The 57671-nt window shown below is 29.6% G+C and carries 58 protein-coding genes, 2 pseudogenes and 1 CRISPR repeat array (1 of these 61 only partly in view); of the genes and pseudogenes, 46 read left to right on the forward strand and 14 right to left on the reverse strand.

The genetic code is table 11. From position 1 onward, the window contains the following. Positions 1 to 116: 116 nt before the first annotated feature. Complete coding sequence (locus tag Q9968_RS04240) at positions 117 to 1136, forward strand: adenylosuccinate synthetase (protein WP_305513796.1); 1020 nt, start codon at positions 117 to 119, stop codon at positions 1134 to 1136. Positions 1137 to 1327: 191 nt separating this feature from the next. Here Q9968_RS04240 and cas6 read toward each other — a convergent pair whose 3' ends face one another. Further along, a complete protein-coding gene (gene cas6, locus Q9968_RS04245; protein ID WP_305513797.1) occupies positions 1328 to 2062 on the reverse strand; it encodes a CRISPR-associated endoribonuclease Cas6 in 735 nt (244 codons plus the stop codon). A 472-nt stretch (positions 2063 to 2534) separates the two neighbouring features. Between cas6 and Q9968_RS04250 the strand changes: the two genes are divergently transcribed. The 28 genes and pseudogenes from Q9968_RS04250 (at position 2535) to Q9968_RS04385 (ending at position 25382) form a co-directional block, all read left to right on the forward strand. Beyond that, on the forward strand, positions 2535 to 2879 hold the full coding sequence (locus Q9968_RS04250; RefSeq protein WP_305513799.1) for a hypothetical protein: 345 nt from the start codon (positions 2535 to 2537) through the stop codon (positions 2877 to 2879). Positions 2880 to 3076: 197 nt separating this feature from the next. Then, positions 3077 to 3745, forward strand: coding sequence for a hypothetical protein (locus Q9968_RS04255; protein WP_305513801.1), 669 nt, complete (start codon positions 3077 to 3079; stop codon positions 3743 to 3745). A 1-nt stretch (position 3746) separates the two neighbouring features. Beyond that, the gene (locus Q9968_RS04260; RefSeq protein ID WP_305513802.1) at positions 3747 to 4577 is read left to right on the forward strand and encodes a hypothetical protein; all 831 of its coding nucleotides are present in this window, start codon (positions 3747 to 3749) and stop codon (positions 4575 to 4577) included. Positions 4578 to 4960: 383 nt separating this feature from the next. After that, complete coding sequence (locus Q9968_RS04265) at positions 4961 to 5845, forward strand: hypothetical protein (RefSeq protein ID WP_305513803.1); 885 nt, start codon at positions 4961 to 4963, stop codon at positions 5843 to 5845. A gap of 1102 nt (positions 5846 to 6947) precedes the next feature. Further along, positions 6948 to 7133: a hypothetical protein gene (locus tag Q9968_RS04270; protein ID WP_305513805.1), complete on the forward strand. Its 186-nt coding sequence runs from the start codon at positions 6948 to 6950 to the stop codon at positions 7131 to 7133. A 2-nt stretch (positions 7134 to 7135) separates the two neighbouring features. Next, the gene (locus tag Q9968_RS04275; protein ID WP_305513806.1) at positions 7136 to 7378 is read left to right on the forward strand and encodes a hypothetical protein; all 243 of its coding nucleotides are present in this window, start codon (positions 7136 to 7138) and stop codon (positions 7376 to 7378) included. A 300-nt stretch (positions 7379 to 7678) separates the two neighbouring features. Then, positions 7679 to 8116: a hypothetical protein gene (locus tag Q9968_RS04280; protein ID WP_305513808.1), complete on the forward strand. Its 438-nt coding sequence runs from the start codon at positions 7679 to 7681 to the stop codon at positions 8114 to 8116. 4 nt (positions 8117 to 8120) lie between these two features. Continuing rightward, positions 8121 to 8438, forward strand: a complete 318-nt coding sequence (locus Q9968_RS04285; RefSeq protein WP_305513810.1) for a Dna2/Cas4 domain-containing protein — start codon at positions 8121 to 8123, stop codon at positions 8436 to 8438. Then, positions 8387 to 8608: a Dna2/Cas4 domain-containing protein gene (locus tag Q9968_RS04290; protein WP_305513812.1), complete on the forward strand. Its 222-nt coding sequence runs from the start codon at positions 8387 to 8389 to the stop codon at positions 8606 to 8608. The genes Q9968_RS04285 and Q9968_RS04290 overlap by 52 nt, the downstream gene beginning before the upstream one ends. 11 nt (positions 8609 to 8619) lie before the next feature. Beyond that, positions 8620 to 9587, forward strand: a pseudogene (gene cas1b / locus Q9968_RS04295) (type I-B CRISPR-associated endonuclease Cas1b). 1 nt (position 9588) lies between these two features. Beyond that, on the forward strand, positions 9589 to 9852 hold the full coding sequence (cas2, locus tag Q9968_RS04300; protein ID WP_305513813.1) for a CRISPR-associated endonuclease Cas2: 264 nt from the start codon (positions 9589 to 9591) through the stop codon (positions 9850 to 9852). Positions 9853 to 10193: 341 nt separating this feature from the next. Further along, positions 10194 to 11019: a CRISPR direct-repeat array (repeat unit 31 nt; unit sequence ATTAAAATCAGACCTATAATGGGATTGAAAT). Positions 11020 to 11161: 142 nt separating this feature from the next. Continuing rightward, entirely contained in the window at positions 11162 to 11488 is a 327-nt protein-coding gene (locus Q9968_RS04305) for a helix-turn-helix domain-containing protein (protein WP_305513815.1), read from the forward strand. Positions 11489 to 11490: 2 nt separating this feature from the next. Further along, a complete protein-coding gene (locus Q9968_RS04310; RefSeq protein ID WP_305513817.1) occupies positions 11491 to 12216 on the forward strand; it encodes an ImmA/IrrE family metallo-endopeptidase in 726 nt (241 codons plus the stop codon). Then, positions 12209 to 12775, forward strand: a complete 567-nt coding sequence (locus Q9968_RS04315) for a hypothetical protein (protein ID WP_305513819.1) — start codon at positions 12209 to 12211, stop codon at positions 12773 to 12775. Before Q9968_RS04310 ends, Q9968_RS04315 begins: the two co-directional genes overlap by 8 nt. A gap of 1231 nt (positions 12776 to 14006) precedes the next feature. Beyond that, on the forward strand, positions 14007 to 14222 hold the full coding sequence (gene gatC / locus Q9968_RS04320) for an Asp-tRNA(Asn) amidotransferase subunit GatC (protein WP_305513821.1): 216 nt from the start codon (positions 14007 to 14009) through the stop codon (positions 14220 to 14222). Between the two features lie 11 nt (positions 14223 to 14233). Continuing rightward, positions 14234 to 14719: an amino acid-binding protein gene (locus tag Q9968_RS04325; RefSeq protein WP_305513823.1), complete on the forward strand. Its 486-nt coding sequence runs from the start codon at positions 14234 to 14236 to the stop codon at positions 14717 to 14719. A gap of 7 nt (positions 14720 to 14726) precedes the next feature. Further along, positions 14727 to 15746: a homoserine dehydrogenase gene (locus Q9968_RS04330; protein WP_305513825.1), complete on the forward strand. Its 1020-nt coding sequence runs from the start codon at positions 14727 to 14729 to the stop codon at positions 15744 to 15746. A gap of 22 nt (positions 15747 to 15768) precedes the next feature. Beyond that, a complete protein-coding gene (locus Q9968_RS04335) occupies positions 15769 to 16980 on the forward strand; it encodes a cofactor-independent phosphoglycerate mutase (RefSeq protein ID WP_305513827.1) in 1212 nt (403 codons plus the stop codon). 17 nt (positions 16981 to 16997) lie between these two features. Then, entirely contained in the window at positions 16998 to 17633 is a 636-nt protein-coding gene (locus Q9968_RS04340) for a flavodoxin family protein (RefSeq protein ID WP_305513829.1), read from the forward strand. A gap of 3 nt (positions 17634 to 17636) precedes the next feature. Then, entirely contained in the window at positions 17637 to 18992 is a 1356-nt protein-coding gene (locus Q9968_RS04345) for an MATE family efflux transporter (RefSeq protein WP_305513831.1), read from the forward strand. A gap of 60 nt (positions 18993 to 19052) precedes the next feature. Then, a complete protein-coding gene (locus Q9968_RS04350; protein WP_342765945.1) occupies positions 19053 to 19397 on the forward strand; it encodes a GNAT family N-acetyltransferase in 345 nt (114 codons plus the stop codon). Positions 19398 to 19401: 4 nt separating this feature from the next. Beyond that, positions 19402 to 20178 carry an alpha/beta hydrolase family protein gene (locus Q9968_RS04355; protein ID WP_305513833.1) on the forward strand — a complete coding sequence of 259 codons (777 nt, stop codon included), beginning with the start codon at positions 19402 to 19404 and terminating at the stop codon, positions 20176 to 20178. 8 nt (positions 20179 to 20186) lie between these two features. Further along, entirely contained in the window at positions 20187 to 20552 is a 366-nt protein-coding gene (locus Q9968_RS04360; protein WP_305513835.1) for a hypothetical protein, read from the forward strand. A 113-nt stretch (positions 20553 to 20665) separates the two neighbouring features. Continuing rightward, on the forward strand, positions 20666 to 22285 hold the full coding sequence (locus tag Q9968_RS04365) for a CTP synthase (RefSeq protein ID WP_305514348.1): 1620 nt from the start codon (positions 20666 to 20668) through the stop codon (positions 22283 to 22285). 265 nt (positions 22286 to 22550) lie between these two features. Continuing rightward, a complete protein-coding gene (locus Q9968_RS04370; protein WP_305513837.1) occupies positions 22551 to 23420 on the forward strand; it encodes a prepilin peptidase in 870 nt (289 codons plus the stop codon). Next, the gene (locus Q9968_RS04375; protein ID WP_305513839.1) at positions 23420 to 23854 is read left to right on the forward strand and encodes a class III signal peptide-containing protein; all 435 of its coding nucleotides are present in this window, start codon (positions 23420 to 23422) and stop codon (positions 23852 to 23854) included. The genes Q9968_RS04370 and Q9968_RS04375 overlap by 1 nt, the downstream gene beginning before the upstream one ends. A gap of 60 nt (positions 23855 to 23914) precedes the next feature. Beyond that, positions 23915 to 24706 (forward strand): hypothetical protein, encoded by a 792-nt coding sequence (locus Q9968_RS04380; RefSeq protein WP_305513842.1) that lies wholly within the window; start codon positions 23915 to 23917, stop codon positions 24704 to 24706. A 1-nt stretch (position 24707) separates the two neighbouring features. Then, positions 24708 to 25382: a TIGR00289 family protein gene (locus Q9968_RS04385; RefSeq protein WP_305513844.1), complete on the forward strand. Its 675-nt coding sequence runs from the start codon at positions 24708 to 24710 to the stop codon at positions 25380 to 25382. Here Q9968_RS04385 and Q9968_RS04390 read toward each other — a convergent pair. Genes Q9968_RS04390 through Q9968_RS04400 form a run of 3 tightly spaced genes read right to left on the reverse strand, consistent with a single transcriptional unit; the run spans position 25369 to position 27050 of the window. After that, positions 25369 to 25911: a nucleoside monophosphate kinase gene (locus tag Q9968_RS04390; RefSeq protein ID WP_305513846.1), complete on the reverse strand. Its 543-nt coding sequence runs from the start codon at positions 25909 to 25911 to the stop codon at positions 25369 to 25371. The two genes, Q9968_RS04385 and Q9968_RS04390, sit on opposite strands and share 14 nt — an antisense overlap. Positions 25912 to 25916: 5 nt before the next feature. Further along, the gene (locus tag Q9968_RS04395) at positions 25917 to 26654 is read right to left on the reverse strand and encodes a phosphopantothenate/pantothenate synthetase (RefSeq protein ID WP_305513848.1); all 738 of its coding nucleotides are present in this window, start codon (positions 26652 to 26654) and stop codon (positions 25917 to 25919) included. Positions 26655 to 26666: 12 nt separating this feature from the next. Next, positions 26667 to 27050, reverse strand: a complete 384-nt coding sequence (locus Q9968_RS04400) for a hypothetical protein (RefSeq protein WP_305513850.1) — start codon at positions 27048 to 27050, stop codon at positions 26667 to 26669. A 389-nt stretch (positions 27051 to 27439) separates the two neighbouring features. On the opposite strand from Q9968_RS04400, the gene Q9968_RS04405 reads away from it, so the two are divergent. Together Q9968_RS04405 and Q9968_RS04410 are read left to right on the forward strand one after the other, a co-directional pair. Then, the gene (locus tag Q9968_RS04405) at positions 27440 to 28486 is read left to right on the forward strand and encodes a ribonuclease H-like domain-containing protein (protein WP_305513852.1); all 1047 of its coding nucleotides are present in this window, start codon (positions 27440 to 27442) and stop codon (positions 28484 to 28486) included. Between the two features lies 1 nt (position 28487). Then, a complete protein-coding gene (locus Q9968_RS04410; protein ID WP_305513854.1) occupies positions 28488 to 30005 on the forward strand; it encodes a HEAT repeat domain-containing protein in 1518 nt (505 codons plus the stop codon). Here Q9968_RS04410 and Q9968_RS04415 read toward each other — a convergent pair. Then, a complete protein-coding gene (locus tag Q9968_RS04415; protein ID WP_305513856.1) occupies positions 30000 to 30755 on the reverse strand; it encodes a 4Fe-4S binding protein in 756 nt (251 codons plus the stop codon). The two genes, Q9968_RS04410 and Q9968_RS04415, sit on opposite strands and share 6 nt — an antisense overlap. 105 nt (positions 30756 to 30860) lie before the next feature. Between Q9968_RS04415 and Q9968_RS04420 the strand changes: the two genes are divergently transcribed. Then, positions 30861 to 31892: a M42 family metallopeptidase gene (locus tag Q9968_RS04420; protein ID WP_305513858.1), complete on the forward strand. Its 1032-nt coding sequence runs from the start codon at positions 30861 to 30863 to the stop codon at positions 31890 to 31892. A gap of 172 nt (positions 31893 to 32064) precedes the next feature. On the opposite strand, the gene tsaA is transcribed toward Q9968_RS04420, so the two are convergent. Next, a complete protein-coding gene (gene tsaA / locus Q9968_RS04425) occupies positions 32065 to 32550 on the reverse strand; it encodes a tRNA (N6-threonylcarbamoyladenosine(37)-N6)-methyltransferase TrmO (RefSeq protein WP_305513860.1) in 486 nt (161 codons plus the stop codon). 157 nt (positions 32551 to 32707) lie between these two features. Between tsaA and Q9968_RS04430 the strand changes: the two genes are divergently transcribed. Beyond that, positions 32708 to 32914: a molybdopterin-binding protein gene (locus tag Q9968_RS04430; protein ID WP_305513862.1), complete on the forward strand. Its 207-nt coding sequence runs from the start codon at positions 32708 to 32710 to the stop codon at positions 32912 to 32914. 144 nt (positions 32915 to 33058) lie between these two features. Here Q9968_RS04430 and Q9968_RS04435 read toward each other — a convergent pair whose 3' ends face one another. The 3 genes from Q9968_RS04435 to Q9968_RS04445 are packed head-to-tail and all read right to left on the reverse strand — an operon-like array spanning position 33059 to position 34781. Beyond that, positions 33059 to 33496 (reverse strand): molybdenum cofactor biosynthesis protein MoaE, encoded by a 438-nt coding sequence (locus Q9968_RS04435; protein WP_305513864.1) that lies wholly within the window; start codon positions 33494 to 33496, stop codon positions 33059 to 33061. 33 nt (positions 33497 to 33529) lie between these two features. Further along, a complete protein-coding gene (locus Q9968_RS04440; protein WP_305514350.1) occupies positions 33530 to 34063 on the reverse strand; it encodes a nicotinamide-nucleotide adenylyltransferase in 534 nt (177 codons plus the stop codon). Between the two features lie 7 nt (positions 34064 to 34070). Next, positions 34071 to 34781, reverse strand: coding sequence for a hypothetical protein (locus tag Q9968_RS04445; protein WP_305513866.1), 711 nt, complete (start codon positions 34779 to 34781; stop codon positions 34071 to 34073). Positions 34782 to 34869: 88 nt separating this feature from the next. Here Q9968_RS04445 and Q9968_RS04450 point away from each other — a divergent pair, with 88 nt between their 5' ends. The 8 genes from Q9968_RS04450 (at position 34870) to Q9968_RS04485 (ending at position 44426) form a co-directional block, all read left to right on the forward strand. Further along, the gene (locus Q9968_RS04450) at positions 34870 to 35535 is read left to right on the forward strand and encodes a hypothetical protein (protein WP_305513868.1); all 666 of its coding nucleotides are present in this window, start codon (positions 34870 to 34872) and stop codon (positions 35533 to 35535) included. Beyond that, positions 35536 to 36048, forward strand: a complete 513-nt coding sequence (locus tag Q9968_RS04455; RefSeq protein ID WP_305513873.1) for a DUF367 family protein — start codon at positions 35536 to 35538, stop codon at positions 36046 to 36048. A gap of 181 nt (positions 36049 to 36229) precedes the next feature. Beyond that, entirely contained in the window at positions 36230 to 36376 is a 147-nt protein-coding gene (locus tag Q9968_RS04460) for a 50S ribosomal protein L40e (protein WP_305513876.1), read from the forward strand. A 447-nt stretch (positions 36377 to 36823) separates the two neighbouring features. Then, positions 36824 to 37576: a geranylgeranylglyceryl/heptaprenylglyceryl phosphate synthase gene (locus tag Q9968_RS04465; protein ID WP_305513877.1), complete on the forward strand. Its 753-nt coding sequence runs from the start codon at positions 36824 to 36826 to the stop codon at positions 37574 to 37576. Between the two features lie 63 nt (positions 37577 to 37639). Next, positions 37640 to 38710, forward strand: a complete 1071-nt coding sequence (locus Q9968_RS04470; RefSeq protein ID WP_305513878.1) for a DNA double-strand break repair nuclease NurA — start codon at positions 37640 to 37642, stop codon at positions 38708 to 38710. Continuing rightward, positions 38704 to 40206 (forward strand): ATP-binding protein, encoded by a 1503-nt coding sequence (locus Q9968_RS04475; protein ID WP_305513880.1) that lies wholly within the window; start codon positions 38704 to 38706, stop codon positions 40204 to 40206. The genes Q9968_RS04470 and Q9968_RS04475 overlap by 7 nt, the downstream gene beginning before the upstream one ends. A gap of 243 nt (positions 40207 to 40449) precedes the next feature. Beyond that, positions 40450 to 41682: a DNA repair exonuclease gene (locus Q9968_RS04480; RefSeq protein WP_305513881.1), complete on the forward strand. Its 1233-nt coding sequence runs from the start codon at positions 40450 to 40452 to the stop codon at positions 41680 to 41682. Beyond that, the gene (locus tag Q9968_RS04485) at positions 41679 to 44426 is read left to right on the forward strand and encodes an SMC family ATPase (protein WP_305513883.1); all 2748 of its coding nucleotides are present in this window, start codon (positions 41679 to 41681) and stop codon (positions 44424 to 44426) included. Before Q9968_RS04480 ends, Q9968_RS04485 begins: the two co-directional genes overlap by 4 nt. Before the next feature lie 19 nt (positions 44427 to 44445). On the opposite strand, the gene Q9968_RS04490 is transcribed toward Q9968_RS04485, so the two are convergent. Then, positions 44446 to 44841 carry a nuclease gene (locus Q9968_RS04490; protein ID WP_305513885.1) on the reverse strand — a complete coding sequence of 132 codons (396 nt, stop codon included), beginning with the start codon at positions 44839 to 44841 and terminating at the stop codon, positions 44446 to 44448. A 99-nt stretch (positions 44842 to 44940) separates the two neighbouring features. Here Q9968_RS04490 and Q9968_RS04495 point away from each other — a divergent pair, with 99 nt between their 5' ends. The 3 genes from Q9968_RS04495 (at position 44941) to Q9968_RS04505 (ending at position 48153) form a co-directional block, all read left to right on the forward strand. Then, the gene (locus tag Q9968_RS04495; RefSeq protein WP_305513887.1) at positions 44941 to 46221 is read left to right on the forward strand and encodes a Mur ligase family protein; all 1281 of its coding nucleotides are present in this window, start codon (positions 44941 to 44943) and stop codon (positions 46219 to 46221) included. 68 nt (positions 46222 to 46289) lie between these two features. Continuing rightward, complete coding sequence (locus Q9968_RS04500) at positions 46290 to 47471, forward strand: hypothetical protein (protein WP_305513888.1); 1182 nt, start codon at positions 46290 to 46292, stop codon at positions 47469 to 47471. 28 nt (positions 47472 to 47499) lie between these two features. Next, positions 47500 to 48153, forward strand: a complete 654-nt coding sequence (locus tag Q9968_RS04505) for an NTP transferase domain-containing protein (RefSeq protein WP_305513889.1) — start codon at positions 47500 to 47502, stop codon at positions 48151 to 48153. On the opposite strand, the gene Q9968_RS04510 is transcribed toward Q9968_RS04505, so the two are convergent. The 3 genes from Q9968_RS04510 to Q9968_RS04520 are packed head-to-tail and all read right to left on the reverse strand — an operon-like array spanning position 48145 to position 52525. After that, positions 48145 to 48822 (reverse strand): DUF169 domain-containing protein, encoded by a 678-nt coding sequence (locus Q9968_RS04510; RefSeq protein WP_305513890.1) that lies wholly within the window; start codon positions 48820 to 48822, stop codon positions 48145 to 48147. The genes Q9968_RS04505 and Q9968_RS04510 overlap by 9 nt on opposite strands. 28 nt (positions 48823 to 48850) lie before the next feature. Next, complete coding sequence (locus Q9968_RS04515; protein ID WP_305513892.1) at positions 48851 to 50071, reverse strand: PD-(D/E)XK nuclease family protein; 1221 nt, start codon at positions 50069 to 50071, stop codon at positions 48851 to 48853. Between the two features lie 9 nt (positions 50072 to 50080). After that, positions 50081 to 52525, reverse strand: coding sequence for a DEAD/DEAH box helicase (locus tag Q9968_RS04520; protein ID WP_305513894.1), 2445 nt, complete (start codon positions 52523 to 52525; stop codon positions 50081 to 50083). A gap of 332 nt (positions 52526 to 52857) precedes the next feature. On the opposite strand from Q9968_RS04520, the pseudogene Q9968_RS04525 reads away from it, so the two are divergent. Further along, positions 52858 to 55404, forward strand: a pseudogene (locus Q9968_RS04525) (DEAD/DEAH box helicase); the annotation flags it as partial. A gap of 305 nt (positions 55405 to 55709) precedes the next feature. Here Q9968_RS04525 and Q9968_RS04530 read toward each other — a convergent pair. Beyond that, entirely contained in the window at positions 55710 to 56849 is a 1140-nt protein-coding gene (locus Q9968_RS04530) for an aldo/keto reductase (protein WP_305513898.1), read from the reverse strand. Positions 56850 to 57213: 364 nt separating this feature from the next. On the opposite strand from Q9968_RS04530, the gene Q9968_RS04535 reads away from it, so the two are divergent. Continuing rightward, positions 57214 to 57671, forward strand: the start of a protein-coding gene (locus Q9968_RS04535) for an NAD(P)-dependent alcohol dehydrogenase (RefSeq protein WP_305513900.1). 619 nt of this gene lie beyond the right edge of the window; only the first 458 of its 1077 coding nucleotides appear in the window; the start codon lies at positions 57214 to 57216; the stop codon falls past the right edge of the window.

Here is a 57671-nt window from a genome sequence, read left to right on the forward strand (position 1 = left end):
CTTAAATTAACTGGGTTGATAATATTACAAAAGTTTTTTAAATAATAAAGGATATAATATTAGTGTTATGAAGATTTTTATCATCTTCAAATTATTAATGATTAAGGAGTTATTATATGACTTGTAGTATTTTAGTTGGTGGAGCATGGGGGGATGAAGGTAAAGGAAAATGCATCACTTACCTTTGTGACAATGATAAACCTAATATTATTGCTCGTGCAGGTGTTGGACCAAATGCAGGACACTCTGTTGAATTTAACGGAGAAAAATATGGTTTAAGGCTCACCCCATCTGGTTTTGTACATACAGATGCTAAACTTATGATTGGTGCTGGAGTTTTAGTTAATCCTGATGTATTATATGATGAATTTGAAAACTTGAAAAAGTATGGTGTTGAAGAAAGGATGTGTATAGACCCTCGATGTGCAATCATTACCGAAGATCACATGAACAGGGATAAGTCATCTAAACATTTATCTAAAAAAATTGGAAGCACCGGTTCAGGTTGCGGGCCTGCAAACTCAGATAGGGTTCTAAGAACAATTGGTCTTGCCCGTGAAGTTCCGGAACTTGAAGAATACATTACTGATGTGTCTCTTGAAATAAATGAAGCTATTGACAATGGTGAAGAGGTATTTATCGAAGGTTCACAGGGTTTCGCTCTATCCCTTTACTATGGAACCTATCCATTTGTAACCAGTAAAGATACTACAGCATCCACATTTGCCGCTGATGTCGGTGTTGGACCAACTAAAGTGGATGAGGTCATTGACGTATTTAAAGCATATATTTCCCGTGTTGGAGAAGGACCATTCCCAACCGAAATGACTCAAAAAGAGGCAGAAAGTAAAGGTTTGGAGGAATACGGTGTTGTAACTGGAAGGCGTAGGAGAATCGGTTACTTTGATATGGAGCTTGCAAAGGAATCTTGCAGAATCAACGGCGCAACTCAAATCGCTTTAACTTGTGTTGACAGATTATTTGACTGTGCTCGTGTACAGGATTACGGCGAATTGTCCGCTGAAACCAAAGCTTTCATTGAAGATATACAAACTGAAACTGGTGTGCCGGTAACTATCATTTCTACTGGGCCTGATTTAAAAGACACAATTGATTTAAGAAAAGAATTATTATAATTCTTTTTTCCACTATTTTCATTGATTTATGATTATTTGTGAAGGTAAGATTATCTTTTACAAGTCAAACGATTAATTTAGGGGTTTGGATTTTTTTTAGTTTTTGGATAATTTGTTTAAATGGAGCTAAATTTTGGAAGTCTCTCTAAAATCAATAATTTTTTAACAAAGTATAATTAGGGATTGAATTATTATTTAGGTTTGATATATTTAATCATACCAAAGCCCATAGAATTCTTTTCACCCAGGCCTACATCATAAGCAAATTCAATTAAATCAATATCTCCTTCAAGAATTAAATCCATCATATATGCTCTGTGATAAGTGGTATTTGGACCTTTTGGGATAGTTATTCTTTTTCTTTTAACATTAGCCATTTCTGAATAAACTTTAATTTCTTTATCTGTACTTTCGATATCATTAAAAATACAATATTTTTTAATTAAATTAGTTTCAATACCTTTAAAAAATTTATCTGAAGGTGCAAGATCAACTCTTTTAACTTTACCATCAATTTCTTTACTATCTCTGATATTAATTGGTGATAGAGTTTTAAATTCAGATATTTTTTTAAAATCAGGTGTTTTTAAAGCTTCAATTTTTTCAACAATTAATTTATCATTCTTAAATTTAATTTCTAAATCATCAACAAATCCACTAACAAGATTTTTGATTAATAAATCATTGGGTGAAGATAAATAAAAACTTATTTTACCATTTCTTGCAATTATTCCATCTTTAACCATTTTTCTTCTTGAAATGTTAAGTTGTGAGAAATTAAAGAATTTAAATGAATTAGAAGAATGCAAGTCATGTGCAAGGTCTAAATCAGCTATTTTATTATAAATAATTGAAGATAAAATATGGTTATAACTGAAGGGTACTTTGAAATTGTTTTCTGATTTAAGATTTATTTTGAGTCTCATTTTAACACGTTTTATAAATAATTTTAAATATGTAAATATATAAATTAATTATTATATGTATTTTTATTTATGGTGGTGATTATTATTGATTCTATTGAATTTAAAATGACTAATAATGCCTGGATAAATAATGGTTTAATTCGTTTAATAATTGAATTGGAAAAAAATTTGATGATGAAGTATCAATAATTCGAAAAAATAATTCTGTTGTTTTTAGTTCTCAAACAGACAATCCCATTGAATATTATTTAAATGAAATTATTTATTACTTAGCTGCTTTTGGTACTTATAATTTTTCTCAAGTTTTTAAGAATTTAAATAAACATTTGAATTGTTCATTTGCACCACCAAGTTTATATCCTAAAAATCCTAAGGATATAAAAGAAAAATATAATGTTCAAAAGAATTTCGTGATCAAATTAAAAAGTTTGATAATCATATTGATATTGCTTCAAAAAATCAAGTTTGGAAAATGAGATTAAGTTATATTAATAATTCAAGTAATTATTTTGATTTGGGACTTAACTTTAAAGAGTCTATTGAATTTAGTAAATTAACTCAAAATGATGAAAAAAATAATGTTTGTCCTGTTTGTGGCTCAATATCAAAAAATATGATTAACATTAAACAATCATTTAATCCATTAACCAATGAGCACCATAATAATAAATTAGATGGTTTTGGTAATTTAAGATTAAAAAATAAATTTTGTCCTAAATGTAATTTTTTATCATTGATTTCTGTTTTTGATAAATATATTCCATTTTATATGATGGATTTAAAAAATGTATTTTTGGCACTGCCTAACATACTATAATATAGAAATTTTAGAAAATTTTATCTAATTTATCTTTAAATTCTCAATTCATTGATTTTTCTAGTGTTAATGTTACTAAATATAATAAGAATATATTAAATTTCACTAATTTAGAATCCACTTCTTCAGCAATGTTGAGTTTACTAAATAATATTCAAAATAATTTTTCTAAAGAACAAGTTGGCGATATTTTTCAGATGTTATCTACAATTGAGTTAATGGAAATTGTAGATTGGATATTCATAAAAAAAGGTTCGTTTTCAATTAATAGGATAAAAGCAAATAATAACGTATATAAAATATTAAAACCTCAATTAGATAAAAATGATGGTAAAATGTATTTAGTTAATGATATTTTAAATAGAAATAATTTTGATGGTTTTAGTATGTATAAAATTGAAAAATTTTTTAAATCACTTTTAGAGTTAGATGATAAATCACTTTCAAAATCTCTTTTTGAAATGGTTAAATCTGATGTTAAATTTTTTAATATATATTATTTTAAAGAGTTATTTTTAAATCAAATTTTTGGAGAAATTTTTATGTTAGATGAAGAATTTAAGAAGACATGTAAAAGTATTTCTGAGACAATCGGAAAATCATTTTATCAAGATATTAGTTTATTAAGTAAATTCGCTTATGCAACTGATGATAAAATGTTTAAAGAATATATTGAAGAAGCATTCTTTTTAATGGCTAAAAAAGCAATATCAGATCAGGATATTGCTTATCATTGTAATAAAGAATTAGAAATATTTTTCAATGGTTTAAATGAAACTAATTTTAAAGAAACAAAAAGTTATTTTGTTTCATTTATGAGTTCAAGTGCACTATATAATAAATATATGAATAAACAGGAGGATTAAAATGGAATATAAAAATTTAGAAATTTCATGGCTTTTTGAAACAGATTTAACCAATTTAAATGCTGGTGAGGGAAGTTCAAATTTAAAAGAAATTAAATCATATAATAATGGTTTACCTTACATTTCAGGACAATCTATGAGGCATGCTCTTAGATTAGCTATAAAAAGAGAACATAAAGAAGAATTCAAATGCACTCCTGAATTTCCTTGTACTGATGTGGAAAATTGTTGGACTTGTGATTTGTTTGGTTATTTATTACCTAGTTCTGGTGATAAAAGATGGAGTCCAATTAAAGCTTCTCCTGCATTAGGTCAAATTAGATATCCAATTACTACAGATTTAATCTTTAGAATGGTTGAAGATATTAAATGTCCAAATTGTAGAAAAAACATTTACCCTTTAGATGCAAGAGAAAATAGTGATGTTATTACAGAAGGATCAGAATTAAAATGCCCAAAATGTAATAAAAAATTTAATGCACCTTATTCAATAAGACAAGCTTTAGCATATAAACAATTAATTAAAAATATTTATAAAACTAATTTATCTATTGACATTGCAAATATTGGTCTAATTGAAGTTCCTAAAATTGTTGATGGAAAATTAAATGGGGTTGAATCATTAATAGATATTAAGAATACTGAAAGAATTATTAGAGTTAAATCAATTCTTGAAGGAATTTACAATTTATCCGATTTTGCAAATCAATCAAGAGAAATGGTTAATACAAGCCCTGATTTTGTGGTTATTGGTTTACAAAAACAATATAATCATAGATTAGCATCTTCACTAAAATTAGATGAAGAAGGTAATCGAATATTGATCATTTAAATCTGTAATAAATGATGCTTTAAGAATGGATGGAACTAAAATTTTTATTGGATTTATTGATGGAATTATTAAAAATGAATCTAAATTTAGAATGTACTACAATTAGAAACTAATGAATATATTAATATTTGTGACGGTCCGAAAGATGCATTTAATAAAGTAATTAATACTTTATAAATAATTGTAGTGATTTAAATGGAAGCTCTTAAATTTGATTTAGAAATTTTTTGGTGTGCATTTAGCGATTTAGTAGTTTAAATATTAAATTATCTTATCCATGTCCACCAGTCACTATATTTGGTTTAATTCAGAATGCATTAGGTAAACTTTCATTACATTGTATTGATGATAATAAAGTTCATAAAAAACTTGAAAAACAATATGTGAAGGATTTTAATAAATTAAAGTTTTCAATTATTGTAAAAAACTCAGGTGAATTAATTGAAGATTATTTGAATATTCATAAAGGTAATAGAAAAGATAAATTTGAAGGAAATTTAAAAGAGGAATTATCTATATTAATTAAAAATCATCATCATGAAAATGAAATTAAAAATAAAATTAAAGAAATATCAAAATATTCATTTTTTATAAATTTATCTAATAGAAATGATAATAATCTTAATGAAATTGAAAATATGATTAGATGGTATGATGCTTCTTTAATCAATTATATTCAAGATTATTGGTTTGATCCAATTATTAATTTTAATTATAATAAACAGTGGTTGAATACACAAATCAATAAACAAAGGTTAATTAATCCTTATTTTTCTATTTATTTAATTTCTGAAGATATATCTGGTGAATTTAGTTTAAATAATATAAAAAATTCTTTAATTAATCCTAAACGACCTTTATATTTAGGTGAAAGTGATGATATTGTAAATATTATAAATATTTCTATTGTTGAAATTAATGAAAATAATTCTTCTAAAGTTATTTCAATTGTGCCTGGAATATATCAATGTTCTGATTTGATTAAATTACCCATAAATATAAAATTTGATAATTCAAAAGAATCACTTACAATATGTTCAATTCCGAAAGGAGATTTAGGTGAATCCATCAAATGTTATGAATATAATGATGAAAACTTTGTATTTTATGAAATATTTTTAACAATATTTTTTAACTTAATTATTATTCAGGTAAATGATATTATGAAAATTATAGCAAAATCTAATGGAACTTCACTAAAGAGACATTCAATGGACTCCTATAAAATAATGGATATTATATTGGAATCAGATAAAGAATTATTTTAAGCGATTGAATTTTTAAATATTAAAAATCCTGAAGAATTTATGTATTTTATGAAAAAGAAGCGCTATTTCATGATTTTGGTAAATCATCAGTTATTTGGCAGAATTGTATTAAAATGATGAATTTGTTAAATTACCACCATGTTTTTTATTCAGGATATTTTTTAAAACATATAAATTCATTATTTGGTGTTATTACATTATTATCTGTTGTTTCACATCATTCATTAGACTGAAAATTCATTATTTATTATATTCCAATATTAAATTTCATGATAGTTATTTAGACCAAATTGTTATGAACACGGGTATCGATTGAAAAATTTCAATCAATACCCTTTTATAAAGATTATATTAAAATTTAAGATTCAAAGTCAATCATCTAAAATTCGTAGTTTATATAATAAACAGATTAATTTATTGTTTAAATCATATTATTCATTATTTTTATCTTATTTAACAATAAGTGATGATTAAGTAGTGAATTTGAAGAAAAAAATCAAATAATTTCTAAAGAGGATATTCTGAAGTTATATCCTCCAACACATATTGTTTATGATTCTATAAAAGATATTTCTAAAGGTTTAATTTAAATCCTATACAAAATTCTATTGTTAATCTTAAAAATACTAAAAATATTGATTTATTAATGAAACCTGTTCTTATGGAAGCTCCAGTGGGGAAGGAAAACATTAGCTTCTCTTCTTTTTCAAAATATTTTTGATAACAAATTAATTAATAAAGTTATATTTTTATTACTGTTCAAATAATATGTATTTTGAGTTTGAAAAGGAATATCATTCCAAAAATTGGATTGGTATTTATCATTCTGAAGTTCTTAATTTCTTAATGAAAATTGTGAAAATAGTGAAAATATTAATTTAGATAAATATCATAATTTAATTTATTCAAAACCATTTAATATCTCCACTATTGATCATTTATTATTATCATTATGCAATGGATTTAAACATGCTCCTAAAGCATTTGGTAATATTTTAAATAGTTTAATCATAATTGATGAATACTATTATGATTCACATACTTTAGCTATGATAGAAGTTTTATGTGAATTATTACGATTTTAAAGATCCCTCATTTTATTATGAGTGCAACAATTCCAGATTTTAAAATAAATTTGATGATGAAGATTATTGTAAACTTCAAAGTTCTGGTGAAGATTCAGAAGGAATTGAAACATCCTTTTAAATTCATTTACCATTCTTCAAAACTATTTGATGGAGATTGTTTATCTGAAGATGTTAAAAATATTTTAGAAAAATATTACTAAAAATGGGGATTATTGTTATACGTCTCACTTTCTCAAAAATTTTTAAGAAAATTAAAAATTTATATCCTAATAAGCAAATTTTATTATATAATGCTAGATTCATGAAAAAAGATGGGCCTTTAAAAGAAAAGCTGATTCTTTTTCTAATGTATTTATATAACAAAGATGATAAGGAAGATCATAATCTTTTAGAAGATATGGTTTTAATCCAAACAGAAAAATTTATTTTGGGACTCAGTTGCTGAAATTAGTTTGAACATGTCATTTGATACAATTATTTCGGAATTAGCTCCTTTAGATGACTTATCCAAAGAGTATATCATAATAGGAAAATGACCTATGATAATTCTGATGAATGTAATTGTATTCAATGTTCTAAATTAGATAAATCCTATAAGTTTACATGCACATTTTTGATACAGGTAGATTTTGCTATCCTTATTATACTAAAAGATGATGAAATCTAGTTTTAAATATCACATAATTAACAATACTAGAAAAATTCTTAAAGATAATCCAAAATATACTTGAATAGTATAAATTTAATGAATGATGTTTATAATGATAATTATGAGGAATTTAATGATGTTAAATCACGATTTAAAGAAATTATTGAAGAAGATTTAATTTTTGGTAAGTCTCCTTCATTTAATGAAGAAGATGGAGCTCAGTTAAGAATTCAAACTAGAACTATTGATGTTCAAAATATTGCAGTATTGCCTTCTATGTTTATTTATGATAATGAAGTTGTAAGTGCTATTGAATTTATTAAAAATATTTATAATAAATTTAATAATAATGGTAAATTTACACAAAGAGGTTTAAATAAAATTTCTGAATGCATGATAAATATTTCATATACGTTTTTTTCTTCTAATAATGGACAATCTTTTTCATTTGCTGATTATTATTTTAATATAATTGATTTATGTTATAATTTTGAAGAAGGATTATATGAAAATGATAATATTTTTTCAAGTTGATTTAATGATTAATGGAACTCAAATAAACTATTATTTTATCTGTAAAACAAAGCTTTGGTTATTTTCTCATAATATTCAATTAGAACACGAATCAGAAAATGTTAAATTAGGAAAAATTTTACATGAAGCTTCATTTAAAAGAGAAAAAGATTATTTAATTGATAATTTAATTAATGTTGATTTCATTAAAGTAACTGATTCTATTGAAATTCATGAAGTAAAAAGAGTCAAAAAATGGATAAATCACATGAATTTCAGCTATTATACTATATGTATTATCTTAAAACTAACAAAGACATTAAAAACCTCAAAGGTTTTCTAGATTATCCTAAAAATAGAGAGAAAAAAGAAATTTTTCTAACTAAAGAAAAAGAGGATGAATTATTAAATGTGATAAAAGATATCCATAAAATAAATGAGAATAAAATGCCTAAACCTAAAAAATCTAAAATTTGTCGAAAATGTGCTTATTTTGAATTTTGCTTTTCATGAATGGTGAAAAAATGAATAAAAAGAATTATTATATTTTATCGGAAGGAATATTAAAAAGAAAAGAAAATACAATTTATTTTCATAATGAAAAAGGTAAAAAACCAATACCGATTAATAAAGTTTATTCAATTTATGCTTATGGTCAAATTACATTCTCATCACAGGTAATGAGTTTATTATCTAAAAATGGAATTCCAATTCATTTTTTTAATTATTATGGATTTTACAGTGGATCTTATTATCCAAGAGAAACATTACTTTCAGGAGATTTACTCGTAAAACAAGCAAGTTTCTATTTAAATATTCCTCAAAGAATAGAATTAGCTAGTTATTTGTTGAAGGATCAGCTAAAAATATTTTAAAAGTTTTAAAATATTATAAAATTGAAAGCAATATTGAAAATACACTTCAAGAATTGGACAAAACAACAAAAATTACTGAGATATTAAATATTGAAGGTAGAATTCGAGCAGAATATTACACTAAATTTGATGAAATATTGCCAGAAAACTTTAAAATGGAAGGAAGATCTAGACAACCTCCAAAAAACATGATTAATTCTTTAATTAGTTTTGGAAATTCAATGATGTATTCAACTGTTTTAACTGAATTATATAATACTCAATTGAATCCAACAATTTCATATCTTCATGAACCTTCAGAAAGAAGACTTTCACTTTCTCTCGATTTAAGTGAAATTTTTAAACCAATTTTTGTTGATCGTTTGATATTTTATTTGGTAAATAAAAAGATGATTACTGAAAATGATTTTAACCAAGAATTGAATTGTTGTTTGTTAAATGATAAAGGGAGAAACAAGTTTATTAAAGAATATAATAAACGTTTAGAAAAAACAATTAAACATAAAGATTTAAAGAAAAATGTATCATATCAACGTTTAATTAGGCTTGAAGCATATAAACTTAAAAAACATATTTTGAGTGTTAAAAAATATGATCCTTTTGTAATTTGGTGGTAATATGTATGTTATAATTGTTTATGACATTAATGTTGATAGGGTTAATAAGGTAAAATCATTTTTGAGGCAGTATTTATATTGGATTCAAAATTCTGTTTTTGAAGGAGAAGTCACAGAAAGTGAATTTAAATTAATTTATGATGGTTTAAAGAGGATAATTGATGAAGATGTTGATTCTATCATTATTTATAAGTTGAGAATGGCAGAATTATTAAATCGTGAAGTATTAGGAATTGAAAAATCTCCTATCGAAGAAATATTTTGATATACTCAATTTTATAGTTTTTAATATTCATTTTTATTAATTTGATTGATATTTATTTGATTTTTATATAATTGTATCCTATGTAATATTTTTCATACATTGAATTGAAATTTTGTTAAACATTTTACATTTGATTAAAATTTATTTATTTTTCTAAAAACTCTTTAATATTCTTTTTTACTATTTATAAAGAAGTATCATGCATTAATTTAATTTTAATTAATTAGAATCTATTTGTTTATTTTTATATACTAATTACATAATGTGTAATCGACAATTTTAAGTGTATAAAATGATAAATTTTAATATGTAATTAGGCGAAATCTTAAAAATTTGAGCCTATTAAAATCAGACCTATAATGGGATTGAAATCTGGTTCGGGTTCTGGAATGGGAGCAGGTTCTGGAGATTAAAATCAGACCTATAATGGGATTGAAATAATGATGTTTTTGATGAAATCTATGAAAACGTTATTAAAATCAGTCCTATAATTGGATTGAAAATTAAATAATGGATGGTTAGTTAATACAATAAATATTAATTAAAATCAGACCTATAATGGGATTGAAATTACTGGAGTAAAAACACTTACAAGGAAACTACCAAATTAAAATCAGACCTATAATGGGATTGAAATTTTAATAAATTTTTAAGATAATTCCATCTTTTACGAATTAAAATCAGACCTATAATGGGATTGAAATACCTATGTAGAATATAAAGGACGATTAAACTACAGATTAAAATCAGACCTATAATGGGATTGAAATTGTGGTAAAGATATTCGACATTGGAGCGATTTATGTATTAAAATCAGACCTATAATGGGATTGAAATTAGTAAGAGATGGGGGATTTCGCATCAGTAAAAACAATTAAAATCAGACCTATAATGGGATTGAAATATCATCTGCTTGATACTAATAGTGGAAAACGATAATTAAAATCAGACCTATAATGGGATTGAAATATAGAAAACCATATGGGGTTGAATACAAAAAAGGTATTAAAATCAGACCTATAATGGGATTGAAATTACTTTCATTGACTGAGATAATTTCCCCATCCTCACATTAAAATCAGACCTATAATGGGATTGAAATACGATGGATTAACCTCGTTTGTCAGTAATGACATATTAAAATCAGACCTATAATGGGATTGAAATAGTCACAGGTTAATCGTCTTTTCAAACTAATTTTCCTTATTTAAATTAATATTATACTTCAGTTACAATATTGTCATATTTTTAATCACAATATTTATATATTTTTTATTACATAATACTAAATGCCTATGGGGAGATTATCATGAATAGCATAATAGGAAAAACTCTAAACGAATTAAGGAGAGAAAATGGATATACTCAAGAACAAGTTTCTAATTATTTAGGAATTGCTCAAAGTAATCTTTCTAAAATAGAAAACGGTGAGAGAAACTTTAACATGACTTTACTTGATAAATTATGTTTATTGTACAATTGTTCTCCTGAATATTTATTGGGAGAAACAGATTCTCATGAAAAATCAAGTATTGCATTTCGTAGTGATGAAAAAGTGGATTTAAATGTTGTTGCAAAAATGAATGAAATTACAGGATATTTAAAATTACTAAGAAAATTGGATGGTGACAAGTAAATATGAATAGTGTTGCATTAGCTGAAATGTTAAGACATGAATGGGGTATTGAAAGCTTTGCTTCAGTAAATATTCGCTCTTTAGTATATAATAACATAAAAAATCTAACAGTACTTTGGTTTCCAATGAAAACTAACATTAGTGGATGTTGCTCCAAAACAAAAGAAGACAAAGTAATATTCATCAATACCAATCATACTATTGGAAGGCAAAATTTTACATTAGCTCATGAATCATACCACTTACTTTATGAAGATATTGAGGACTTTATCGTTTGTGGGGTAAATAATAATAGTCAAAGTGAAAGAAATGCAGATAATTTTGCTTCAACTTTATTAATGCCTGATAGCGCACTATATTGGTTTAAAAATAAAAATCAAATTGAAGAATGGTCACTAGAAGATGTAATCAAATGTGAACAATATTATCAGGTCAGTCGTTTTACAATGCTTGTTCGCCTTAAAAAATTGAACTGGATTACTCAAAATCAATTTGATGAATTTGGTATAAATATAATTCGTGAAGCTGATAGATTAGGTTATGATACTAGCCTTTATAAAGAATCTCCTGAAAATCAGAAGTATTCCTCAATAGGGGAGTTAATACGATTAACAGAAAAAGCATACGATGATGAAAAGATAACTGGTGGAAAACGAAGGGAAATACTATTAAAGAGTTTTAGAAATGATATTCTTTATAATTCAAATGAGGTGAATAATCTTGAATAAGCCCGTTTTCTATGATGCTGACTGCTTAGAATGTTTTTTATTTGTAGATGCGGGCTATATTTTAGAAGAATTATTCTCTAAAATTGTCATACCGGAACAAGTGTATGAGGAAATCATGGTTGAAAACACTCCTACGATTGTAAAAACAAATTTTGGAAAATTAAAAGAAGGATTTGTAGAAATTAGAGAAATCCAATTTGCATCTCAAGAATATACTAATTATAACTTAATTAAAAAAGGATTTTGGAGTGGAACTGGTAAATGTTGTGGTTCGGGTGAATCAGCGGCAATGGCATTAGCTCATTTAAATAATGGAATTGTAGCAAGTAACAATTTAAGTGATGTAGAGGACTATATTGGAAGTTTGGAAATTGAACTCATTACTAGTTCAATGATTTTGTCTAAAGCAGTTGAAAAGGACATTGTTAGTGAAGATGGTGCAAATGAATTATGGGATGAAATGGTTAAAGAAGGTATTGATTTGCCTAAAGATTCTTTCACTGATTATTTTGAGGAACTTTATGAAACTGATTGTGATAGATTTTTAAAAGGTGAATAATGAAGAAAGGTGTAATATGTAATGCTGAAAATGATAATGAGTTTAATATTGAATATGTTATTCCAGACTCTGCAGGAGGTTCTTGGGAGTGTCCGATTTGATACTTATTTTTAATGTATGATTTTTTCTTATTTTTCTCTTTTTACAGTTGAAATTCAATTTCGGTGAATTTTAAGTTGCTGTAAAGTATTCCGTTGGTTTTTGTTAATTTTGGTATTTTGTCCCATTACAGTTCCTTGAAACTTAAGATTTTTCCTGATGGAATTTTTTATTGTTATATCACTTTTAGATGGAATTTGAATTTCGTAAGCGTTATTATATGTTGTGAACAAAAACAATGCTGTCAAGCTAGGTTTTTTACTATTATTAAAACCATTCAATTTTAATAAACTTGATTCGTAAATCCATTTATTTAATAACCTTTTAGAAATCCTCCTATAAAAAACTTGTATGGTTCTGTAAATGTTATGTAATACCTCTTTGAGTTTTGTTTCTTTATTCTGCAGTCTTGTATTTCTACTAAAATTAACGCCATTAAATCCTTCTTTTTATTACAGAAATCACGCTTTCAACATTCATTCTTCGCGCATAGACATCATGCCAGAAGGATTGTAGCACTATTTAATCTATAATGTCCGGTTGTCGCACCTTTTTTTAATGGTATTTGCTCGAATGCCCTGCTTCTTTGTTTATGCATTTTCTTATTTTTTCTGAATCATATGCTTTGTCTGCTAGTATGTAATGGGGGTTTGCATGGTATTAATTGTCTAATTGAATGTAATGCAAATTGTGTATCATGTTTTGGACCTTTATTTGCTGCGTAATTTAGATCATTCATGTGTCAACATTGATTGCAATATGGTTTTTAATATAGCTTTTTCGTGATTTACCTCTTATTTGTGCATAATATTTATCAGCATAGTCGCTTGTGTGTCCTGTTCCATCCAATGGCAACTAATTTTACATTTTGATGGATGCATAAAATTAATATAATACAAACAATAAATTAGAAATAGCTTATTATAAAACTCCTAAAAACATATTACGAAATTATTTAAAATATATAATGAAATTTTAAAGAGATTCAACCTGAAATCATGATTTTGGAACATACACAATGTGAATATCTAAAAATCACACAAGTTTTTGAAAGAGCCTAAAAGTGCCAATTTATTAATATTAAAAAACATAATACTTATATTATTGATTAATATTAAAGGAGTTTTAATATATGACAATCGAAAAAGATGCTGAAGAGATTATAGAAAAATTTTCAAAAACATTAGAAAACATTCCCGATTCAGATGAAACTTGGTATATTACTGATAATTTAAACTTAACTCGTGAAGATAAATCTAGTGAAAAAAATCCTGAGAAGATATTAAGAAATGCAAATATTGATAAAGAGGGAAACCTCATTGTAAAAAGAGCTGATTGGACAAATTAAGAGGGTTTTATATGAGAATGGACTTAGTTCTAGAACTTATGGATGTTCCGGGGCAATTAGTTAAAGCATTAGAACCAATAAGTAGTTTAGGTGCTAATCTTGTAACTGTTGTCCACAAAAGGGATTATAAAAATGATAATGGAATGGTTCCAGTTCAATTAACTCTTGAAGGGGAACATGAAGATTTAAAAAATGTTGTTAATAGATTTGAAGATTTAGGATTTACCATTATTGAAATGGATGGGGTTGTTAAAAAAGAAAAAATCACCACTATCTTCTTTGGCCACATCGTAGATCAAGACTTAAGAGACACTATGGATAGAATCAATGAACTTGCAGGTGTTGAAATTGTAGCTTTTGATATTATATTAAATGGTGAAGAGAAATCCACAGCTTTAATTAATATTGAATCGGATGTGGGTAAAAAACAAATCATATTTAATAGAATTGAAGAAATTGCAGGAGAAAAAGATTTGCTAGTTATTAATGAAGTATAGGGATATTATGGATGAATGTAAAGTCATTATCATGGGATTTGGTTCTGTAGGACAAGGTGTTGCTAATGCACTTTCCATGAAAAAAGATTTAATTAAAGATAAAACTGGTTTTGCAGTGAAAGTTGTTGCGGCAGCTGATTCATCTTCGTCTGCAATATCACAAGATGGCTTAGATGAAGAATTGCTCCTACAAACCAAAAAAGAAAAAGGAAATTTATCAGCTTACCCAGAATTCGGGTCTAATAAACATGGTGCGGATGTTTTAGATACTGTTGAATATGATTGTCTTATCGAAGCAACTCCTACAAATATCGTTGATGCAGAACCTGCACTTTCACTAACATTTAAAGCGTTTGAACAAGGAAAAGATGTAGTAACATCAAATAAAGGACATTTAGCACTTAAATTCAAAGAGGTAGTTGAAGCGGCTGAAATGGCTGGTGTGGAATTTAAATATGAAGCTAGTGTTGGCGGATCTATGCCTATTATTAATTTTACAAAAGAAACTTTATCCTCTTGTGATATTAGATCAATTAAAGGTATTCTAAATGGCACTACAAATTATATTTTATCAAGGATGACTTCTGAAGGTTCTGATTATGAAGTTATTTTAAAAGAATCACAGGAATTGGGTATTGCAGAAACTGACCCAACTCAAGATGTTGAAGGTATTGATGCGGCTTGTAAAACAGTGATTTTAGCAAATTCACTTTTAGGAATTGATGCAACATATGATGATGTTAAGGTTGAAGGTATTTCAAATATTAATGCACAAGCTATTGAATTGGCTAAAAAAGATGATTATTTAATTAAATTAATAGCTGAAATATCTCCTGAAAACTTACAAGTATCTCCTCGTCTGGTTAAAAGAGGAAGTTCTTATGATGTAAGCGGTACTTTAAATATGGCTACAATCAAAACAGATTTGGCTGATGAAGTATCTGTGATTGGTCTTGGAGCAGGTTCTCTTGAAACTGCTTCTGCGATGTTAACTGATTTAATTGGTAGTTTAAAAAATAAATACTAATTTTCATACTTTTTTTGATAACATGAAATACGTAATATTTATTCCAGATGGATCTAGTGATTATCCAATAGATGAATTAGATGGAAAAACCCCACTAAAAGCAGCTAATACTCCAAATATTGATAAATTAGCTAAAAAAGGATTTGGAGGATTTACAAACAATGTTCCTGAACAATACACTCCAGGTTCTGATGTTGCTAATATGAGCATTTTTGGATACAATCCTGCTGATTACTATACTGGTCGCGGACCATTAGAAGCAGGCAGTGAAGGTATTCCAACAACACCTGCTGATGTAATTTTTAGATGTAACACAATATATAGTGAAAATGGATCTATGGATGACTTTAATGCAGGCCATATTTCAACTGAGGAAGCAGATGAGTTAATGAATGGATTAAATGAATATTTCACTCAAAAATATGCTGATTTTAAAGGTAAATTTTACACTGGTGTAAGTTACAGACATTTATTCATATATTCCTGTGACAGTATAAAAGATGCTGAGGTATTATCTGGTATTAAAACAATACCTCCTCATGATATTTCCGGTGAAAAATTAGTAGATAACTTATTTGGGGAGTGTGAATTAGCTGAAGAAATTCAAAGTATAATGTTTGAAGCAGGTGAATACCTTAAAGACCATGAAGTCAACAAAAAAAGAGAAGTGCCTGCAAATATGATATGGTTTTGGGGACAAGGAGTAACTCCAAGTTTACCTAACTTTGAAGAAACTTACGGTATCACTGCTTCTGTTATCACTGGTGTTGATTTACTTAAAGGTATTGGGAACTTTGCAGGAATGAATATTGTTGATGTGCCAGGTGCTACTGGATATTTTGACACCGACTATAAAGCAAAGGGCCAATATGGTATTGAAGCTTTAAAAGAAACTGATTTGTTGCTGATCCATATTGAATCGCCTGATGAAGCAGGACATGCTCAAAATATTGAGGAAAAAATTAAAGCTCTTGAAAGAATCGATGAATTCATTGTTGGACCCATTATTGAAAGTTTAGAAGGTAAATCATATAGGGGAGCAATATTGCCTGACCATCCTACACCGATTAGCCTTGGAACTCATACTCGTGATAATGTGCCTATTGTCATATTCGATTCCCAACGTGATGGGGATGAATGTGAATCATTTGATGAGGAAGGTGTTAAAAAAGGTTCCCTTGAATTTAGACAGGGACATTTCTTAGTTCAGAGATTAATTAATGGAGACTTTTAGATTAGGGGAGTAGTTATATGAAAGTATTGTTAGTTAATGGAAGTCCTAATAAAAAGGGTTGCACTTACACTGCATTAAATGAGGTTGCAAATACCTTAAATGATGAAGGATTTGAAACTGAAATCTTTTGGATTGAAACGAAACCAATAACTGGATGCATTGCTTGCGGTAAATGTGGTGATTTGGGAAAATGCATATTTGATAATGATGTTGTAAATGAATTTGTAAAAAAAGCGTACGATGCAGATGCATTTGTATTTGGTTCACCGGTTTATTATGCAGGAGCAAACGGCTCTATGACTTCATTTTTAGACCGTGCATTTTATTCAAACTCACACGGTGCTGGAGCAAAAGCGTTTAAACATAAACCTGGAGCGGTAGTATGTTCTGCAAGGAGAGCTGGAACCACTGCAACTTATGATCAACTAATCAAATATTTGGGAATTTCTCAGATGCCGATTATTTCATCATTTTATTGGAATATGGTTCATGGAAATGCTCCTGAAGAGGTCATGCAAGATGAAGAAGGTTTAGGAACTATGAGACAGTTAGCTTATAATATGGCGTTTTTCTTAAAATGCATAAAAGCAGGTGCCAGTGAAGGCATAACTCCAACTGAAATATCTAAACCTCGTACAAACTTTATAAGATAATTTATGAATTTATTTAAAACTCCTGAAAATTATTTATATACAAATAAAGCATTGCTATACTTATTCATTCCACTTCTAATAGAATATGCTTTAGAGTTTTTTGTAGGTCTGGCTGATTCTATAATGGTGGCATCTCTTGGCGAAGCGGCAATATCGGGAGTTTCACTAGTTGATTTTTTAGTTCAACTACTTATTTTTTCTTTCTCAGCACTTGCAACAGGTGGTGCGGTTGTAGCAGGTCAGTATTTAGGTGATAAACAAATAGACAAAGCTCAAGATTCCGCCACTCAACTTGTTTGGTTTTCAACAATCCTATCCACTGTTTTAATGATATTGGTAATCCTTTTAAGACAAATCTTAATAGGTGCTTTATTTGGACAAATTGAAGCTGAGGTGTGGCATAATGCAGATATGTATTTATATATTGTAGCATTATCAATTCCGTTTATTGCAATATACAATGCGGGAGCGGCTATTTTTAGAACCACTAATAATGCCACATTGCCTATGAAAGTATTGGTTATTTGCGATGTATTAAATGTTGTTGGAAATGCAATTTGTATTTATTATCTTGGTTGGGATGTGAGGGGTGTAGCTATTCCAACATTAATCTCAAGGGTTTTATCAGCATTATTGATATTGCACTTTGTAGTGAATGAAAACTATAAACTGCATATTAAAAGAACTTTTAAGCATAAGTTCGACTTTAACATACTTAAAAAAGTATTGCAAGTCGGCATTCCATATGGTGTTGAAAATGGACTATTCCAATTAGGTCGTGTTTTAGTTTTAAGTTTAGTTTCAACATTTGGAACAATGGCGATAGCTGCTAACTCTGTTGGTTATGCTATTGGAATCTTTTCAGTATTGCCCGGTTTTGCAATCAATTTAGGTTTGACTGCAGTGATATCTAACTGTGTTGGAGCAAATGACTATGAACAAGCAAGATATTATAATAAAAAATGTTTGGTGATGGTGTTAATATCTCATGTTGTTATTAATTTAATTATATTTGCCCTATTACCTGCAGTATTGGGAATTTACAATTTATCTGCTCAGACTGCTCAAATGACTACTGAAATGGTAATATGGCATTGTATTTTTGCAATTGTAATTTGGCCATTGTCATTTACTCTTCCCTCAACATTTAGAGGTGCAGGAGATTCAAAATCCGTAATGTATATAAGTTTGGCAGTAATGTTCATATGCAGAATTGGATTTTCATATGTTATTGCAGACTGGATGGGTATTGGAGTGTTTGGAACATGGATTGCCATGTTTATCGATTGGTATGTAAGAGCAGGAATTTATATTTACAGATATTTTTCAAATAAATGGACAGAATATAGGGTGGTTTAAATTAGAGTACAAATTACTTATAAAAATACACATAATTTTTCTAAAAGACAACTGGAAGAGCTGTTTAATTCATTCGAGTCAGATGAAGGGAAATTTCCAGAAAAACTTGCAATAACTATGAAAAATTATGATTCAATCTTTTCGGCTTGGGACGGTGAAGATCTTGTTGGTGTGGTTTGCGTTATGGATGATGGGCTAATTAATGCTTATGTCCATTATTTGCTTGTAAAGCCGGAATATCGATTAAAGGGAATTGGAAAACAATTGGCTGAACGAGTCAAAAATCATTATAAAGATTATTTACATATAGTTATTATTGCTAATGATAGCGAACTTAGGTTTTATGAATACTGCGGATTTGAAAAATTACAAAACTCAACTCCAATGCATGTAATAAATAGGTGATTAAATGGTTTTATTTAGAGGAGATATAAAGTGTAAAAGCTTACAAAGACGCACATCAATTAGTGTAATATTGCCATCTGATAATATTCATTTTTTAGAAGATAGGGAAGAAATTGTACCGCAACCTTACAAAACATTGTATTTACTTCATGGATTATATGGTAGTGATGATATAATCCTTGCAAACACTTCTGTTCAAAAATTTGCTGAAGATAGTGGAATAGCTATTGTAATTCCTTGTGGAGACAATAGTTTTTATCTAGACAATAAAAAAGCACATGCTCATTATGGCAGATATGTTGGTCAGGAATTATTGGACATTACAAGAAACATATTTCCACTTTCTCACAAAAGGGAAGACACATTCATTGCCGGATTTTCAATGGGCGGTTATGGGGCTGTTAGAAATGGGTTAAAGTATTCTAAAAATTTCTCAAAAATTGGAATGATTTCACCAGCACTGATTACTGATGATCTGGTTAACTATACTGATGATAACAATGTTTTATACTCAAAAGAGTTTTATGAATCAATTTTTGGTGATTTGGATAAAATTGAAGGCTCCGATATTAATCCAAGATATTTAATTGAGCATACTGAGGATATTCCGGATATTTATCTCGCTTGCGGTATTGATGACTTTTTATTTAGTAAATGTGCTGATTTTTATTTGTTTTTAAGAGAAAAAGAAATTGATGCTACTTTTGTTGGTGATGAAGGGGAACATACTTGGGAATTTTTTGACAAATACATCAAAGAATTTATTAAAACATTAATTTAGTGATAATTATGTACTGTCCTAATTGTGGTAATGAACTTGATGAAGATGATTATTGTGATTGCTGCAGAGAATTTATAGACACTTCAGATGATGAGGAAATGGATATTTGGCAAGATGAACCAGATTACGATTCAATGATAAATAATGGAGAGGAAATCTGTTTAAATTGTACATATTGGAGTGTAAGTCCTTATGGTGCATCCTATGGAATGATTTGTCGCAGAGGCAATGGCCAAACAGACCCTGATGATACCTGTTTTGAATTTGTAAAATCCCATTATTTTGCAAATTATGGTGGTGATGGCCAGTATCAGTTTGATGAAACTTCAAGATCTATTGCAAATAAGTTATATTATTGGAAAAATAGCAGATGATAAAATATCCTCGAAAATGTTAATAAGATTATACCACATGTTTTTGAAAGATAATTTTTTAGATAAATTAAAATTTTTATATACGATGAAATACTAAAATTATAATATAATTAATTGGAGAGATTTTTCTGACAAAGTATATAATTATAACTGGTGGGGTTGTTAGTTCAATCGGAAAAGGCATAACCTCTGCATCTATGGGTAGAATTTTAAGGTCTTATGGTTTGAAAGTTTCAGCTATTAAGATAGACCCTTATTTAAACTGGGATTCCGGAACACTCAATCCATATCAGCATGGTGAAGTATATGTTACTTCAGATGGTATGGAAACTGACTTGGATCTTGGACATTATGAAAGATTTTTAGATGTTGAACTTAAAGGACTAGCAAATATTACAACGGGCAAAGTTTATGAATCTGTAATTGCTAAAGAACGTGAAGGAGGATATCTTGGCGAATGTGTACAAGTAATTCCGCATATTACCAATCGCATCAAAGAAATGATTAGGATAACTTCTGAAAGTGATGATAATTACGATGTAGTTTTAATCGAGCTTGGAGGTACTGTTGGCGATATTGAAAGTCAGCCTTTCCTTGAAGCATTAAGACAACTTAGAAATGAGGAAGGTCGAGAAAACGTTATGTTTGTCCATGTTACATTTATTCCCTACCTAAATGCAGCTGGAGAATTTAAAACCAAACCGACTCAACATTCTACAAAAGAATTAAGAAGTGTAGGTATCAATCCTGATGTTATTGTATGTAGATCACAAGAACACATTGATGATGCACTTTTAGCTAAAGTGGCTCACTTTTGTGATGTGGATGTAAATGCTGTAGTGAATACTCCTGATGCAGTTACAATTTACGAGGTTCCTTTAGTTTTAGAAGAACGCAATATTGGCGAGTTAATTGTTAATAGAATTGGTCTTGATATTGAACCGGATTCTTCTAAATTAGATGATTGGGCTAAAATTGTTGATTCTTTAAGAATTCAGGATCCTCAAGTTACTATTGGTATTGTTGGGAAATATGTTGAACTTGAAGATTCATATATTAGCATTCGTGAATCTCTGCTGCATGCAGCTGCAAGTGTCGGTGTTAAAGCTAATATTAAATATTTAAGCTCTGATGTTGAAAAATTGGACAAAAATGCTTTAAAAAGTTTTGACGGCATATTGGTTCCTGGAGGTTTTGGAGAACGTGGTTTTGAAGGCAAATTAGATGCAATAGACTATGCTATTGAGAATAATGTTCCACTATTTGGAATTTGTCTTGGAATGCAGTCTATGGTAACCCAGTTTGCAAGAAGAAATGGATATCCTGATGCAAACAGTTCTGAATTTGATGATAATTTGGAGTTTCCGGTTATTGATATGATGGAAGAGCAAAAGAAAATCAAAGACATGGGTGGAACTATGCGTTTGGGTTCTTATGATTGTAAAATCAGGAAAGGCACTAAAACTTATGAAGCTTATGGTGAAAGTGATATTGAGGAACGTCACAGACATAGATATGAGTTCAACAATGATTTCAGAGAAGAGTTGCAAGAAAAAGGTTTAATAATTTCCGGAACTAGTCATGATGACTTTTTAGTAGAGATTATTGAATTGCCAAATCATTCTTGGGCTATCGGTTGCCAATTCCATCCGGAATTTAAATCAAGACCTAATAGACCACATCCATTATTTAAATCATTTTTAGAAGCTATTAAAGAGTATTCTAAAAATTAATTTTATTTTTTTAATTTTATCCTGTATTTTTTACAGCATTTGTCCTATATTTTTTCAAAAGACATTTATTAAGCTAGGCATTGCTTGTTGTTGGTTTTTTGTTTGTTATAGATGTTTGCTGGAATTTAGATTAAAAATATTTAATGTCTTAAGGCCCAAAAATGAATTAGTTTTTCCAGACACTTTACAATTTTTTAAGTTGAAATCAATTTTACTAGCTTTGATTCTATCTAATTAATATATCCGAAAGTTTAATATTACAATCATGTTTTTCAGCTCTATATTTCTAATTCAGATAATAATAACAATTTTATTTTCAATTTTGGCTGTAATTTTTGATGTTAAAAGCAATATTGTTCCTGATAAATTGACATATTCTTTGCTGTTTTTTGGTTTAATTTCAAATCTGATTTTATCAATAATTTCAAACAATATTAAATTCATTTTAGCTTCATTTATTTCAATGTTTGTAACATATTGTATAACTTATATGTTTTGGATATTGAAAATTTGGGGAGGTGGTGATGTTAAGTTATTCACAGCCATTGCCACAGTAATACCGATAGGATTAAACATTGACTTTTTGAATATTTTTCCTAAATTGTCAATATATCCATTTGCTTTTAGTGTAATCTTAAACAGCATTTTAGTTTCATTCCCATTTTTAATTTTCTTTTTAATTTATTTGATTAGTAAAAATGATGATTTTAAGGATAATCCGTTATTTATCATAACTTTGCTAAATGTTGAAAACTTAAGGAGGTTAATTCATTCATCTCTTAATAAGACTATTGCAATAAAGGATTTAAAGGAAGGGGCAATTGTAAATAACTTTTATTTTAATGATGATAAAATCATAGAGTTAATCGCTGAATTAAATGGCAATCTTGAAATATTTGAAAATAAAGAAGATGATGGATTTAAATACTATTTTAAATCCCAAAGTGCAGGAGGCATCACAAAAGAGGAAATGACACTAATTAAGGTAATGAGCACTGAAAAGTTCATTGGGAATATAATTTCGGTAAAATTGGCATATCCATTCACTCCCTCAATTTTGATAGGACTGTTAATAGCTATATTTTTTGGAGATATTATGATGTTATTTGCAAAAAACATGGTGTTGGTGATATAATGGTTAATGATAATAAAGGACAAGTGGCCTTAGAGTATATTTTGATATTTGCAATATCCTTAATTCTATTAGCTGTTTTTACAATACCTTTAACACAACAAAGTGTTGAAAATACTTTGGATGTCTCAGATGCTTTGAGTTTTCAATCAGATTTATCTAAAATAACTCATGGCATAGAGAAAGTTTATGGCGAAGGTCAAGGATCAAAACAAAGCATTGAAATTATATCTCCAAGAGACATTAAGGTCAGTGTTGCAAATAATTACATTTCATGCAATTTAAAACTTAAAAGTGGTTCATCTAAACTGATTAAGATTAATTATAAATCAACTCTTGAAAAAACCAATATTCATTTAAATAAAGGTGAAAACACAATAATCGTTGAATGGCCGGCAGATAGTGAAAATATGTATATTTATACAAAATTATTTTAACCACCATATTTAATATTTAACATATAAATTAAAATGGCGTGTGAATTTATGGATATTTTAATGACAATTATTTATCTAGTTTTATTCATTATAATGATGATTTTTGTCTTTTCAATAGGTATGTTGAGACACTTCATGCCCAAGCGTGAAATTCTTTTAGTACTTGTAGTAGCATTTTTCATTGGTGCTGTAGGAGGTGCATTCTTTTTACAACCGATTTATGAAGAGTTGCCTGAAATAACAAGTTTTGTTGAGAAAAATATACCTAATAATGAAGAGACTTTATATTTAGATTTATCATCTTCACTAGATACGAATAAACTACATGATGAATTATCTAAAATGGAAGGTTTTAAATCATATGATGAAACTTCGATTTCGATACCGATGTGGGGATTCAATCAAAAGGAGCATGATTACTTTGATGGAATAGTTGGAAATATTGATTCGCATTACAAAAATTATAATGTAACTTCCAATAAGATCAATATTGAACTTGAGGATAATTATACATCTTCACAAGCTTTAAAATCTTTTTCAGATTGGTATAAATTAGTATATGGTGAAACAATTTCATATGCTCAAATTAAAGCAGTTTTAGTTATTGATTCATCACAACTCGATAAATTTAAAGAAGTTTTACTTGAATATGGGGTGGTACCAACTAAGATTGAAGGCCCTGTTCAGGACACTATTAATAGTACAAACTCATCAATGCTTTCAAATTTTGAATTTATTTTAGTATGCGGCGGCTTTGGAATTATTGTTGCAATAATTGGAATTTATATGGATTCTGTTGTTCCAGCTTATAGAAGATTTAAAAAGGCTATAAATACTAAACGTAAACGATAATATGGATGTTGCAATATTATTTTCTGGAGGCAAAGACAGCACTATGGCATTATATGCTGCTTTGGATGCAAAAGAGGATGTCAAGTATCTTCTTTCTGTTAAATCTAAGAATGATGAGTCCTATATGTTCCATGTCCCCAATATTCATATTGCTGATTTGCTATCACAGGCACTTGATATTCCCATGATTTCGGTGGATACTGAAGGCGTTAAAGAAGAGGAGCTTGATGATTTAAGGAATGCTTTTGCCAACCTTAAGAATTTAGGTGTTGAAGCAGTATATACCGGAGCGCTTTATTCTACTTATCAAAAATCTAGAATTGAAAAATTGGGCATTGAAGTCGGTTTAAAGATAATTTCCCCATATTGGCATGTCAATGAACTTGAATACATGCGCAAAATTGTTGATTTGGGGTTTAAAATCATGATTTGTGGTGTTGCCGCTTGGGGATTGGATGAATCTTGGCTGGGTAGAATAATTGACGATGAAACAATAGATGAGCTTTTAGTTTTAAATGAAAAGTATGGTGTTGATATTGCTTTTGAAGGTGGTGAAGCTGAAACCCTTGCAATTGATGGCCCTATTTTTAAAAAGAAAATCAAAATATTAAAATATAAAAAAGAATGGCATCTAGATAGTGGTGTTTATATTATCGAAGATGCTATTTTAGATTGATTTCATCAAAAAAGCTATTAATTTCTTTCTGATAGCTTTCTAAATCATTTTCGTTAATAATAATTTTATCTGAGAGTGAAATAACAGTACCGATGCCGAAATCTAATTCCATTTTATCTCTTCTTTTAAATTCATTATAATCTTGAGAATCATCTTCCCTCATTCTATTTAATAGTCTTTCAAAGCGTAATTTTGGATTTGCAAAAATTGAGAGAATAATAAAATTATCAAAGTTCTTTTTAAACATATTGACTTCTTGTGGGCTTCTAATGCCTTCAACAATAATGGTGTGGGTCTTGTTTTGTTGTTGAATTTCTTTGATTTTTTTGATAGTTAATTCAGATACAATATATTCTCCATGTTCCGCTCTTAAATTTTGAGCGGTTTCCTTTGTACTTTCTCCCCTTTTTTTAGCTTCTTCACGTATAATATCTCCCATACTAACGATTAGTGCACCTTTTTCAATTGCCATATCAGAAACTAAACTTTTTCCAGATCCGGGTAAACCAGATATTCCCATTACTTGCATTATTTTCACTCTTTTAATCTAATTTGTTGTAAGGATTCTTTAAGATTTTCATCATTATCAAATTCATTAACCATTTCCATAAGCACAGCTTTGTCTTGTGTTTTTAAATCTTCAGCTATTTTTGTCATAAATGGAATTGCACGAACAATATTGTCCATAATTGACACATCAGACATCTTTGATGTTCTTGATAGTGGATTTAAATCAATGGTAATTATATTTTTACCAGTTTTCTTTAATATTTCAGCCCGGTCTCCATCTTCCAATGGAATTAATATTGTATCGGCACTGTATATTCCAGTTTTACTAGCAGATGCCCTATTATTTTCAATTTCATTTAAATATTCAATATCGTCATCTAGTGTGCCTAAAATTTCATCATATCCATGGCCTTTATAGATTTGCGTCATGATTTTCACTCTATCGTCGGTACGGTAAAATAGATTAATTTCGATTTTTGCTTTAACACTTTTTGCAAGTTCAATTATTTCATCACAAGCAAGTGCAGTTGTATTTCCATTAACTGAAATCACTGGATTATTTGATAAAAGTAAAACAGCTACTGCTACATACATTGCTCTTTTAGCAGGATATGTTGTTTTCTCTCCAATTAAATAGTCAAATGCTTCTCCTCTGCCATGGGCAATCATCGCTGAATCAGCTAAATAACCTTCTTTTGAGGCAGTTATCATTTTATCTCTTAAAAGTAATGATTCATAGCGAGGATGTGATTTTGGTATCATTTTTTCATCTCCTTATTTTAAATCAATGGTCATTTGCGCTAAGTATCCTAAAAACGTTGTTATCAATAATGTAATTATTGTAATTGAAATAATATGTAGAGAATAATCTCCTGTAATTGAGCTTTGTGCGATGGGTAAAACAAGAATGAATGCATCAAGAATAGTGTCTATTAAAACAAATATTATTCCAACTATTATTCCTTCTATAACTTCATTGGTTTCAATATCTCGAATGTATAGGATTCCAAAAAATCCAGTAACGATGATGGTGATTACTGGAACAATAATATTGATTCCTGGAAGGTTAGAATTAAAAATCGGGTTTAATAGGTGTATTAAGATTGTTGAGATAATCCATATTAAAACTCCATAGATAATAGCTAATTTTAATTTCATTTTTTTTAACCTTAGATTATAATTAATTATATTTTGTTTTGGAAATATTTAATATTTTTCTAAGGTTTTAACTAAAATAAGTGTTTAGGTAGTTAGGCAGTATTGGAGTTTTATCGTTTAACTGCCTAACGGTTTATTTTTAAACTTTAGAGAAACGAATTTTTAAAGTTTTGGGATGGTTAGGTAGTTGAGTTAACTACCTACCAACTTGTTTTACAAGCTTTAGAGAAATGAATTTTAATTTGGCTGTTTAATCTATCTCTCTGACTACGACTGTAGTCAATTATATTATTTGATTGTAGCACTATATAAATGTTATTATATTTTATTAAAATTCAAATATACTTTATTAAAAAATTTATATTATTAGGTTCATAAAGTTAAATTGAATGATGAATGAATATGAATTTGAAAATTATTTGAAGAAATCTTTATCTAACTCAATAAGCTCACAAAACCCTTCAAATGAGGTTAAAAATAAAGCTAGAAAATTATCTCCATCATATTTCAATGATTTAAAAGAGAAACTTTTAATGAAATATGAAGATAAATCATTAAAAGATGTAATGGATTGCAGGAGTTGTAGAACCTCATATGGGGATGTATTAAAAATAACTAAAAAGGAAAAAATTAACTTCAACATTGTAGATAATAATTTCAAAAATCAAATAAACAGTAATTTAAAATTACTTCCGGGAATTGGTCTTAAAACAGAAGAGAACCTTAAGAATAAAGGTTACATGACAATCGAAGAATTAACCTGTCATGATAGATATTCAGATGTTGCGTCCAAATTCATTAGAAATATGGCTGAGTTAAGTTTTTCAGAGCTATTGGATGTGTTGGACAATAATAAATACTCAAAAGAATGTAGGGACAATATAATAAAATGTATAAGTTTAACTGACAGTGAAAACTTCAGATTCATGGATATTGAAACAAAAGGATTGTCAAATGTGCCTATAATTTTAATAGGCGTTGGTGAGATCAAAAACAATAAAATAATCTCCTCGCAATACTTCTTGCAAGACTATGATGAGGAGGCAAGCATTATTGATGCATATTTAAGTCATTTGGATGAAGATTCTATACATGTAACGTTCAACGGAAAAACTTTTGATGTACCTTTTATAAAAAATAGATGTAGATATAATAGAATCAATGCAAACCTAGATTTAGCACATCTGGATTTAATGTATTTTGCAAAACGCCTATGGGCTAAAGACTTACCTAATTGCCGATTGCAAACAATTGAAAGAGAGCTGTTCGGTATTGAACGTGAAGGAGATGTTCCGGGTCAATATATTCCAGGATATTGGGATACTTATAAGGAAAAGAATAATATAGGTCCTGTAGTGCCAATAATAGAGCACAATGCACATGATGTAATTTCACTTGCGAGCTTTTTAGATAAAATGTATAGGGATGTAAATTAAAATGGGATTATTTGATAGATTTAAAAAAAATGATGATGAAAAACAAGAATCTAAACAAGAAAAAGTCATCCCCGATGATTTTGAAATTGATGAAGATCAATTAATTTTAAAAAAAATTGCAACAAGTAGTAAGGACAGATATGAAAGAGCAACTGCCGCTGATAAAATCACTGACCAATATGTTGCACTAGATTTATCTAAAAATGTTAAGGACCGTGTAATAAGATTAATTGCAATCAATAAAGTAAAAGATGAAAGATTGTTAAGGGATGCAGCTGAAAACTCTCAATTTTTCGATGTAAGAAGTTTTGCCTGGGAAAGGCTTGGTGAAAACAATAAATCCATAGCAGAAATTGTAATAAATACCAAAAAAGGTGCTAAAGTTGATGAACTATTTGAAAAAATTGTTGATGAAGAAACCCTTAAATCGATTGCAATAGAAGCTCAAGATAAGCAATATAGAAATGCGGCTATTGAAAAAATCGAAAATGCAAATGTATTATATGATTTAGTGTTTAAAGCAAAAGACAAATCAATAAAAAAATCCTGCATTGAGAAAAAATCTTTTATAAGCGAAGATATCCTTCAAAGAATTGTCATTGAAGATAAGGATGACTCAGTTAAATTTGCAGCTGTTAAAAAAATTAAAAATGAGGATAATCTAGCAAATATTGCACTTAATGAGGATAATGCAAAAATAAGGTCATTGATATTTGATAAAATTGAAAGTATTGGTATTTTGGAAAAAATCGCCTTGAACTCACAAAAATCCGATGTTAAATTAGATCTGGTTCAAAAACTTGATAATGACAAATTACTTGCTCAAATAGCTTTAAATGATTCAGATAACATTGTAAGAAGTGAAGCCGTTAAAAAAATCACTAATGAGGATGTACTGTTAGAACTCATATCCTCTGATGATGACAGATTCGTTCGCCAAATTGCAGTTAAAAACGTGTCTAACCCTCAGGAATTAATTAAAATAGCTTTAAATGATGAAGATTCCTTTGTAAGAAATCATGCAGTAACAAATCCTGCATTAACCAGTGAAGATGATTTTACCTACATTGCTATTAATTCAACTTATGAGGATGTAGCTAATGTGGCTTTAGGTCATATTGGTGATGAGAAAAACTTCATTGATGTTTTGAAAAATGCTAAAGTTGCATCTGTTAGAAAAGCAACTCTTGATAATATTGATGATTTAGAAACATTAATCCGTATAATTTTAGCTAATGAGGATGAAGAATTTTCCATTAAAGTGTTAAATAAGATTAAAGTGGAAAAATGTTTATTTAAAATTTATGAACAACAAATATCTGAAAATATCTCTGTTAGGGCGGTTTCATTAATCAGAAGTCAAAAAATGCTAACTGATATTGCACGAAATGACCCTTCATGGAGAATTCGTGAAACTGCAGTTAAAAAAATAGTAAGTAAAAAAGTATTGAGAGACATTTCTATTAATGATGAAAATGAATATGTTAGGAAAGTTGCAAAAAAGAGGAAGAATTTATAAATAAAATTCAGGCTCTTTTCTTTCACTATTTGCACTTTCAAACACTGGTTTTTTAGCTTCAAATGCTTCTCCAGAAAACATACGGGCATTTTCTGGACAGATATTAATGCATGCTGTACATCTAGTACATAAATCTAGGTCAATATCAATTGGATCAACATCTGGAATTGCATTTTCAGGACAAATATTTATACAGTCATAACAAAAAACACAAACTGATTCATCACAGCTTACAACAAAGGGTAACTGTTTATAATCGCTGTAAGGTTTATTTCCCGGAATTTCAGCAGATAAACTTTCACATGTTTCTAATTTTTCAATACATTTTTGTGAAAATTTATCTATTTTTGCAATATCCTCACTATCAGGTCTTCCAACAGCAACGCCATCAAAAATAGAATGATGGCTCACAGTTGATCCTGCTGCAATAACATTAAAGTTATTTTCATCTAATAAGTCAACTAATTCACGTAATGAATCTGAAATTTGGGTATTGCCATAATTTACAATAGCTATTGCTGGCGTATTGTCTCCTTTTATTTGGGATAACCTTTCACGTGCTGTTTTAGGTATTCTTCCAGAAAAAACAGGCATTACTACAACAGCAATGTCTTCACTTGAAAGAGTTGTAGATGATTTAAAAATCAGTAGGTTATAGCTTTTTTGGTCTTGTTTGAAATTACTGCATATTTGCTCAGCTACTTTTTTACAGGTCCCAGATGGACTAAAAAATATTTTTACAATTGACATACTCTCACCTGATAAGAAATATCTAAATTGAATTATAAAAATGTTAAATTTTTTAGGCGGCATTAAATTATAAATATCATTAAATAGTAAAATTAATTTGGTGATATGATGGAATTAATGAGAGAGCTATCTTTAGCGCCAGGTGTATCTGGTTCAGAAGAAGAAATAGCTAAAATTATTACACGTGAACTTAAAGATGTAGCTGATACAATTGAAACCGACAGTATGGGAAACCTCATTGCAACTAAAAAAGGTGAAAAAAAGGCACCTACTGTAATGTTAGCTTCCCATATGGATGAAATTGGTTTGATGGTAAGATACATTGAGGATAATGGATTTATTAAATTCTCTAACATTGGTGGAATAAACGACCAGATGCTAATGAATCAAACTGTGACAATACACTCCTCAATTGCAGATCCGATTGTAGGTGTAATTGGTTCCAAACCCCCTCATGTAACAACCGCCGAAGAGAAAAACAAAGTTGTTAAATACACTGACATGTTTATTGATATCGGTGCAAAAGACAAAGAAGATGCTGAAAAAATGGTTAGAATTGGGGACAAAATGACCTTTAATTCATTATTTGAAGAATATCCTAATAATTTGGTCATGGGTAAAGCATTGGACAACCGTGTAGGGTGTTATGTGATGGTTGAAGTTTTAAAAAGAGTGGAAACTAGAGCTACTGTATATGGTGTAGGCACTGTTCAAGAAGAGGTAGGTCTTAAAGGAGCTAAAACTTCTGCATTTAAATTAAATCCAGATTTAGCAATTGCACTTGATGTAACATTATCTGGTGATCACCCTGGTATTAAACCAGAAGAAGCGCCTGTTGTAATGGGTAAAGGTCCTGCTATTATTTTAGCAGATGCAAGTGGAAGAGGAATTTTAACCCAACAATCCGTTAAGGATATGCTTATTAAAGCCGGTGATGAAAATGAAATTCCATATCAACTGGAAGTAAGTGATGGTGGAACCACTGATGGAACAGCAATTCACTTAACTCGTGAAGGCATTCCAACTGGTGTTTTGTCTGTTCCTACTCGTTACATACACACTCCTGTAAGTGTATGCAGTATGGAAGATGTTGAAAACACCATCCAATTAATAGTTAAAGCTATAAATGATTTATAAATTTAAATTATTGCATATTCTTTAGAGTGCATAATATTATTTGTAAAAGAAGGCGATTAAAACAGCAATAATTGCCTTATTTTTACTTCAGATTCCAAAACCGTCAGTATTTTTCTGCTGAATAGCAACTGGGTTTTGAATATGCATTGGCAATGTTAAAAAGTTAGATAGATTATTTAAATCTGTCATCTGATTTTTGAGATTTTGCTTTTTGGTGTTTAGTTTCAAACCAGCCGATTTTTAACTCATCGATTGTGTCTTCGTATAATTGAGGAACATATGGTTTAATATCAAGTAGGGGTGTTCCATCTAAAATATCAACATTTTCAATATGTATGGTATTTCCTTCGACTGTATTTACTTTTACAACACTCATTCCTATTCTATTTGGTCTTTTAGGAGATCTTGTTGCAAAAACACCGTGAGTATCATTGTCCATGAAAGGTTTTACTTCAAGCAAGTATCCTTCGACTTTGTGTAATAAATAGAGTATATGGATATGTGAGAAATCATCTAGGTCTTTAATGCCGTCTACATATTTGTCTTTTATTTCAATTGTTCCTTTGATTCCTTTTGCTCCGGTTGGTTGAATTGGCATTCCTTCTATTTGGGTGAATTCAGTATGGATTGTACCAATTGATTCTAATTCGATGTTCATATTTTCATATTCGTTCTTATCATTATTAAATTATACTTTTTTACGATATGAATTAAATCAGGTAATCGATTTTAAAATTCTTTATTCATCTAAAAGCGAAATATTTATATATAATTCGATACAATTTATTAATATAAAAATATAATGTGGTGAAAAAATGGAACTTAGTGCAAGAAATCAATTAAAAGGTAAAATTGTCAGTGTAGATAAAGGTGCCGTTATGGCAAACGTTAAGATTGAAGTAACTGAACCTAGTACTGTTACTGCTGCTATTACTAAGGAGTCAGTAGAGAACTTAGGTTTAAGTGAAGGTGATGAGGTTTGTGCAATTATCAAATCCACTGAAGTGATTATTGGGAAATAGGATTTAATATCCTATTAATCCTAATAATATTAAAATAACAAAAATAATTACTGCTGCTTTTAAAAGTGTTTTTAGATTTTTCACAACAGCATAAATAATTAAGAATAATATAATTACTCTTATTATAAACATTATTGTCAAAATTTAACCTCCTGCAAGGATAGTTTTTGTACCTTCTTTTGAAATTTCTTCTTTTTTGAATTCAACATCGTATTTTACAGTTTCAATAACTTCTTTTAATGCATCAAGGGTTTCGCCACGATGATTACCAAGTACCGCTACTAAAAATAACATATCGCCGGTGTAAAATTCACCGATATAATGGATAACAGATATTTCATGAACATTATATTTGATCTTAGCATTTTCAACAATTTTTTCAATTTCTTTTTGAGTTTTTTGTTTGTCCGGTGTTGTTAAAATCAACTTTTCTAAATGCATGTTTTCTTCTTTTCCACGTACAATTCCTTCAAATGTAAAAATCGCACCGGAATAATCAATTTTATTACTTTTTTTTAAATTAGCTATTAGATCGGCTGTTGTAACTTTATCTTCTTTTGCTTCAATAACTCTTACAACCATAATAATCTCCTCTAATAAATTCTATAACTTATGTTATATATCACTTACTTCCTTAAAAGATAAATTTTTAATTCTTTCAACACCGTCAATTTCATTAATTAATTTAACTGTAGCATTGGGAACTAGTTCCTGCCAGTTTTCATCATTTAAAATTCTACGTCTAACTTCGGTACCAGATAAGTGCAAACGGTCATATAAAAGAGGTTGTCTAACCTCATATCCTTCCTCTTTAAATAATTGTTTAACTAAGGGATTGCCTGAATAAACAATATTAAATGGAGGGGTTAGCATTTTAATATGAGATGGCCATACAGCATTGAAATTAATGTCTTGCATTGGAATAATATAATACTTGGAGTGATCAATATTTTCTTCTGACAGTGCTTGAGTCATCATAACCATTCTTTCACCTGCTGTGAACGGGTCTTTAACTTCATGACTTAACTGTGCACTTCCAATACCAATAACAATCTCATCTACTTCATTTAAAATCTGTTTAATAACTTCCACATGTCCATTATGGACAGGTTGCATACGACCAACTAAAATACCACGTTTTTTACTCATCATATTATCACGGGCTTAATTTATCTAAACAATTGATTAAATTCACTGCAGTTTGATGTTTTTGAGTCATGGAATCTATAATGCTTGTTTCCATAAGTAAAGTGTTAATGCCTTTTTTTGCAATCGGTTTTGTAACCTTTTCAGGACTGGTACCTTCAGGGAACTCATAGTCAACAAGATTAACGTCTCTAGTTAAATTAGAGATGTAGGAATCAATTTTATCAGTCCTATTGGATAAGCTAAATATAAAATTAGAATATTCATATGTTGGATTAATCTCATGAATATCAATTACTAAAAACGGATTGTCATCTTTAATATTAGGAACAATGTATTTATTAGCTAGTTCTTCACCAGCTGCACGAGTTTCATCATGAGAGGTTATGTTCTCTTTTGTTTTAACGTAATAAATCACGTATTTTTTAGTTAAATTCTGAGTACTATTTTCTGAAGTAATATTGTAAATGGTCTTGTTGATTTCTTCATGAATCTCATGCTCTCTTGGATGAACACCTAAAATTATCCCGATGGTTTCGTTAGAAGAGGTATTGCCTGCTACAACCTTATAAACAGTACCATTAACATTACTTCCAACACGTTTAACATTGTAGGTATTGTCAGGGCTTTTAGTAACATCACCAATAATAATTGTTAAATTAATAACTACAATAGCTATTAAAATTATAAGTAATATCTGATATTGGATTTTCTTATTCATACAAATAACCTACTTAAATATCTAACTAAACTTATATTAAAGACTTTTTACTAAAATTATATTATTAACTATTATAGGAGTATTTTTAATGGAAAATAAAAATATAATTATAATTGCAGTAGTGGTTGTTGTGATATGTATAATTGCAGCAGTGGTTTTTTCTACTGGAATGTTAAACGGTGAGAAAGCTGCACCAACTAATACTACTCCATTCAAAACAAAATTCATGGAAGGCAGTTTTGTTGGAAATGTCAGCTTAGAAGATGATGAAAAAGAGTTCATGCATTCATATAAGGATAAAAAAAATAAAATTACATATAATATATCTACAGTTGATAATTCTGAAGAGTTAATGGATATTTATTACTTGCAAGGAATAATGAATCCAGAAAAAAGAAATATCAACGGTAATGATTGGAATATTTACTTCTCTCAAGCGGTACCTGGAAACGATACTAAGTCTAATGAGACAATGAATATTATAATTTGCCAGTCACAAGGTGAAAAGCAAGGTTATTTAATCTACATGATCATTGATAATGATTCAAAAATTAATGCAACATTAAATACCTATGGCGAGTCTTACACTGATTTTGTTGAGCCATTACTTGAAAGTATAACTTTAAAAGAATCTAAAAATGTTCCTAAAATTTATGAAGAGTTTGGATTAACCAAAGATCAGTTTAATGAACAAATGGATTTGATTAAGGAATACAAAGCAGGAAATACTTCTGCGTTGAAAGGTAATGGTTAGATGAAGATTACAGTTTTTCATGCAAATGAATGTGATAAGAAGAAATGTACATCCATTAAATTAGCAAAAATGGGTAAATGCAGGCTTGTTAATAATATTAATAAGATTCCTTCAGGTGCAATTGTTCTAAATCCTTATGCTGAAAAAGCTGTATCCTATGAAGACTACCGTCATGTCCAAAGAAGAGGAATTGTGGGACTTGACTGTTCATGGAATGATGTGTCAAGTTCTAAAAAATTCTTCTCTTTATCTAAATACCATAGGTCTCTGCCTTTTTTAATTGCAACTAATCCGGTAAACTATGGAAAAGCTTGTATATTATCAACTGTTGAGGCAATCAGTGCAACTCTTTACATTACACGTTTTAAAGAGGAAGCTATTGACTTAATGGAGGGTTATAAATGGGGTCATACATTTATTGAACTTAATTATGATTTACTTGAGGCTTATAGTGAAGCAGATACCAGTGCAGAAGTTGTAAAAGCTCAAAACGAATTTTTAGTTACTGAATAAAATTGTTTGGAGTGTATTTCTTCTGTCTTTCTATTTTTTTTATTTAATTAAATTTTTTCTTATTTTAACACATTTAACTAAACATTTAAATACTATTAAATTAAGATAATTAATTAATAGTTATGTGTGGCATAACAATTTAATTTTATTAAGTTTTCATGATTCATAGGAGGAGTTATTAATGGCAAGATTTGAAGAAGCAGAAAACAGAATGTTTAATGTAAAAATCTGCTTAAAATGTAATGCTCGTAACCCTGCTGATGCTACTACTTGTAGAAAATGCGGTTACAAAGGTTTAAGATTTAAAGCTAAAGAACAAAGAGGATAGGTTTATTATTCTCTTATTTATTTACTATTTTTATATTTGGTGTTTGCCAAAACTAGTTTTAGCAGGCATGTTGGTTTTTTATTAGATTACTTTTGCATCGGGTTTTAACTGATTTGTTGCGGACTCTTTTTGGAAGAAATTTTTTAAATCTTCTGGTGTTTTCTATTTATTGTAGTATTATCTATTGTATTTGTCCTTTTATGGTTCTATAAATTCGTTTTATTTGTAGTGTTATTTTGAAGTATCCTTCAATATGGATTGCAAATGATTAAATAAACATGATGCTGTCATGGCAATTAGACGGTGCCTTATAAAACTTGCAAAAATTCAAATTCAATCTACTGGCAGTATTTTCAATCAAAATAATAATGCCTTAAGTTTCTAGGAATGCCCATTATTATAAAACATTAAATATTATTTTAAACAAAACTATTTTTAGGTATTCTTATGAAAAACATTGAAAATTATATTAGAGAAATACTAAAAAGTCGTAAACTTCATTTTACTTTAATAGATCCTGATGAACAAAGCCCAGAAGAAGCCTTGAAAATTGCAACTGAAGCTATTGAAGGTGGAACTGACGGTATTATGATTGGAGGTTCAACTGTTAATGGTGTTGATGTTGACAATACATGTAAAATATTGTCTGAAAACATTGCGGTGCCAATTATTATTTTTCCGGGAAATACTAGTAGTGTAAGTAAATATGCTGATGGAATTTTTTATATGAGCTATGTTAATTCAACTAATCCTTATTGGATTAACGGTGCACAAGCTCTTGCAGCACCTTCAGTTAAAGCTGCTGGAATCGAAATATTGCCTATGGCGTATATGGTTGTCGAACCTGGCGGAACTGTCGGTTGGGTTGGGGATGCTAAATTAGTACCTAGGAATAAACCCAAAATACCGGCCATTTACGTAATGTCTGCTGAAATGTTTGGGTTAAAATTCTTTTATATTGAAGCAGGTTCCGGTGCGGATAAACCAATTCCTCCAGAAATGGTAGCTTATTCCAAAAAAGCAACTGACAATATGATTATTGTTGTTGGGGGAGGGATACGTGATGCTAGAGCAGCATATACTGCAGCTAAAGCAGGTGGAGACATCATTGTAACAGGCACTATTGTTGAAGAAGTTGATGATGTTAAAGCTAAAATCCAAGAATTAACTGGAGCTATCTTAAAAGCTTCTATGGAGTAGTTTTCAACTGCTCTTGCTAAACTTTTTTTTAATATATTAATCTATTATTTAATTAGTGATATTATGTTAAATTCATTATATGAAAAGGCCATTGCTAAAAGAGGATTTATCAGGGATATTGCTTCTGAAGTGGATGTTGATTCAAAATTAAAATATAGATGGTTTGAAAGGCAGATAGGTGAAAGTACTGCTAAATTTTCGATTGCAGCAGGAGATGGGAGTTTTAATAAGAAAAAATTCTTAACTACTAATTTCTGCGCCGTTGGTGCTGAATCAATTATTTATGATGGTGAGATTAAAAAAATTGATGATTCAGACATTTTTGATGTTTCTCATGTATCATTTCTTGATGAACTTTTAAGTACATATATGGCAATTTATGAGTTAAAATGTGCTTTAAGAGCAATTAAAGATTATGATGCGGATTATTATATGTTTGACGGATCAATTCTTGGAGATTTGGAGAATGCTTTTCCAAGAGGTGCTAAATTACCTAAAAAACTTAAAGATAATTTGGATGATTCATTTTTGGCCGAGTTTGAGAGAAGATTGGATGTTAGGCATTTTGGTTTGGTATTTCCTGAACTTAGAGATTCATTAAAGTTAATGGAACTTCCAAAAGAAGATATTGACAAAACAGAGGAATATAATCTTCATCTGGCTTCAATTGAAAAAATAATTTTATTAAAAGAAATTTTACAGTATAGAAAAAGAATAATTTCAATTTCTAAAACTTCATCGGACAATGAACTGTTCCATTGGAATATTCCAGACATTGCATTTCTTGATAAATTTACAAAAAAGCAAGGAATGACGGTCATTGAACATAGGAAAGTTTATAAAAATGCTGCTTTTCAATTTTTCAATGATTTTTTTAAGAGTTTGACATTTACAATATTTTATGTGCGTTTTCAAGATAATAAAAATGTTTTAAAAGTTGAATTGCCGTACAGGGCAACAAATGAGGAGGTATTTGAGATTATTCGTAAAATTAATGTGTTGTCTGTTCAAGGTTATCCTTATCTTTTAAATAAAGCTCATAATGATGTTGTAATAACTGATAGGAACATGAAAGAATTAATGAAAATATCTAAAATTTACGAGACAACAAATAGGGAAGTGATGTCATGGTAGTTGGAATCTGTGTTGGTGAAACTAATTTAAATGAAGTAACATTTATTTCTAATAAAATGCCACAAGTTGGTCAATATGTAACAATGGAATATGATGGAAAAAGAGTATTGGGTATGGTTGAAAATCTGGTAAGGGGCAATGACGCTTTAAATATTGATATTAATGATTTTAAAGCAATTCAAAAAATCTCTAAAATTGGTGTAGAGGATAATTACATTCGTGGAAAAGTAAAAATCCTTGGAGATGTAAAGGATAATTTGAGACTACCAAGAACTCCTGTCCTTCCGGGAACTGAAATCCAACTAGCTGATGCAGATATTTTAAAGGAAATATTTAAAGTTGCAAATCCGATTAATCTTGGAACATTAGTTAATCAAAGCAATGTGGATGTTACTGTTGATGCAAATCCAATCCTTTCAAGACACTTGGCTATTCTTGCAATGACCGGTGCAGGTAAGTCAAACACAGTATCTGTATTGATAAATCAGTTATTGTCGTATAATGTGCCAGTATTTGTATTTGATATGCATGGGGAGTATAAAGGAGCACAATTCCCTAATGGTGATGTTAATGTAATTAAACCAAAAATAAATCCTAAATTCATGACTTTTTATGAAATCAAAAAGTTAGTTAACATTTCAAGTAATGCATATATTCAGGAAAGGCACTTTAGAATGGCATTTAAAGAAGCTAAAAAAAGAATTGAAGATGGTGTTGCTCATGAAAATAACTTCCTGCAATTAATATATGATATCTTAGAACATAATTCACAAGTTGAAGGGTCAGATAAACAGATTGTTGATGTTATGAATAAAATTGACGATTCCATGGATAAATATTCTAATTTATTTGACCAATACACTGGAAATATTTTAACATCAATTAAAAAAGCCCATGTAAATGTCTTAGATTTGTCCCAAGTTGATGAATCAGTTGCAAGTGTTCTTGTAAGCCATATTCTTAGAAACTCCCTTCAAAAATCTAAAGATGCAGCTCATAGTAAAAATAAAGAAGAGCTACTTGACAATGCGGTATTTTATATTGTTGAAGAAGCTCATATTTTAGCTCCAAACAAACGTGATTCAGACTCAAAACGTTGGATTCAAAGAGTTGCAAGAGAAGGGCGTAAATTCGGTTTAGGTTTATGTTTAGTAAGTCAATCACCGAAAACTGTTGATCATGATGCATTATCCCAAATGAATAATATGATCATTTTGAGATTAGTTGAACCAGAAGACCAAAAACATGTTCAATCAGCAAGTGAAAGCTTATCCCAGGACCTAATTAATCAGCTTCCATCTTTAAATGTTGGTGAAGCTGTTGTCCTAGGTTTGATGACAAAAATTCCAACACTGGTTAAAATTGACAAATTCCAAGGGCGTACTCATGGAGATGACATGGATATTGCTTCATACTTCAAAAATTCACTTAAAAAAGAAGCTGAAGAGTTAGAAAGGCAAGAAAATGAACTTTTAGACATGGGATATGATTATTAATCCCATTTTTTTCATATTTTCACTAGAGAACTAAACACCATAATTTATAAATTTTTCATTATTTTCATTTGAAAAAAATTTACATGAAAATACTAATTTTAACACACTTAAATCAATTTTTAATACATTGCAAATGCTCTCTTAGCAAACTATTAAATATAACGTAAACTAAAGTATTACACATTAAATACTTGTTAAAGTGTTTAAATTGGTTATATACATAAAATAAAAGAAGGTAATATAATGAAATTTGCACATTTAGCAGACACTCATTTAGGGTACCGTCAATATGGTTTATTTGAACGGGAAAAAGACTTTTATGAAGTGTTTGAAAAGGTCATTGATAAAATAATTGAAGAAAATGTTGATTTTGTAGTACATAGTGGTGATTTATTTGAAACCGCAAGACCTTCACCCATGGCATTATTAACCTTTCAAAAAGGTTTATTAAAACTTAAAGGTGCAGGAATTCCCATGTATGCAATAGCTGGCAACCATGATATTGTAATGCGCAAAGGATCAATTCCTCCTCAAGTTATTTTTAAGAAATTAGGTTTAAAAGTAATTAGTACTATTAACCCTACATATATGCATGGAGATATTCTCATTGCAGGTCTACCATACTATCCGGCATCACATGCTAAAACATTGAAAAGTAAATTAGCCGAGTTATCCGAAAAAGCATCTCACCATGAAAAATCTATTTTACTGTTACATCAAGGAATAGATAAATACTTCGGATATAATTATGAATTGGAGATTGGTGAGATTCCCGATAATTTTGACTACTATGCTTTAGGCCATATTCATAAATATGTCAATGATAAATGTGGTAAAGGAAGATTAGTTTATCCGGGTTCAAGTGAAATCTGGAAAACCTCTGAAATTCCGGATTATTTGGAAAATGGTAAAGGTTTTGTTGTTGTTGACTTAGAGGGTCCAAAACCTGTTGTTAAAAGAGTTAAAGTTGATATTCCAAGAGAATTTATAAAAAGATCTCTTGATTTCAATGATTTGGAAAGTGGAATTGCAGGTATTAAAGAGACTATTAAAGACTTTGATAAAAAGCCTATTTTGAATTTAATTATTAATGATGTTGACTCAGACACTAAAGGAGTATATGATATTATTAAACAGGAATTAGGGGATTTATCTTTAATGATTAGACCCACATTTAATATGGTCGGTCAAACACTAATTGATCCATCAAATGCTAAAAAAGTAGGTCCGGAACAGCTTTTAGTCAATCAACTTAAAGTATATGGCAATAGTGATGTGGATGCATTAGCTATTGATTTATACAGATTATTATCCAAAAATAAAAGTGATGAAGCTAATGAATTAATTAATCAATTCTATAATGAGCATTATGCTAATGTTGTTGAAGAAGTAGAATTTAAAACAGAAGAGATTATAAAAGAAAAACCTTCTAAAAAACAAGAAGTTCAAGCAACCTTTAAGGAGGACGTGGAATGATTTTCACAAGATTAAAATTAAACAATTTCAAATCCCATGAACACACGGTAATTAATTTTAATAAAGGAATTAGTGTCATTGTTGGTGAAAATGGTGCTGGAAAATCAACAATCCTTGAAGCCATCAGTTTTGCATTATTTAAACAACATACTGCAAAAAAAATTGATGATTTAGTTAGAAACAATGCAGAATCCATGTCTGTTGAATTAGAATTCATATCTAATGGAAGAGAGTATAAAATCGTCCGTGATAAAAAATCCAATTTAAAATCTTCAATATTTAAAAAAGCATCCTCTGAAGGAGGATATATGCATATCTGCACTGGAGATAAAGAAGTTTCTAATGAAATTCTCCAAGTTCTCGACATTGATTCTGATTTGTTCTTAAATGCAATTTATATTAGGCAAGGTGAAATTGCTGAATTGGTTGACAAGACTCCAGCTGAGAAAAAACAGTTAATAGGTAAGTTATTAGGTCTTGATTCTCTAGAGATTGCATGGAAAAACATTTTGCCATTTATCACCGATTATCAAACCCAACTTGCTAATTTGGAAGGCAAACTATATAATTCTGAACAATTGGTTGATGATTATAAAAGTAAACGGCTAGAGTTAGATGCTCTTAAAGATAAGGGTCATGAACTTGAAGAACAACTTATTGAAGTTAATTCCATATTAGGAGACATGTCTGAAAGTAGACGCAATATGGAAATTGAAAAAGAGATTCATGAAACTCAAGTTAATAATCTTGAATCTGAAAAGAAAAATTTATCTAAACTAGAAAATGACAAACATAGAGTTCAGGAAGGCTTAGATGAAATTCGTAAAGCTGAAGAGGAAATTGAAAGATTAGAAAAATTTGTTTCAAAATTAGATGTTTATCTTGACTTTGAAAAGTCAGTGTCTAGTATTCAAAGATTAAAAGAAGAAGAAAGGGAAATTGAGGAAAAATTAGCTTCAATTTCTAACCAACAGATAATCATTTCAAATAAAAAAGAGGGTTATAATAATTATATTTCTTCTGAAGAGGAGATTAATAAATTAAATAACCAAAAAACCAACTTTGAAAAGGAATTAGCTGCAATGGCTAAACTTGAAAAGGATAAAAAGGATTTATTAAAACATATTGAAGAAGAAAGAAACGATATTGAAAATTTCTTTTCAAAATCTAAGGATAAATTAGATGATAATGGTGTAAGTCAAGACGAATTGGCTGAAATTGATGATTTTAATAATTTAGATGAGTTTACCTCTAAATTTATTGATGAAACTTCAACTAAAATAGATGATTTATCAAAGGATATCATTGCTAAAAATGAAGATATTGTTGTATTTAAGCAAAATATTAAAGCTTGTAAGAAACCATTAAAAGAATTAGACAGTATTGATAATAAATGTCCTGTTTGTCAATCAGATATTAGTTCTTTAAAGAAAAAAGAGTTAAATAAACATTATAATTCTGAAATTCAAAAGAATGAAAAATTAATTTCTCAAAATGAGGAAACTGTACGTTTGTTAACTAAAAATAAAAATAGTTTTGATGAAAAACTTGAGTTATTATCTGATTTATCTAAACAAATTGTCGAATACAAACATGAAGTTCAGCATGTGCAAGATGAACTAGTTAGGTTGAATAAAATAGATGAAGAACTTGAAGCTAAAGAATATATTAGCAATAAGCTTGGTGAGCTCATATTAGTCATTGCTAATAAAAAATCTGATCGTGAATCTTTCAAAGAAAGCCATGATTCATATATTCAAGCTAAAGGTGCACTTGATGCATTAGGTAGTGAAACTGAAGCTCAGTACAAATTAAAACAGGTTAAAAATGAAATTGATAATCATGTTACTAATATTAAATTAGCGATTGAACAAGATCCTCATTTGAGTAGTGATATAAGTCCTGAAGAACTTCAAAAACGTATTGATGATTTAAAACAGAAAACTGATGAATACAATCAACTTAAAGGTTTTATTCAAAATAAACAATCGTTAATGACTCAACTTGATTCAGTTAAGGAAGATATTGGCATGTCTTTAAACCAAATTGACATTACTGAAAATAAAATTGCAGCTTCTGCATATGACCAAGATAAATTCGAGCAGATCTTATTTAATTATGAGAGATATGAGAGAAGAAAAAGTTCTATTTCAATTGAACTTTCAGAAATTAAAGGTCAGGCACGTGAATCTATTAAGGTTATTCAGGATTTAACAGAGAAAATTACAATTTCTAATAAATTCCAACAAGAATATAATGATATAAGTGATTATATTAATTTACTTTCTCATATCAGGAATTTATACAGTAAAAATGGTATTCAAAAAGATTTAAGAAATATTTCAAAACCAATGATTCAAAAACACACTAAAGAATTCTTTAACGAATTTAACTTTAATTATTCTGATTTGACAATTGATGATGAATATGATGTGACTGTTTATGGTCCTGAAGGTGAATCATCAATGAGCATGGTCAGTGGCGGTGAAAAAATTGCTATTGCTCTTGCTTTAAGATTAGGTATTACTCAAGCAATGGCTAATGGTGAATTGAATACTATTTTATTAGATGAGCCTACAATTCATTTAGATGCTTCTAGAAAACATGAATTAATTAATTTATTAAAAGAAATGTCTGCATTGCCTCAAATGATTATTGTAACTCATGAAGCCCAACTTGAAAATGCTGCGGATAATTTAATAAAAGTTGAAAAAGAAAATGGTATTTCAAGAGTAATAATGTAAAATTTTCATTATTACTTTTCTACATTGTTTCTGGTGCATCTTTAATTGAATCCAGGATACAATTGGCGTTCCATCCAACAATTGTAGCTGCATTTTCTTCTAATTTTTCTGGAACTTCTTCTACTCCATATGGTCTAACAAGAACAATTGGAATTTCATATTCTCTGCTTGCCTTAAGCAAATCTTCAAACATCTCTTTATTGTCATTGTAAAGGCCGGATAACATGATTATCCTATCTACTTTTTTATAAAATTCTTCTCCAGCACTTGAGTATGAGCCGGACATCGATTCTTTCCATTTAAAATCCACTTTTGAATAAAGTCTTTCTCTAAATTGTCCGTATTCATTATTTTTATCAATGCCTTGTGTAATAATTAAATTGTAAATTTTATCGTCTTTATCATCTTCAAACATTTAAAACACCTTGCTTATGTATATAATATTATGGTATAAAAATATTTATTAGTTTTAAAATTTAAGATTATAATAGAATTATATAAGGAATTATTTTTTATGAAAGCAGCAGTAATCGGATTAGGTGTTGAAGGAAAAAAAGCTGTAAATTCTCTTTTACAACATGGTTGGGAAGTTTATGCTACTGATTTAAATATTCATGTTGATTTGAATGGTTTGAATTTGCCAGTTTTAGACATGAACATGATTGATGATAAACAAACAGTTTCTATCGTAGGAGATAAAATAACTGTTGATTTAGGTTTCACAAATTCATATGCTATTGAAGAATGTGATGCAATAGCTTTTAGCCCTAGCATGTTTGGAGGCTCTTTTGCTAATAAGCTATTGAAAAATGGGCAATTATTGAGTGATGTTTTAGATAGGCACAAAGATATTTTCACTATTGGAATAACAGGCACTAATGGTAAAACCACCACTGTCCATATGATTAAAAGTATTTTGGAAAATGCCGGTCGCAAAGTATTAATTGGTGGAAACGGAGGAGGAGGTTTTTCAGGATATTATGATTTGATTTTGGAAGCTCAAGAAGGAGATTATGATATCTTACTAGTTGAAGTTTGTGATATGACCTTGGATTTTGCTGATTATTGTTTTGACTTTGATATGGTGGGTTTGACCAATATTGGCAATGATCACATGGATGTTCACAAAACTATTGCCAATTACAAAAATTCTCTTGTTAGATTTTTTAAGGACAAAACAATATTTACAGCATTTAATCAAGATTTCAATTCTGATTTTAAAGAAGCTGCAAGGGATTCAATTTCTTATTTTACTTATCAGGATGAATTAAAGTTAATTGGTAAATTTAATTTGCTTAATGCAGGTCTTGCAACTGCCATTGCCCGTGAACTTAAGATATCTAAAGAGGTAATTAAATCAGCACTTGCTAATTTTGAGGCTGTTGAAGGCAGATTGGATGTTTATAAAATTAATGATGCTGCTGTTTATGTTGGTAAAACAGATAATTCAGATGCTTTGGCTTCTGTTTTAGCTGAAAAAGATTTTTATGCTTTATTTATTGGCACTCCAAGAAATAATGAATTTCACCGTCTTGATATTTTAGATGTTGCAGTTAAATATAATCCTGAAGTCATTGTATTGTTCCCTGGTCTTGATGATACATTGGACATGGCAATTTATCGACTTAACTCCTTAGGTTACATGGGAAATATTATTACTGTAAATACTCTTGACCAAATTATAGGATTGATTGCAGAGTATTCTCATGAAGAAGCTATTTTAATCGGAGGTAATGGTCAAAATGTCATTATTGAAATACAAGAAAGGGTTAAAGAAATTTCTGAGAAACTTTGACCTTTTAAAAACCTTTTTATAATAGTTTTTATATATTAACATTAATGTATTCTTATTGGGTGTATTAAATGAGTCGTAGTTGGAGAAAAATTTCTATTGCAATATTTATATCATTAATTGTTTTGTGTGTTTTTCTTGCAGTTTTCAATTCTGCAAGTGCTAATTATACTGCAGCGTCCGTAGCTGAAAATTATAATCTTCCTATTGGTCAATCCATGTTTGAAAATCAATCTATAGTCGGTACAACATATCCTGTTGAGGTTCCACTAGTTTCCAATATAGGATTTTTAACCCATCAACTTCAAACATTTGATCTAAAAGGTCTATTGATGTCATTTACAACAGGAGCGGTTCCATTTGATTTTACAACTGTTTCAGGAGAGGGTATTGATTCTTACGGAAATGTAGTAGATGTTGAGGGTCCCGGATTTTTAACTTATTCTGGAGATAAGTTAGTTGTAAAAAAACCAGATGATTATGTATGGGCTTACAGTGCTCCATATAAATGGTTAAAAAAAACAGAATCCGGTGTGGATGTTTATGAAAATGGTACAAAAATCAAATCTGTCCCTGTTGGGGAAATTAAAAATTTAGATTATAGTAATGAGTATTATAATGCTTCTACAATAGCTAGCTGGTATAATTATGATGCTGTGGTTGGTTCCACATTTACATTAGAGAAAGGAATGGTTGATCTTTCTGATGGAAGAAATAATATTACTTCTCAGGATGTTCCTAAGATTTTTGGTCAAAGTACAGTGGATTATGCTTCTGAATATCCGACAGGATCTCCAATTTTATTATATGCTGGAAATTACACTGAAGAGGCCGGTGAAGTTTACGGTACTAGTTTAGGTTCTCACCCTGAATATGGGGATGGTGCAAGGGAAATTAATGCAAGACAATTCGTTAATGCATGGAATGGAACTGTAATTCCTCCTAATTCAACTTCAAGTGGTAAAGATTATGTTTACTTTGAATCTGCAAGCGATGCTTCAGCACCTGGCGGAAGTGCAGCCCATGGAGTTTGCCCATCTGCAAGAGCTTTAAGAGCAGCTGTAACTGCTGAAGGATTTGATTTGCCGGTAGGTATGACTTGGGATGAAGATACAGTATTGTTTGGTTTTAATCCGGCTCAAGGTATCACTGTTTATAATAATCATGATTATCCGGTTAAAATCAACATGTGGACTGAAGGTTCAGGAACTGGAATGGGTATTTATGCCCAAATTATAAGATATGTCAAATAATCAATATATCTTATTTTTTTTCTTTTTCATGTCAATTTCAACAATTATTACTGCTGCAGGCAGGAATTCTCGAATGAGGGATGACCAACTTTCACGTGGTCTTAAAATAACTAATAAGCTAATTTTACCATTCAATAATAAAACGATTATAGAAACGACAATTGATAATGCATTATCCTTGGATATTGATGAATGTATTGTAGTACTTGGTCATTATGCTAGTGAAATAAAAGACGCTATTTTTGATAATTACAAAGATAAGGTGAAATTCATAGAAAACAATCCAGTTGATGTGGGTCTGTCAATCTCATTATTCAATGGTTTATCAAGCACCACTTCTGATTTTGCATTGTGCATTACTGGAGACCAACCAACAGTGTCAACCGAGACTTTTAGAAAAATGATTGAAGTATCTCAAAACTCAGATGATCCTTATAAAACAATATCTATTTTGAGAAGAAGAAAAACCGGATTACTTGATACTGCTGAGGGATTGGGCATGCCCTTTGTAGCACCTAGAGAAAATCTAATGGATTATTTAGAAAACGAGAACGACAATTTAAATCCAATTTTGCACAAAATATTTGAGGATGGATATGAGTTTTATGGAATAAAAGAAAAAAATGAAAAAGAGTTATTAAATATTAATCATTATGATGATTATTTAACTCTTTTAGATTGATTCAAGGCCAGAAATGACCTCTTCGATTTTAGCTTTACTGATGCCAACTGTTATTTCCTCATCTTTAATATCTGCTGCCTTTCTAGAACCGTCACAACCTAACGTGAAATTAATTCCATTGTCTAAGTATGGATTTGCAAATGCATCGCCACATAATGATTGAATACCTGCAAAGGATGATGTAATTTTTTCTCCAGTTTTATAAACTATACTTTGTGCAAGTTTCATTCCACCAACAGGTTCGGTAATGATTTGAATAACGTCTGGTTCGAAACTAGCTTCATCTAAAGGGGCATAAACCATAGCCCAACTTAAATCTTTAATAATTGAAAGTTTGTGAGTGAGCTTTTTAGCGGTTTTTAAATCTTGAAATCTGCCTAATGAAAAGTATTTTTCACCATTTGCTAATTTTTCAGGCATATCTCTAAGTCCAATAGCTCCTGCTCCACCTAGACATAATTGCTCATTAATTGTTGAGTAGAATTTATTGCCTAATGATGCTTTTCTAACCATTTCGCAGTGTCTGATTTTTTCATCAATTAAATCATAACCTTCAGGAAGGTCTGCTTTGGTTTTAATCAATTTCATTGCTACTGGTTTTGCATCGAGTTTAATTTTGCTTTCGATTATTTCACAGTATTTTCGATTTTTTTCTAAATTATTAGTCATACAATCACTCACTGTTACAATTTATAGATTATGGAATTTTAATATCTTTCGTTTTAACACTGTTATTTTTACAGAAAGTCCTGAAATCGCATGCGCTGCAGGTTCTTTCGTCTGAATCTGCTTTCCAGGCCTCTTGAATTCTACAACCTTTCATTTCTCTGATTAATGAATCTTCAATATCCGCTACAACACTATCAAACTTCACAAGAGCATAATCCTTTTCCTTTTCATTGACATTAATAATCCTTATGGACCTATTGATTTTGAATTCATCACTTAAATCGGGAGCTTTATCATCTTCCTGCCAGTTTAGGATTAGCTCAACATCACTTTCAAATTCAGCTCCAACATCAGTTAGATCATTTTTAAGTTCTTCTTTAATTAAAGCCAAATCCTCTTTTGACGGAACAAGTTCATTTAAATAAAAAATAATCCCGGCAACAATGGGTTTTGCATCTTCTTGTTTAGATCTAAGCCAGGAATAAGTTAGAATTTGTTGTTTATGAGTTTCCCATTTATCTTCAGCTTTAGAATCATTCATTATTGTTGGAGGTCTTTTCATTCCTTTATAGTCAATAATTATCTCATAATCCTCAATATCGCCATGTTGTGATGTGTTCTTTTGGAAACTGGGGTCTTTTTTAAGAAATTCAATAATTGTGTTGTTGAAATTATCCAGATTGCTTTGCTCTAAATCATTGATTTTCATTGATGTCAAAACATCTACAACACCATTAATCCCATAATAATTGGATCTGCTTGTTTTTTCATTATAATTGGGCATCTTTCTAATGCCTTTGATTAAAAGCTCTGATGAATCAATTAAGGGGAACAAGTCTTTTCCCCAAACGTTAATGGCTCTTTCAGCTCTTGCGCTGGCTAATTTTTTATGGTCATGTTCATTTAAGTCATCTACTTCCGGATGATTTGCTTTACTGAAAAACAAATCCTCATCGTAAGAGTATAGGCCTCTAACTTGCAATCTCAAATCAATTTGTTCCTCAATAGGCCTTATATCTTCTTTCCAATCCCATGGAAATGAATTCTGTTTATATTTCCATTCAAGAAATGCTTCCTCAAGCACTCCATGAATAAATTCTCCAAACCATCTTTGGACAGGTTTTGAAGGGGGAAGCGTTCCTTTATTTTGATAGCGATATTGCAGATTACAAGTTAAAAATGAAAGCAAATCTCCTGTTAAACTGTATTCTGGTATCTTATAGGGTTTTGATTTTGATGGTAATTTCACTCTATCACCTTAAACTAAATATATTTCATTAAATCCAATGTATTTTTCATCTCTGCTCCATCCAAGGGCGATATTTGGAATATCAAAGTGATTGTTTCCTTTTTCATATCCTTGAATTGCTGGATTAAGTCCAACTAGCAACAATACACTTTCTGCTCTTGAAAATGCAACAAAGTATAATCTTATTAGATCGTCAAATGACCTATCTTTTTCACTTCTGGGGTTTGCTCCAAGTGAGCTGTGCTTTCTAATTGCATCTTCAATAGTTATTTTTTCTTTTTTGGATTTGGGGAATCTCAAATTCTGAGTTCCAATGTCGTTCTTTTTAAATTTAGATCCCACATCAACAATAACTAATGGGAATTCCAGTCCTTTTGATTGATGAATCGACAATACATTTATCCTATCTTCAGGTAACGTTTCAAGTAAAGATTCATCAATACTGATTCCTCCTGTTGAAAGAGGAATAAATATGTTCCATAATGCTTCCAGAATAGAATCTCTTTCTTGTTTTTTATTTCTAAATGATATATTTGAGTGATAATCATTGAAAAATCCAGTTTGGGTGATTGATTTGGTTATTGCTTCGAGATATACAATCCCTTCAACATCATCTTGTAATTCTTCAATCCATGTTGTCAGTTTATATGCAAGTTCCATTAAGCTAGCGGTTTTAGGCCATCTGTCGTGTCCTCTAGGTCTTCTAAGTTGCCAGTAGGTAACAAATTCAGATAATGTAATTGGACTGCGAGGTTCTGGGTTTAATTTAATATACTCTCTAGCTTTAACTCGCCATATGTTCATATTTCTTATAGCTAACTTTGGAATTGTTTTATCATTTGACTGGATTTCTGCTTCAGGATCAATACATTCAAGTATTAAACCACAGAAGATTCCAACATTATCAATCTCTTGAAGGTCAAGTCCTCTTGGGTTAAACATTTCAATGGGATTTTTAAATCTTTTAAGATTTTTTCTCAGTTGATAGAGAAATGACCTATTCCCATATTGAATTTCTTTTGGAGAAAATGATAAAATAGCGATGTCGGCTGCAGAACCATAATCCTTATCTAGCTTAAGTCTTATTTTTTCCATTTCCTTTCCTTTTGCTAGATTTTCATTTTTCAACTGTTGAAGCTGAGCAATGTTTATTGCACCATCCATTTTCTCATAATACTCTTTATTTAAAACTTGCAGAACTTTTAATTCAGCTTCTCCTTTATTTACAAGGTTGTTTATAAGTTTTGCCAGATCCATTGATAGCATTTCAGGATTGTTTCTAAACATTCCCAAAATCGGCATTCTGTCCTTTTCAAAATCGGGAGCTATAATTTTAGGTTTATTCTCTACTCGGGCATTTTGATATTCCATATCTAGTTCTGCAAATTGATTGCAATGGGCAATAATATTTTCTGTTGAACGGTAATTGGTTTGAAGGTTGATTTCTTCAACATCAATTCCTAATCTTTCTTTAATACGTTTTTGATAGTTTGTGAACAAATCCACTGTTGCTCCTCTAAAACGATATAGGGATTGGTCATCATCACCTACTACCGTGATGTTTCCATTATTTTCAAGAGCCCTTTTTGCTATTGTAAAGTAAATGTCCTCTTGAATAAGGTTAGTGTCCTGATATTCATCTATTAAAACAATTTTAACTTCATTTAAAAAGAGTTCTAACTCTCCATTTTTTAATTTATTTAAAAACAGTGATTCTAACATTGCAAAATCAATTGTATTTCGTTTACTTAAAGTTGTTTCATATTCTTTAATACAATCAAGTGCTAATTGTTGACCGCTGCCTTTTTCGGTTTTTTCATATAATTCTTCAAGGTCTACTTGGTCATAGAAGAGTCTATTTTTAATTTTCATGAGTATTTCGCTCATTTTTGATGGTTCTTTCAGTTCAGCTCTGCCGCTTAATTCTTTAAGGAATTCTACTAATTTCTCGTTACGATATGTTTCATCTTCAATAAGAATTCTCATCATCGCCGAGTTTGCAACAAATTCTTCAATAACTATGGCTTGATTTTCACCAGGTTTTTTATTATCTCTGAGTAATTCCTCAGCAACACTATCAGTTGTTCCTATTTTAATTTGGTTGAAATCAATCCTATCAATTTTCAGGAGGTTATCGAAGTTTTCATCATCAATATTGTCAAGTAAATAATTTTTAATTTCATCTCCCCAACCAAGGATTCTTGAATATAATTCTTCAGCGGCTTTTCTTGTAAATGTTGTTGCTAATATTTCATTTGGATTAATATCGTCAACAAAAATATATTTTAATATTTTAAGTACCATTACTGTTGTTTTTCCAGAACCGGGGCCTGCAACGATAAATAATGATTTGTTACTTTCAGTCAATATTGCCTTTTGCTGATTTTTATTTGAAGAGATATCCCTTTTCAGTATATCCACCACGATGTCTTCAAATTCATCATATGAAATCATTTTTTATACCTCTTATTTTAATTTATGTAATTATCTTATTTATATAATCATAGAGAGAGCGTTTGGAAAGTATTTGAAATTTAAGTAAATAATCGTCATAATCTGGATTTAACTGATTTATATATGATAATAACAGCATATTTGCCGGAATAATATCCTGCTTTTAAGTTCACTCTAGAAGCAAATATTGCTTCTAACTTTTTTCACTTAAGCTGTTTAAAAGATTAATCTAAGTAAATATTGCTTTTAACTTACATATTTTTTAAAATAATAAGCTTTAAATATTAATTGAATTCATATACTAATTATTAATTTTAATTTTAGCTGATATTATGGATGACATTGAAAATATTGACATGTTTAAAAATGATGTTCGATTTAGGGAAAATATAGCCCATATCGAAACCATACCGGCTAAAAAGGCTAGTTTTAAAAAAGTGGATAACTTAAGTGAAATAATTGTTTCATACTTAAAATCAAAAGATGTGAAATTATACCAACACCAAGCTGAAACTTACGAAGCTATCCAAAACGGTGAAAATGTTATAATAACAACACCAACAGCTTCAGGTAAAACTCTCGCTTTTAATCTGCCTATTATGGAGACAATGATAGAGGATAAGGATGCAACAGCATTATATATTTATCCGGCTAAGGCTTTGTCAAATGACCAACTGCACATTTTGGAAAATCTTGAAGAAGAATTAGATATTAAAATCAATCCAAGGACTTATGATGGGGATACTCCAAGAGAGGATAAAAGAGGAATTCGTGAAAAATCAAGAATCGTCCTGACAAACCCTTATCAACTACATTTAATATTGTCTTGGCATCATCAATGGTCAAAATTTTATAAAAACTTAAGATATATTGTTATTGATGAGTCACATTACTATAAAGGGGTGTTTGGTTCAAATGTAGCATTTTTAATTAAAAGATTAAAAAGAATAGTTAATTTTTATGGTGCTTATCCCCAGTTTATCCTATCCTCTGCTACATTATCAAATCCTTTAGAGTTAGCTAACCGTTTAACTGGTGAGGAATTTGCCTTGGTTGATAGAGACACTTCTCCAAGTGGTGAGAAGGACTTTATTTTATATAATCCATTTAAAAATTATGTTCGAAAGAAAAATAACACGCAAAATGCTCCATCTGTACATATGGAAACCGTAAATATCTTCATGTATATGATGTTGAAAAATATTCAGACATTATGTTTTACCGTTTCAAGAAAAACAACGGAATTAATTGCAATGTGGGCTAAAAAAGACATGATACAAGTTAAAGGTAAATTGGCTCATAGAATTGCAGCTTATCGTGCAGGTTATCAAGCTAGTGAAAGACGTGAGATTGAAAGAGGTCTTAAAAGTGGAAAATATTTGGGAGTCACTTGTACAAATGCTTTGGAATTGGGCATTAATATTGGTTCGCTTGATGCGGTTATCATATCAGGTTATCCCGGAACCATGATTTCAACATGGCAACAGGCAGGAAGGGCTGGAAGAAGTACTCAAAAATCTCTAGCTGTTTTAATCGCCTTTGAAAATCAACTTGATCAATACTTTATGAATAATCCAGAGTTTTTCTTTGATAAAGCTCATGAAAATGCAATTATCGATTTGAAAAATCCGATTTTACAAGAAGCTCATCTTTTATGCGCTGCTAAAGAGTTGCCTCTTCAAAGGGGAGATGCAGAGAAATATTTTGATATTTCACAAAATGTCATTGACAAGCTAGTATTAAATAAAGATTTGAATGAAAATCATAGGGGAGACTTCATCTATCCTTATGACGATAATCCTGCAATGGACCACTCTTTAGATCAAATTTCCAGTGAAGAATTTAAGGTAATGAATAATGGCAGATTATTGGAGACAATGGAGCGTTCACAAGTTTACCGTGAAGCTCATGAAGGGGCGATTTTAATTAACAAAGGAGATACCTATGTGGTCAATAGCGTTAATTTAAAAAACGGATTTGTTAATGTATCTAAAGAATCTGTAGATTATCATACAATGGTTTTAAATCAAACGGATATCAACATTAAAAATAAATTGTCAAAAACAAAATACGGCAATCTCACAATTCATTTTGGAGAGCTTACAGTAAGTGAAGATTACTTCAAATACAAAAAAATGCACTTTTCAAAAGCAATCGGAACCTATCCCTTGGAATTGCCTCCATTGAAGTTTAATACTAAGGGATTGTGGTTTACAATACCTAAAAAAGTAAAGGATACTCTTGAAGACATGTTTCCAAATGATGAGGAAGTATTTGCAGGAGGCCTTCATGGAGCTGAACATGCTTTAATTGGATTGTTTCCATTGCATACTATGTGCGATAGGTTTGATATTGGTGGACTTTCAACTAGTTATCATGAAGACACACAGGAAGCTACAATTTTTATTTATGATGGCTATGAAGGAGGAATTGGAATTTGTGAAAAAGCAGTTGATGTATTTGTCGAGCTTTTAAATTCCACAATTGACTTATTAAACAATTGCCAATGTCAAAGTGGTTGTCCATCTTGCATATACTCGCCAAAATGTGGAAATGATAATAAACCATTACATAAAAATGCTACAAAGTTTATTCTAAATTATATGCTTGATTTAATCTCAGACAATACTGTCTCTTTAAAGGAAGACGTTTTTGAAGAAAATGATGAATTTGGAGAAGCTTTAGAGTTATATGGTAAATGTGATTATTCAGCTTCAAAAGATGTTTTGAATAATATTTTAGCTCATGATAATCGTCATGCTAAGGCATTAGCTTTAATGGCTCAAATATTGTATGAACAAGACCAAAAAGATATTGCATTAGTATTTGCAAAAAAAGCTCTCTCTTCAGATGGGTCTAATGAAATGGCTAATAACTTAGAGGCATTGCTTACGAATAAACATAAAAAAGAAACTGTCAAGTTAAATTCCCTTGATGATATCGATACTTTATATGAGGAAGCTTATGATTTATATGAGCAGGGCGACCTTGCTACTTCATCAGAAATCTTAGAAAAGCTCCTAGATTTTGATGATAGAAACTCAGAGGCACTTGCACTAATGGGCTTAATATACTATCACTCGGGAATATTCCCTAAAGCTGTAGGATATTATAAAAAAGCTTCTAAAATAAATAAAACTGGTGAAATGGTTCGTGAGTTGAAAATGAGGGTTTCCTAATGATTTCATGCATAAGGGCTAAAACCTTCTTCAAAGTGTTCGCATGCATTTTCTAACTCTTTTGGAATGTCTATTTTTTGAGTGCAATAATCTAGGCATGTTCCACAGTATGTGCATTCATCGGCAGGTACTTTTTCATCTCCTAATTTATCAAAGTATAATCTGTAAATGTTTGATTCAGGCTGGTTTTTATTTAAATTGTATAATGTGAAATATTCAGGAATTGGAATCATTTCAGGACATGCATCAATGCAGTATCCGCATTCACTACATGGTACTGCAACACTTTCTTTAAGTTTTAAAGCAATATTTTCTAAAAATTTACTTTCTTCATCATTCAGCACTTCAAAATTCTCAAATGTATTGCAGTTATCAAGTAGATCCTCCATTTTATTCATGCCGCTTAAAACAATTTTCACATGTTCAAGAGATGCACAAAATCTAAGTGCAAAACTGGCTATTGATTTGTTTGGATTGAATTTATTAAATTCATTTTTAATTTCATCATTTGGATTTATAATAACTCCGCCTTTTAGAGGTTCCATTACATAAACATCTAAACCATGTTTTACACACAATTCGTAACATTTGCTGGCTTCAATAGCCGGATCTTTCCAATCAAGGTAGTTCAATTCTAATTGGACAACATCTAAAATATTTGCATATTTATCTAGTACTTTTTCAAGTAGATCTGAGGTGTCATGGAAACTGAAACCAATTTTTTTAGCAATTCCATTTTCTTTCATTTTTTTAACATATTCAAATGTTTCATGTGATTCAGCTAATTTGAACCATGGTGTGTTGATGTTGTGGACTAAAAATACATCAAAGTAATCAATTCCAAGCCTTTCAAGCATTATAGCTACGAATTTATCATTATCTTCTTCGCTAGTCAGTGCCCATGTTGGCATTTTATCACATATTCTAAATGATTCACGAGGATATCTTTCAACTACTGCTTTTCTTATAGCCACTTCACTAACTCCATCATGATAAGCATAAGATGTATCGAAATAGTCAAAACCTTTTTCAATATAAATATCAACCATTTTGTTGAATAATTCCTGATTAATGGATGTTGGGTCGTCTTTGTCTGTTTGTGGCAATCTCATACATCCGAAAGCAAATTTTGATTTATAATTCATAATAATATTCTCCTTTAAGTTTTATTTAATCTGTAAATTATTTAAATGTTGTTAATAGCAACAGTATGAAAATATTGTTTTTTTTAAATTATATTAACTTTTTATAATATTTTTTTACATTATTTAAAAATTTTTTATTTTATTAAATATTCATTAGATTTAATTTTATAATATATTTTTTACATTTTTATTAAAAATTAAAAAATCCCGATTATTAATTACCCATATTAAAAATTTTGTTTATATAATTCAAAACAATAAAAATATTTATAAATAATATTCACCAATATTTAATTAAGTCATTATTTAATTTAACTGAAATTTGTTAATTGAAAATATGGCTTTTAATTTAGAGGTGACAAAAATGGCAACTTTTAAAGGTTTTGCAATGAAAAAAATTGGGGAAACTGGATGGGTTGAAAAAGAGGTTCCTGAATGCGGACCTATGGATGCAATTATAAAACCTACCTGTGTATCTCCTTGTACCTCAGACATTCATACTGTTTGGGAAGGAGCTATTGGCGAACGTACTGATATGATTTTAGGACATGAAGCCGTTGGTGAAGTTGTTGAAGTAGGTAGTTTAGTTACCAAATTTAAACCAGGAGACAGGGTTATCGTTCCAGCTATTACTCCTGACTGGGATGATGAAGCTGCTCAAAGAGGATTCCCTTCTCAAACAACAGAACCTCTTGGTGGTTGGAAATTCTCTAACTTTAAAGATGGAGTATTTGGTGAAAGATTCCATGTAAATATGGCAGATGCTAATTTAGCTCTTATGCCGGATGGATTATCCGATGAAGGTGCTTGTATGCTGGTGGA

The organism is Methanobrevibacter sp. V14, from assembly GCF_963082475.1.
In the GTDB taxonomy this organism is placed as follows: domain Archaea; phylum Methanobacteriota; class Methanobacteria; order Methanobacteriales; family Methanobacteriaceae; genus Methanocatella.

Coding starts and splice junctions, on each gene's coding strand:
- Q9968_RS04420 (WP_305513858.1), top strand. CDS start 30,861: ATGATGGAATTAATGAGAGAGCTATCTTTAGCGCCAGGTGTATCTGGT.
- Q9968_RS04415 (WP_305513856.1), bottom strand. CDS start 30,755: ATGTCAATTGTAAAAATATTTTTTAGTCCATCTGGGACCTGTAAAAAA.
- cas6 (WP_305513797.1), bottom strand. CDS start 2,062: ATGAGACTCAAAATAAATCTTAAATCAGAAAACAATTTCAAAGTACCC.
- Q9968_RS04325 (WP_305513823.1), top strand. CDS start 14,234: ATGAGAATGGACTTAGTTCTAGAACTTATGGATGTTCCGGGGCAATTA.
- Q9968_RS04290 (WP_305513812.1), top strand. CDS start 8,387: ATGTATTATCTTAAAACTAACAAAGACATTAAAAACCTCAAAGGTTTT.
- Q9968_RS04330 (WP_305513825.1), top strand. CDS start 14,727: ATGGATGAATGTAAAGTCATTATCATGGGATTTGGTTCTGTAGGACAA.
- Q9968_RS04410 (WP_305513854.1), top strand. CDS start 28,488: ATGGGATTATTTGATAGATTTAAAAAAAATGATGATGAAAAACAAGAA.
- Q9968_RS04400 (WP_305513850.1), bottom strand. CDS start 27,050: ATGAAATTAAAATTAGCTATTATCTATGGAGTTTTAATATGGATTATC.
- Q9968_RS04500 (WP_305513888.1), top strand. CDS start 46,290: ATGAGTCGTAGTTGGAGAAAAATTTCTATTGCAATATTTATATCATTA.
- Q9968_RS04360 (WP_305513835.1), top strand. CDS start 20,187: ATGTACTGTCCTAATTGTGGTAATGAACTTGATGAAGATGATTATTGT.
- Q9968_RS04370 (WP_305513837.1), top strand. CDS start 22,551: ATGTTTTTCAGCTCTATATTTCTAATTCAGATAATAATAACAATTTTA.
- tsaA (WP_305513860.1), bottom strand. CDS start 32,550: ATGAACATCGAATTAGAATCAATTGGTACAATCCATACTGAATTCACC.
- Q9968_RS04430 (WP_305513862.1), top strand. CDS start 32,708: ATGGAACTTAGTGCAAGAAATCAATTAAAAGGTAAAATTGTCAGTGTA.
- Q9968_RS04375 (WP_305513839.1), top strand. CDS start 23,420: ATGGTTAATGATAATAAAGGACAAGTGGCCTTAGAGTATATTTTGATA.
- Q9968_RS04310 (WP_305513817.1), top strand. CDS start 11,491: ATGAATAGTGTTGCATTAGCTGAAATGTTAAGACATGAATGGGGTATT.
- Q9968_RS04335 (WP_305513827.1), top strand. CDS start 15,769: ATGAAATACGTAATATTTATTCCAGATGGATCTAGTGATTATCCAATA.
- Q9968_RS04385 (WP_305513844.1), top strand. CDS start 24,708: ATGGATGTTGCAATATTATTTTCTGGAGGCAAAGACAGCACTATGGCA.
- Q9968_RS04395 (WP_305513848.1), bottom strand. CDS start 26,654: ATGATACCAAAATCACATCCTCGCTATGAATCATTACTTTTAAGAGAT.
- Q9968_RS04495 (WP_305513887.1), top strand. CDS start 44,941: ATGAAAGCAGCAGTAATCGGATTAGGTGTTGAAGGAAAAAAAGCTGTA.
- Q9968_RS04490 (WP_305513885.1), bottom strand. CDS start 44,841: ATGTTTGAAGATGATAAAGACGATAAAATTTACAATTTAATTATTACA.
- Q9968_RS04250 (WP_305513799.1), top strand. CDS start 2,535: ATGAGATTAAGTTATATTAATAATTCAAGTAATTATTTTGATTTGGGA.
- Q9968_RS04530 (WP_305513898.1), bottom strand. CDS start 56,849: ATGAATTATAAATCAAAATTTGCTTTCGGATGTATGAGATTGCCACAA.
- Q9968_RS04520 (WP_305513894.1), bottom strand. CDS start 52,525: ATGATTTCATATGATGAATTTGAAGACATCGTGGTGGATATACTGAAA.
- Q9968_RS04260 (WP_305513802.1), top strand. CDS start 3,747: ATGGAATATAAAAATTTAGAAATTTCATGGCTTTTTGAAACAGATTTA.
- Q9968_RS04380 (WP_305513842.1), top strand. CDS start 23,915: ATGACAATTATTTATCTAGTTTTATTCATTATAATGATGATTTTTGTC.
- Q9968_RS04445 (WP_305513866.1), bottom strand. CDS start 34,781: ATGAATAAGAAAATCCAATATCAGATATTACTTATAATTTTAATAGCT.
- Q9968_RS04305 (WP_305513815.1), top strand. CDS start 11,162: ATGAATAGCATAATAGGAAAAACTCTAAACGAATTAAGGAGAGAAAAT.
- Q9968_RS04240 (WP_305513796.1), top strand. CDS start 117: ATGACTTGTAGTATTTTAGTTGGTGGAGCATGGGGGGATGAAGGTAAA.
- Q9968_RS04465 (WP_305513877.1), top strand. CDS start 36,824: ATGAAAAACATTGAAAATTATATTAGAGAAATACTAAAAAGTCGTAAA.
- Q9968_RS04405 (WP_305513852.1), top strand. CDS start 27,440: ATGATGAATGAATATGAATTTGAAAATTATTTGAAGAAATCTTTATCT.
- Q9968_RS04280 (WP_305513808.1), top strand. CDS start 7,679: ATGAATGATGTTTATAATGATAATTATGAGGAATTTAATGATGTTAAA.
- Q9968_RS04510 (WP_305513890.1), bottom strand. CDS start 48,822: ATGACTAATAATTTAGAAAAAAATCGAAAATACTGTGAAATAATCGAA.
- Q9968_RS04275 (WP_305513806.1), top strand. CDS start 7,136: ATGGGGATTATTGTTATACGTCTCACTTTCTCAAAAATTTTTAAGAAA.
- cas2 (WP_305513813.1), top strand. CDS start 9,589: ATGTATGTTATAATTGTTTATGACATTAATGTTGATAGGGTTAATAAG.
- Q9968_RS04390 (WP_305513846.1), bottom strand. CDS start 25,911: ATGCAAGTAATGGGAATATCTGGTTTACCCGGATCTGGAAAAAGTTTA.
- Q9968_RS04355 (WP_305513833.1), top strand. CDS start 19,402: ATGGTTTTATTTAGAGGAGATATAAAGTGTAAAAGCTTACAAAGACGC.
- Q9968_RS04345 (WP_305513831.1), top strand. CDS start 17,637: ATGAATTTATTTAAAACTCCTGAAAATTATTTATATACAAATAAAGCA.
- Q9968_RS04440 (WP_305514350.1), bottom strand. CDS start 34,063: ATGAGTAAAAAACGTGGTATTTTAGTTGGTCGTATGCAACCTGTCCAT.
- Q9968_RS04460 (WP_305513876.1), top strand. CDS start 36,230: ATGGCAAGATTTGAAGAAGCAGAAAACAGAATGTTTAATGTAAAAATC.
- Q9968_RS04485 (WP_305513883.1), top strand. CDS start 41,679: ATGATTTTCACAAGATTAAAATTAAACAATTTCAAATCCCATGAACAC.
- gatC (WP_305513821.1), top strand. CDS start 14,007: ATGACAATCGAAAAAGATGCTGAAGAGATTATAGAAAAATTTTCAAAA.
- Q9968_RS04455 (WP_305513873.1), top strand. CDS start 35,536: ATGAAGATTACAGTTTTTCATGCAAATGAATGTGATAAGAAGAAATGT.
- Q9968_RS04435 (WP_305513864.1), bottom strand. CDS start 33,496: ATGGTTGTAAGAGTTATTGAAGCAAAAGAAGATAAAGTTACAACAGCC.
- Q9968_RS04450 (WP_305513868.1), top strand. CDS start 34,870: ATGGAAAATAAAAATATAATTATAATTGCAGTAGTGGTTGTTGTGATA.
- Q9968_RS04470 (WP_305513878.1), top strand. CDS start 37,640: ATGTTAAATTCATTATATGAAAAGGCCATTGCTAAAAGAGGATTTATC.
- Q9968_RS04340 (WP_305513829.1), top strand. CDS start 16,998: ATGAAAGTATTGTTAGTTAATGGAAGTCCTAATAAAAAGGGTTGCACT.
- Q9968_RS04270 (WP_305513805.1), top strand. CDS start 6,948: ATGAGTGCAACAATTCCAGATTTTAAAATAAATTTGATGATGAAGATT.
- Q9968_RS04475 (WP_305513880.1), top strand. CDS start 38,704: ATGGTAGTTGGAATCTGTGTTGGTGAAACTAATTTAAATGAAGTAACA.
- Q9968_RS04480 (WP_305513881.1), top strand. CDS start 40,450: ATGAAATTTGCACATTTAGCAGACACTCATTTAGGGTACCGTCAATAT.
- Q9968_RS04285 (WP_305513810.1), top strand. CDS start 8,121: ATGATTAATGGAACTCAAATAAACTATTATTTTATCTGTAAAACAAAG.
- Q9968_RS04505 (WP_305513889.1), top strand. CDS start 47,500: ATGTCAATTTCAACAATTATTACTGCTGCAGGCAGGAATTCTCGAATG.
- Q9968_RS04255 (WP_305513801.1), top strand. CDS start 3,077: ATGTTATCTACAATTGAGTTAATGGAAATTGTAGATTGGATATTCATA.